This is a genomic window from Streptomyces sp. NPDC107575, assembly GCF_055657265.1.
Genome location: NZ_JBVKBG010000003.1, coordinates 1,131,426 through 1,189,096 on the forward strand (window position 1 = coordinate 1,131,426; position 57,671 = coordinate 1,189,096).

The 57,671-nt window shown below is 70.5% G+C and carries 44 protein-coding genes, 1 tRNA gene and 1 pseudogene (2 of these 46 cut by a window edge); 30 read left to right on the forward strand and 16 right to left on the reverse strand.

The window, feature by feature from the left end:
• Both ACZ7L4_RS18300 and ACZ7L4_RS18305 read left to right on the forward strand, forming a co-directional pair.
• Positions 1-679 carry the end of a glycoside hydrolase family 3 protein gene (locus tag ACZ7L4_RS18300; protein ID WP_472104058.1) on the forward strand. Its footprint begins 1,130 nt before the window's first position, so 679 of the gene's 1,809 nt are visible here — the last part of the coding sequence; the start codon falls outside the window, past its left edge; the stop codon is at positions 677-679.
• A gap of 126 nt (positions 680-805) precedes the next feature.
• Entirely contained in the window at positions 806-1,414 is a 609-nt protein-coding gene (locus ACZ7L4_RS18305) for a hypothetical protein (RefSeq protein WP_472103640.1), read from the forward strand.
• Between the two features lie 21 nt (positions 1,415-1,435).
• On the opposite strand, the gene ACZ7L4_RS18310 is transcribed toward ACZ7L4_RS18305, so the two are convergent.
• The 3 genes from ACZ7L4_RS18310 to ACZ7L4_RS18320 form a co-directional block, all read right to left on the reverse strand.
• Entirely contained in the window at positions 1,436-1,852 is a 417-nt protein-coding gene (locus tag ACZ7L4_RS18310; RefSeq protein WP_472103642.1) for a hypothetical protein, read from the reverse strand.
• A gap of 81 nt (positions 1,853-1,933) precedes the next feature.
• Entirely contained in the window at positions 1,934-5,653 is a 3,720-nt protein-coding gene (locus ACZ7L4_RS18315) for an ABC transporter ATP-binding protein (RefSeq protein WP_472103644.1), read from the reverse strand.
• Positions 5,654-5,752: 99 nt separating this feature from the next.
• The gene (locus ACZ7L4_RS18320) at positions 5,753-6,760 is read right to left on the reverse strand and encodes an esterase-like activity of phytase family protein (RefSeq protein ID WP_472103646.1); all 1,008 of its coding nucleotides are present in this window, start codon (positions 6,758-6,760) and stop codon (positions 5,753-5,755) included.
• A 133-nt stretch (positions 6,761-6,893) separates the two neighbouring features.
• Between ACZ7L4_RS18320 and ACZ7L4_RS18325 the strand changes: the two genes are divergently transcribed.
• Positions 6,894-9,119: a mannosyltransferase YkcB-related protein gene (locus ACZ7L4_RS18325; protein ID WP_472103648.1), complete on the forward strand. Its 2,226-nt coding sequence runs from the start codon at positions 6,894-6,896 to the stop codon at positions 9,117-9,119.
• A 152-nt stretch (positions 9,120-9,271) separates the two neighbouring features.
• A complete protein-coding gene (locus tag ACZ7L4_RS18330) occupies positions 9,272-10,069 on the forward strand; it encodes an endonuclease I family protein (protein WP_472103650.1) in 798 nt (265 codons plus the stop codon).
• A 12-nt stretch (positions 10,070-10,081) separates the two neighbouring features.
• Here ACZ7L4_RS18330 and ACZ7L4_RS18335 read toward each other — a convergent pair whose 3' ends face one another.
• Genes ACZ7L4_RS18335 through ACZ7L4_RS18345 form a run of 3 tightly spaced genes read right to left on the reverse strand, consistent with a single transcriptional unit; the run spans position 10,082 to position 14,299 of the window.
• Positions 10,082-11,755, reverse strand: coding sequence for a thiamine pyrophosphate-binding protein (locus ACZ7L4_RS18335; protein WP_472103652.1), 1,674 nt, complete (start codon positions 11,753-11,755; stop codon positions 10,082-10,084).
• A gap of 32 nt (positions 11,756-11,787) precedes the next feature.
• A complete protein-coding gene (gene speB / locus ACZ7L4_RS18340) occupies positions 11,788-12,780 on the reverse strand; it encodes an agmatinase (RefSeq protein ID WP_326015080.1) in 993 nt (330 codons plus the stop codon).
• 46 nt (positions 12,781-12,826) lie between these two features.
• The gene (locus ACZ7L4_RS18345; protein ID WP_472103655.1) at positions 12,827-14,299 is read right to left on the reverse strand and encodes a sodium:solute symporter family protein; all 1,473 of its coding nucleotides are present in this window, start codon (positions 14,297-14,299) and stop codon (positions 12,827-12,829) included.
• A 213-nt stretch (positions 14,300-14,512) separates the two neighbouring features.
• Here ACZ7L4_RS18345 and ACZ7L4_RS18350 point away from each other — a divergent pair, with 213 nt between their 5' ends.
• Together ACZ7L4_RS18350 and ACZ7L4_RS18355 are read left to right on the forward strand one after the other, a co-directional pair.
• Positions 14,513-15,925, forward strand: a complete 1,413-nt coding sequence (locus ACZ7L4_RS18350; RefSeq protein WP_472103657.1) for a PucR family transcriptional regulator — start codon at positions 14,513-14,515, stop codon at positions 15,923-15,925.
• Between the two features lie 69 nt (positions 15,926-15,994).
• Positions 15,995-16,795, forward strand: a complete 801-nt coding sequence (locus ACZ7L4_RS18355; protein WP_450814281.1) for a phosphatase — start codon at positions 15,995-15,997, stop codon at positions 16,793-16,795.
• Positions 16,796-16,947: 152 nt separating this feature from the next.
• Here ACZ7L4_RS18355 and ACZ7L4_RS18360 read toward each other — a convergent pair whose 3' ends face one another.
• From ACZ7L4_RS18360 to ACZ7L4_RS18375, 4 genes are all read right to left on the reverse strand, one after another.
• The gene (locus ACZ7L4_RS18360; protein ID WP_472103659.1) at positions 16,948-17,934 is read right to left on the reverse strand and encodes a cation diffusion facilitator family transporter; all 987 of its coding nucleotides are present in this window, start codon (positions 17,932-17,934) and stop codon (positions 16,948-16,950) included.
• A 20-nt stretch (positions 17,935-17,954) separates the two neighbouring features.
• Positions 17,955-18,827: an acyl-CoA thioesterase gene (locus tag ACZ7L4_RS18365; RefSeq protein ID WP_472103661.1), complete on the reverse strand. Its 873-nt coding sequence runs from the start codon at positions 18,825-18,827 to the stop codon at positions 17,955-17,957.
• A gap of 35 nt (positions 18,828-18,862) precedes the next feature.
• Positions 18,863-20,020: an acyl-CoA dehydrogenase family protein gene (locus ACZ7L4_RS18370; RefSeq protein WP_450814277.1), complete on the reverse strand. Its 1,158-nt coding sequence runs from the start codon at positions 20,018-20,020 to the stop codon at positions 18,863-18,865.
• 128 nt (positions 20,021-20,148) lie between these two features.
• Positions 20,149-20,742 (reverse strand): SACE_7040 family transcriptional regulator, encoded by a 594-nt coding sequence (locus ACZ7L4_RS18375; RefSeq protein ID WP_450814276.1) that lies wholly within the window; start codon positions 20,740-20,742, stop codon positions 20,149-20,151.
• A gap of 96 nt (positions 20,743-20,838) precedes the next feature.
• Here ACZ7L4_RS18375 and ACZ7L4_RS18380 point away from each other — a divergent pair, with 96 nt between their 5' ends.
• The 11 genes from ACZ7L4_RS18380 (at position 20,839) to ACZ7L4_RS18430 (ending at position 34,833) form a co-directional block, all read left to right on the forward strand.
• A complete protein-coding gene (locus ACZ7L4_RS18380) occupies positions 20,839-22,461 on the forward strand; it encodes a carboxyl transferase domain-containing protein (protein ID WP_472103664.1) in 1,623 nt (540 codons plus the stop codon).
• A 14-nt stretch (positions 22,462-22,475) separates the two neighbouring features.
• Entirely contained in the window at positions 22,476-24,401 is a 1,926-nt protein-coding gene (locus tag ACZ7L4_RS18385) for an acetyl/propionyl/methylcrotonyl-CoA carboxylase subunit alpha (protein ID WP_472103666.1), read from the forward strand.
• Complete coding sequence (locus ACZ7L4_RS18390; protein WP_472103668.1) at positions 24,398-25,372, forward strand: hydroxymethylglutaryl-CoA lyase; 975 nt, start codon at positions 24,398-24,400, stop codon at positions 25,370-25,372. Before ACZ7L4_RS18385 ends, ACZ7L4_RS18390 begins: the two co-directional genes overlap by 4 nt.
• Before the next feature lie 7 nt (positions 25,373-25,379).
• Positions 25,380-26,540 carry an acyl-CoA dehydrogenase family protein gene (locus ACZ7L4_RS18395; RefSeq protein ID WP_472103669.1) on the forward strand — a complete coding sequence of 387 codons (1,161 nt, stop codon included), beginning with the start codon at positions 25,380-25,382 and terminating at the stop codon, positions 26,538-26,540.
• 183 nt (positions 26,541-26,723) lie between these two features.
• Positions 26,724-27,770: an ABC transporter substrate-binding protein gene (locus ACZ7L4_RS18400; protein ID WP_472103672.1), complete on the forward strand. Its 1,047-nt coding sequence runs from the start codon at positions 26,724-26,726 to the stop codon at positions 27,768-27,770.
• A gap of 4 nt (positions 27,771-27,774) precedes the next feature.
• On the forward strand, positions 27,775-28,632 hold the full coding sequence (locus ACZ7L4_RS18405; RefSeq protein WP_472103674.1) for a siderophore-interacting protein: 858 nt from the start codon (positions 27,775-27,777) through the stop codon (positions 28,630-28,632).
• 172 nt (positions 28,633-28,804) lie between these two features.
• The gene (gene desA, locus ACZ7L4_RS18410; protein ID WP_472103676.1) at positions 28,805-30,247 is read left to right on the forward strand and encodes a lysine decarboxylase DesA; all 1,443 of its coding nucleotides are present in this window, start codon (positions 28,805-28,807) and stop codon (positions 30,245-30,247) included.
• Entirely contained in the window at positions 30,231-31,532 is a 1,302-nt protein-coding gene (locus tag ACZ7L4_RS18415; protein WP_472103678.1) for a lysine N(6)-hydroxylase/L-ornithine N(5)-oxygenase family protein, read from the forward strand. Before desA ends, ACZ7L4_RS18415 begins: the two co-directional genes overlap by 17 nt.
• Positions 31,529-32,098 carry a GNAT family N-acetyltransferase gene (locus tag ACZ7L4_RS18420; protein WP_472103680.1) on the forward strand — a complete coding sequence of 190 codons (570 nt, stop codon included), beginning with the start codon at positions 31,529-31,531 and terminating at the stop codon, positions 32,096-32,098. Before ACZ7L4_RS18415 ends, ACZ7L4_RS18420 begins: the two co-directional genes overlap by 4 nt.
• Positions 32,095-33,870, forward strand: a complete 1,776-nt coding sequence (locus ACZ7L4_RS18425) for an IucA/IucC family protein (RefSeq protein WP_472103682.1) — start codon at positions 32,095-32,097, stop codon at positions 33,868-33,870. Before ACZ7L4_RS18420 ends, ACZ7L4_RS18425 begins: the two co-directional genes overlap by 4 nt.
• A 78-nt stretch (positions 33,871-33,948) precedes the next feature.
• Positions 33,949-34,833 carry a DUF4429 domain-containing protein gene (locus ACZ7L4_RS18430; RefSeq protein WP_472103683.1) on the forward strand — a complete coding sequence of 295 codons (885 nt, stop codon included), beginning with the start codon at positions 33,949-33,951 and terminating at the stop codon, positions 34,831-34,833.
• 38 nt (positions 34,834-34,871) lie between these two features.
• Here the strand turns inward: ACZ7L4_RS18430 and ACZ7L4_RS18435 are convergent, their stop codons facing one another.
• Complete coding sequence (locus ACZ7L4_RS18435; protein WP_472103684.1) at positions 34,872-36,446, reverse strand: purple acid phosphatase family protein; 1,575 nt, start codon at positions 36,444-36,446, stop codon at positions 34,872-34,874.
• 238 nt (positions 36,447-36,684) lie between these two features.
• Here ACZ7L4_RS18435 and ACZ7L4_RS18440 point away from each other — a divergent pair, with 238 nt between their 5' ends.
• Entirely contained in the window at positions 36,685-36,942 is a 258-nt protein-coding gene (locus tag ACZ7L4_RS18440) for a hypothetical protein (RefSeq protein WP_450814259.1), read from the forward strand.
• Between the two features lie 17 nt (positions 36,943-36,959).
• Positions 36,960-38,777, forward strand: coding sequence for a glutamine--fructose-6-phosphate transaminase (isomerizing) (gene glmS / locus ACZ7L4_RS18445; protein WP_472103686.1), 1,818 nt, complete (start codon positions 36,960-36,962; stop codon positions 38,775-38,777).
• A gap of 262 nt (positions 38,778-39,039) precedes the next feature.
• On the opposite strand, the gene ACZ7L4_RS18450 is transcribed toward glmS, so the two are convergent.
• Positions 39,040-39,564 (reverse strand): universal stress protein, encoded by a 525-nt coding sequence (locus ACZ7L4_RS18450; RefSeq protein ID WP_326014974.1) that lies wholly within the window; start codon positions 39,562-39,564, stop codon positions 39,040-39,042.
• Between the two features lie 1,066 nt (positions 39,565-40,630).
• Here ACZ7L4_RS18450 and ACZ7L4_RS18455 point away from each other — a divergent pair.
• The 3 genes from ACZ7L4_RS18455 to ACZ7L4_RS18465 all read left to right on the forward strand — a co-directional run bounded on the left by ACZ7L4_RS18455 (position 40,631) and on the right by ACZ7L4_RS18465 (position 42,716).
• Positions 40,631-41,839: a GlxA family transcriptional regulator gene (locus ACZ7L4_RS18455; protein ID WP_472103689.1), complete on the forward strand. Its 1,209-nt coding sequence runs from the start codon at positions 40,631-40,633 to the stop codon at positions 41,837-41,839.
• A gap of 79 nt (positions 41,840-41,918) precedes the next feature.
• A complete protein-coding gene (gene orn, locus ACZ7L4_RS18460) occupies positions 41,919-42,521 on the forward strand; it encodes an oligoribonuclease (protein ID WP_385760069.1) in 603 nt (200 codons plus the stop codon).
• 122 nt (positions 42,522-42,643) lie between these two features.
• Positions 42,644-42,716 (forward strand) — tRNA-His (locus ACZ7L4_RS18465).
• Between the two features lie 82 nt (positions 42,717-42,798).
• Here ACZ7L4_RS18465 and ACZ7L4_RS18470 read toward each other — a convergent pair.
• A complete protein-coding gene (locus ACZ7L4_RS18470) occupies positions 42,799-43,854 on the reverse strand; it encodes a LacI family DNA-binding transcriptional regulator (protein WP_472103691.1) in 1,056 nt (351 codons plus the stop codon).
• A 269-nt stretch (positions 43,855-44,123) separates the two neighbouring features.
• On the opposite strand from ACZ7L4_RS18470, the gene ACZ7L4_RS18475 reads away from it, so the two are divergent.
• The 7 genes from ACZ7L4_RS18475 to ACZ7L4_RS18505 all read left to right on the forward strand — a co-directional run bounded on the left by ACZ7L4_RS18475 (position 44,124) and on the right by ACZ7L4_RS18505 (position 54,191).
• On the forward strand, positions 44,124-45,449 hold the full coding sequence (locus ACZ7L4_RS18475; RefSeq protein ID WP_472103693.1) for an ABC transporter substrate-binding protein: 1,326 nt from the start codon (positions 44,124-44,126) through the stop codon (positions 45,447-45,449).
• Positions 45,446-46,477, forward strand: coding sequence for a carbohydrate ABC transporter permease (locus ACZ7L4_RS18480; RefSeq protein WP_472103695.1), 1,032 nt, complete (start codon positions 45,446-45,448; stop codon positions 46,475-46,477). Before ACZ7L4_RS18475 ends, ACZ7L4_RS18480 begins: the two co-directional genes overlap by 4 nt.
• Positions 46,474-47,349 (forward strand): carbohydrate ABC transporter permease, encoded by an 876-nt coding sequence (locus ACZ7L4_RS18485; protein WP_472103696.1) that lies wholly within the window; start codon positions 46,474-46,476, stop codon positions 47,347-47,349. Before ACZ7L4_RS18480 ends, ACZ7L4_RS18485 begins: the two co-directional genes overlap by 4 nt.
• A 206-nt stretch (positions 47,350-47,555) precedes the next feature.
• Complete coding sequence (locus tag ACZ7L4_RS18490) at positions 47,556-49,007, forward strand: GH1 family beta-glucosidase (RefSeq protein WP_472103698.1); 1,452 nt, start codon at positions 47,556-47,558, stop codon at positions 49,005-49,007.
• A 106-nt stretch (positions 49,008-49,113) separates the two neighbouring features.
• Complete coding sequence (gene aspT, locus ACZ7L4_RS18495) at positions 49,114-50,790, forward strand: aspartate-alanine antiporter (RefSeq protein ID WP_472103700.1); 1,677 nt, start codon at positions 49,114-49,116, stop codon at positions 50,788-50,790.
• Between the two features lie 16 nt (positions 50,791-50,806).
• Positions 50,807-52,510 (forward strand): aspartate-alanine antiporter, encoded by a 1,704-nt coding sequence (gene aspT, locus ACZ7L4_RS18500; protein ID WP_472103702.1) that lies wholly within the window; start codon positions 50,807-50,809, stop codon positions 52,508-52,510.
• Between the two features lie 28 nt (positions 52,511-52,538).
• Positions 52,539-54,191, forward strand: coding sequence for a bifunctional aspartate transaminase/aspartate 4-decarboxylase (locus tag ACZ7L4_RS18505; RefSeq protein WP_472103704.1), 1,653 nt, complete (start codon positions 52,539-52,541; stop codon positions 54,189-54,191).
• 9 nt (positions 54,192-54,200) lie between these two features.
• Here ACZ7L4_RS18505 and ACZ7L4_RS18510 read toward each other — a convergent pair.
• The 3 genes and pseudogenes from ACZ7L4_RS18510 to ACZ7L4_RS18520 form a co-directional block, all read right to left on the reverse strand.
• A pseudogene (locus ACZ7L4_RS18510) lies at positions 54,201-55,100 on the reverse strand (chitinase); the annotation flags it as partial.
• A gap of 253 nt (positions 55,101-55,353) precedes the next feature.
• A complete protein-coding gene (locus tag ACZ7L4_RS18515; protein ID WP_472103706.1) occupies positions 55,354-56,787 on the reverse strand; it encodes a sensor histidine kinase in 1,434 nt (477 codons plus the stop codon).
• On the reverse strand, positions 56,784-57,488 hold the full coding sequence (locus ACZ7L4_RS18520; RefSeq protein ID WP_385760097.1) for a response regulator transcription factor: 705 nt from the start codon (positions 57,486-57,488) through the stop codon (positions 56,784-56,786). The genes ACZ7L4_RS18515 and ACZ7L4_RS18520 overlap by 4 nt, the downstream gene beginning before the upstream one ends.
• A 100-nt stretch (positions 57,489-57,588) precedes the next feature.
• On the opposite strand from ACZ7L4_RS18520, the gene ACZ7L4_RS18525 reads away from it, so the two are divergent.
• A protein-coding gene (locus ACZ7L4_RS18525) for a hypothetical protein (protein ID WP_472103707.1) crosses the window boundary here: on the forward strand, positions 57,589-57,671 show its beginning. It continues 475 nt past the right edge of the window; the window shows 83 of its 558 coding nt (coding positions 1-83); the start codon lies at positions 57,589-57,591; the stop codon falls past the right edge of the window.

Genomic DNA, 57,671 nt, shown 5'->3' on the forward strand with positions numbered 1-57,671 from the left:
CGACGAGTCGATCCTGCGCGTCCTGCGCCTGAAGTCGAAGCTGGGGCTCCTCAAGGACCCGTACGTCTCCCACTCCGGCGTCGACCGCACGGTCGGCACGCCCGCGCACCTCGCCGCGGCCGACCGCATCGCCGAGCGCACGACGACGCTCCTGGTCAACAAGAAGAAGCTGCTGCCGCTGTCGCGCCGCACGCACAAGAACGTGCTCGTGCTCGGCGCCAACCCGGCCTCCCCGTCCCTCAGCGACGGCCCGCCGACCACCGTGATCGGCGCGGCGCTCACCGAACTCGGCTTCACCGCCACGGTGCTCCCGACCGGCACGGCGCCGTCCCAGGCGGTGATCGCGCAGGCCGTGGGGGCGGCGAAGGGCAAGGACGCCGTGGTCATCGGGACGTACAACGTCGCCGCGGGCAGCGCGCAGCAGTCCCTGGTGAACGCGGTGGCCGCGACCGGGGTGCCGGTGATCACGCTGTCCATGCGCAATCCGTACGACGTCGCCCAGCTGTCCGCGGCCGACGCGCACGTGGCGGCGTACTCGTGGATCGACGTCGAACTGCGGGCGGCCGTGCGGGTGCTGGCCGGGAAGGCGGAGCCGCGCGGGAAGCTGCCGGTGCCGGTGCAGAAGGCCGACGATCCCGCGCAGGTCCTCTACCCGATCGGCTACGGGTTGTCGTACTGACCCGTCCGTAGGGGGCGTACGCCGTGATCGGCGGGCGCCACCCCCAACTGACGCAAAGCCCCCCGCACACCTGGCGTGCGCCCGCCGCCACGGGCCACGCTGGTAGGGATATCGGGGGGTTTTGCCATGCTTGGGCGGTCGGTCGGAGCGGTGTGCGCGGTGCCGCTGCTGGCGTTGGCGCTCGCCGGATGCCAGGGGTCTCCCGGCTCCTCCGGCGAAGGACCGTCCTCGCACGCGTCCTCCGCCGGGTACGGGGCGGTGTTCCTCGCGGCGGGCGAGTGCAGTTCGCGCGGGCGCACGTCGTTCAACGAGGTGCCGTGCCGCAGCGAGCGGGCGGTGGCCCGGGTCCTCGCCCGGCACGACGGCGAGACCTCGGAGGGGCCCGCCTGCCCGGCCCGTACCGACTTCGTGCTGCACATCAGCGAGAACCGGCCCGCGGCCGACGAGAACGGCGACGGGTCCGTGGACCGCGGCTACGCCTGCATGCGCAATCTCGATCCCCCGCACCCCGGCGACCCGGGCGGCGGTGGCGGTCCCCGCACGATCGTCGGCGACTGCCTCGCGGAGGCGGGCAAGGGTCAGGTGCGGGAGACGGCCTGCGCCGCGACGGGCGCCCGTGCCCCGCGCTACCGGGTGGTCACGGCGGTGCTCTCCCGCTCGGCGTGCCCGCCGTCGACCTCGCTCTACGTGACCCTGGGCGGCAGCAAACCGGTCGGGTGCGCGGTCACGGTGTGAGGGCCGCGCGGGGCTCGGTGTTCAGCACAGGATCCAGCCGGTGCGCACCGACTTCGTGCCCACGGAGCCCTTCACCCGGACGCAGCGGTGTCCGGCGTGCACGGTGACGGGGCCCGCGTGCCGGGTGTAGCGGCCCTTGTCGACGACGGCCCGGTTGCCGCGGGCCTGGACGCTCACGGACATGGTGCGGCGGGCGCCCGTGCGCTTGGCGTAGGTGACGGCGCAGACGTAGCCGCTCTGCTTGTAGAGGACGACGCGGCCCGTCTCGAAGCGCAGGGTGCGGGCGTGGTGGCCGCCGCACAGCGGGGCGGCCTGCGCGCTGCCGACGGCGGGCCCGCCGAGAACCAGAACAGCCGCCGCGACGAGGACCGAAAGGACAGGCGCGAGCCCCCGGCGCGGCCTGCGTATGCCGTCCCGTCCAGCCCCCTGTCCGCGCACCGCAGCCCCTCCTGTCACATCGGCACCAGCGTACTGCTGAACTGACGCGCCACACGGGCCGGGCGGTTGCGCCGCCCACCCTCACGTCGAGGAGCCGACCTCGACGGGCTCCCCCAGGAAGGTCCGCCACAAGGTGGCGTACTTGCCGTTCAGTGACAGGAGTTCGTCGTGCGTGCCATCCTCGGCGACGCGGCCGTGATCCATCACGATCACGCGGTCCGCGCGGGCCGCCGTCGTCAGGCGGTGGGCGACGACCAGGGTGGTGCGCTTGCCGGAGATGCGGTCCGTGGCCTGGTTGACCTGGGCCTCGGTGGCGAGGTCGAGGGCGGCGGTCGCCTCGTCGAGCAGGAGGATGTCCGGGTCGACGAGCTCGGCGCGGGCCAGGGCGATCAACTGCCGCTGCCCCGCGGAGAGGTTGCGGCCGCGCTCGGCGACCTCGTGGAGGTAGCCCCCGTCGAGCGTCGCGATCATCTCGTGCGCGCCGACGGCCCGCGCCGCCGCCTCCACCTCGGCGTCGCTCGCCCCGGGGCGGCCGTACGCGATGGCGTCGCGGACCGTGCCGGGGAAGAGGTACGCCTCCTGCGGGACGACGCCGAGCCGGTGCCGGTACTCGGTGAGGTCGAGTTCCCGCAGGTCGATGCCGTCGGCGGTGACCCGGCCCGCCGTCGGGTCGTAGAACCGGGCGACGAGCTTGACCAGCGTCGACTTGCCCGCGCCCGTCTCGCCGACGAACGCGACGGTCTGGCCCGCGGGGATGCGCAGGTCCACATCGCTCAGGGCCACCTCGCCGTCGCCGTACGCGAAGTCCACGTTCTCGAAGGCGATCTCGCCGCGCAGCGCCGGCACCTCGCGGGGCCGCTCGGCGTTCTTCGTCGACGTCGGCTCCCGCAGCAGCTCCTGGATGCGGCCGAGCGAGACGGTGGCCTGCTGGTACCCGTCGAAGACCTGGGAGAGCTGCTGCACGGGTGCGAAGAACAGGTCGATGTAGAGGAGGTACGCGACGAGCGCGCCCGTCGTCAGGGTGCCCGCGTCGACCCGGTGCGCGCCGACCGCGAGGACGGCCGCCGTGGCCACCGCCGACAGGAGCTGCACGAACGGGAAGTACACGGAGATCAGCCACTGGCCGCGGATGCGCGCCTTGCGGTAACTGGTGCTGCCCGCCGCGAACTTCTCGCCGCCGTCCTTCTCGCGCCGGAAGGCCTGCACGATCCGCAGCCCCGCCACCGTCTCCTGGAGGTCGGCGTTCACGACGGAGATCCGCTCGCGCGCCAGCTCGTACGCCTTGACGCTGGAGCGCCGGAAGAAGAACGTCCCGATGATCAGCGGCGGCAGCGTCGCGAAGACGACGAGCGCGAGCTGTACGTCGATCACAAGGAGCGCGACCATGATCCCGAAGAACGTGACGAGCGAGACGAAGGCCGTGACGAGGCCCGTCTGGAGGAACGTCGAGAGCGCGTCGACGTCCGTCGTCATGCGGGTCATGATGCGGCCCGTCAGCTCCCGCTCGTAGTAGTCGAGCCCGAGCCGCTGGAGCTGGGAGAAGATCTTGAGGCGGAGCGAGTAGAGGACCCGCTCACCGGTGCGCCCCGTCATCCGCGTCTCGCCGAACTGCGCGGCCCACTGCGCGAGCACGGCGCCGAGCGCCAGCGCGGACGCCGCCCACACGGCGCCGATGGCGAGCTGCGAGACGCCCTCGTCGATGCCGTGCCGGATCAGGATCGGCAGCAGCAGACCCATGCCCGCGTCGACGGCGACGAGCGCGAGGCTGATCAGCAGCGGCGCCCCGAACCCGCGCAGGAGGCGGCGCAGCCCGTACGACTCCTCGGGCGTGACGGCCCGCGCCTCGTCGATGTCGGGGGTGTCGGTGGCCGGCGGCAGCGCGTCGACCTGCGCGAGGAGTTCCGGGGTCGCGGGGGTCCCGGCGAGCGCGGCGTCCCGCGGCTCCCGGTCGCCCGTCCACAGCCTGGGGGTGACGCCGCGCTCGGCGTCGAACTCGGCGTCCAGCTCCTCGCGTACGGAGGTGTCCTCCACCGGCTCCCCGGCGGCGGGCGCGGTGTGGCCGGGCGAGACGCCGCCCAGCTCGTCGGGGTCGGTGAGCAGCCGCCGGTACAGCGGCGAGGACGCCTCCAGCTCCTCGTGCGTGCCGATCGCGGCGAGCCGTCCGCCGTCGAGCACGGCGATCCGGTCGGCGAGGCCGAGGGTGGAGCGGCGGTGCGCGATGAGCAGCGTCGTGCGGCCCGCCATCACGTGGCTGAGCGCCTCGTGGATCTCGTGCTCGACGCGGGCGTCCACGGCGGACGTCGCGTCGTCGAGGACGAGGAGGCGGGGGTCGGTGAGGATGGCGCGGGCGAGCGCGACGCGCTGGCGCTGGCCGCCGGAGAGCGTGAGCCCGTGCTCGCCGACCTTGGTGTCGTAGCCGTCGGGCAGCGCGCTGATGAACCCGTGGGCCTGCGCGGCGCGCGCGGCCGTCTCGATCTGCTCCTGTGTCGCCTCCGGGAACCCGTACGCGATGTTGGTGCCCACGGAGTCGGAGAACAGGAAGGAGTCCTCGGGGACGAGCCCGATCGCGGACCGCAGCGACGCCGTCGTCAGCTCGCGCACGTCGTGGCCGCCGACGAGGACGGCGCCGTGCGTGGCGTCGTAGAAGCGCGGGAGCAGCAGGGAGACGGTGGACTTGCCGGAGCCGGAGGAGCCGACGACGGCAAGGGTCTCACCGGCCCTGATCTCGAAGGAGAGGCCGTCGAGGACGGGGTGCTCGGCGTCCGAGTACGTGAAGGACACGTCGTCGAACTCGACGGTCGCGGGGGCGTCCGCCGGGAGTTCCTTGGTGCCTTCGACGAGGCTCGGCTCGGTGTCGATCAGTTCGAGGACGCGCTCCACGCCGGCGCGGGCCTGCTGCCCCACGGTGAGCACGACGGCGAGCATCCGGACGGGGCCGACGAGCTGCGCGAGGTACGAGGAGAACGCGACGAAGGTGCCGAGCGTGACCTGCCCGCGCACCGCGAGCCAGCCGCCGAGGGCCAGCATGGCGACCTGCCCGAGGGCGGGCACGGCCTGGAGGGCCGGGGTGAACTTCGAGTTCAGCCGGACGGTGCGAAGGCGCCCCGCGAAGAGCCTGCGGCCGACCGTCCTGAGCTTCCCGGTCTCCTGCTCCTCCTGCCCGAAGCCCTTCACGACGCGGACGCCGCTCACCGACCCGTCGACGACCCCGGCCACGGCGGCGGCCTGCGCCTGCGCGTACCAGGTGGCGGGGTGCAGCCGGGAGCGGCTGCGCCTGGCGATGAACCAGATGGCGGGGGCGACGGCGAGGGCGACCAGGGTCAGCGGCGGCGACAGCCACGCCATGATCACCAGGGAGATGAGGAACAGCAGGACGTTCCCGATGGTCATCGGGAGCATGAAGAGCAGGCTCTGGATCAGCTGGAGGTCGCTGGTGGCGCGCCCGACGACCTGGCCGGTCGACAGCTCGTCCTGGCGGCGGCCGTCGAGCCGGGTGATCGAGCCGTACATCTCGGTGCGCAGGTCGTGCTGGACGTCGAGGGCGAGCCGGCCGCCGTAGTAGCGGCGGACGAACGCGAGGACGTAGACGATCACGGCCGCCCCTATGAGGGCGCCCGCCCAGACGGCCATGGACCGGGAGTGGGTCCCGATCACGTCGTCGATGATCACCTTCGTGATCAGCGGTACGAGCGCCATGACGCCCATGCCGCCGAGCGAGGCCCCGAGCGCGAGGACGACGTCCTTGGGGTACCGCCACGCGTACCCGGCCAGCCGTTTCGCCCAGCCCCGTTGTTCCGCCACGCCGTGCCGCCTCCCGCTCGCTTGACCTCTCGCCCTGAGCTGCCGAAGGGCCAACGCGACCAGGAGCGGATTTCATCCCGCTGTAACAATCCGCCCGGATCAGCGCCCGGACACGGTCAGTGAGTAGAAACGGGTGATCTGGTTCGCGCTCTGGTTGTCATCGCTGGCCAGGAGCAGGCGCAGCGCGCCGTGCGGGCCACGCCCCGTGACCGTCATCGCCTCGATGTTGTCGAGCAGCGGGTTGGGCTGCGGCTGGTGGGCGGGCGCGCCGAGCGACGGGCAGTGCGCCAGGTCGGCGAGGAGCGTCTTGTGGGCGAGGCGGGTGCCGGGGCCGATGGTCTCCATGCCGGAGGTGTCGGCGGCGCCGCGCAGGTCGGCGGCGTAGAGGCGGACGGTGTTCCCGACGCCTGCGGTGAAGCCGCGTTCCAGGACGAGGAGGCGGCCGTCGGGGGCCGCGGTGACCTCGGAGATGCCGAGGTTCGGGTCGGTGCGGTAGCCGTACTGGGCGGCGGACGCGAAGGAGCCGGTGGGCGTGCGCCGCCAGGTCTGGAGCCGGTTGGCGTCGTCGCCGGTGAGCGGGGACTCCATGGAGGCGAGGAGGGTGCGTAGGCCGGGCAGCAGGGTCAGGCCCTCGAAGGAGGCGTTGGCGCGGGCCCTGGCGGTGAGCGGCTCCGGGACCGGGAGGCGGTCGAGGATCCGGGCGCCCGAGCGGTCGTAGCGGCGGATCGAGGGCTCGGTCTCGGACGTGACGAGGTACGTGCCGTCGCGGTCGACGACCAGGCCCTCGGAGTCGAGCGCGGCCCCCTTCTCGTCGGCGAGCCGTGCGACGGAGCGCGGCGCGAGGGTCTTCCCGTCGAGCGTGAACAGGGACGAGCGGTCGGAGAGCGCGGCGATCCTGCCGCCCCGGTCGGCGGCGAGCGCGGAGATGTTGCCGACGAAGGTGCCCTCGTACGTCGTCTTGTCGAGGGCGTCGGAGTAGCCGGTGACCGAGACGGAGCGGGAGCAGTTCCCGGCGGCCCCGGCGGCGTGCGCCGGTCCCGAAACCGTCAGGCAGGCGGCCGACAGGGCGGCGAGGGCGAGCACGGAACGTACTGATCTGCGCGACATGGGGTCACGGTAGGGCGCGGGCGGCGACGCCGGGGCGGACTTCCCGTGAACGATTCGGGCCCCCGGCCGCATCCACAGGTGTCACCCAGCTTCACCACAGCCCACCCCCACCGGCGCCGTGCACCGTGCACTGGTGACCTCCATGACCGATACGCATTCCGACGCACCCGCACCTCCTCCGCCGGTGGAACCGCCGGCCGAGCGCCGCACGCCGCGCTGGTCACTGCCCGCGCTGCTCGCGATCCTCGTGCTCGCCGGGGTGCTGTACGCCTGGAACCTGTCCTCGTCCGGCCTCAACAGCTTCTACAGCGCCGCCGTCTACAGCGGCACCCAGAGCTGGAAGGCCTGGTTCTTCGGCTCCATCGACGCGGGCAACTTCCTGACCGTGGACAAGCCGCCCCTCTCGCTGATGACGATGGGCCTCTCCTGCCGGATCCTCGGCTTCGGCACCTGGCAGATGATGCTGCCGCAGATCGCGGCCGGGCTCGGCACGATCTGGATCCTGCACTCGTCCGTGAAGCGGGTGTGGGGACACGCGGCCGCCGCGATCGCCGCGCTGGTCCTGGCGCTGACCCCGATCACCGTCGCCATCAACCGCGACAACAACCCGGACACCCTCCTCGTCCTGCTGATGGTGGGCGGCGCGGCCCTCGCGCTGCGCGCCACCCGCGACGGACGGCTGCTGCCGCTGCTCGCCTCCGCGGCGTGCTTCGGGCTCGCGTTCAACACGAAGATGCTGCAGGGCTACATCGCGCTGCCGGCGGTCTTCGCCGTGTACGTGTACGCGTCCCACCTGGGCTGGGCGAAGAAGGCGCGCAACCTGGTGCTCGCGGCCGTGGTGCTCGTGGTCTCCAGCTTCTGGTGGGCCACGGCGGTCTCGCTGGTCCCGGCCGACGAGCGCCCGTACATCGGCGGCTCGACGGACGGCTCCGCCTGGGACCTGATCATGGGCTACAACGGCCTGGGCCGGATCCTCGGCGGCGAGGGCAACGGCGGGGGCGGTGGCGGCGGAGGCGGCGGCTTCTCCGGCACGGCGGGCCTCGGCCGGCTCTTCAACGACACGCTCGGCGGGCAGATCTCCTGGCTGATCCCGTTCGCGGTGATCGCCCTGGTCGGCGGCCTGGTGCTGCGCGGCCGCGCCCCGCGCACCGACCTCACGCGCGCCGCGCTGGTGCTGTGGGGCGGCTGGCTGGTGCTGCACTACGTCACGTTCGCGACGGCCGAGGGCACCATGCACCCGTACTACACGACCGCGGTCGCCCCGGGCATCGCGGCGCTGTGCGGGGGCGGCGGCGTGATGCTGCTGCGCGCGTTCCGCACGGACAAGCGGTGGGCGTGGGTGCTGCCCGTGGCGCTCGGCGTCACCGGGATCTGGGCGGTCGTGCTGCTGCGCCGCGCCTCCGGCTGGAACGGCTGGCTGTGGCCGGTGGTCGCGCTCGTCATGGCGCTCGCGATCGCGGGGCTGCTCGTCCTCCGTACGTCGACGGGCCGCCGGCTGCGGCTGCTCGCGGTGGCCGTGGCGGCTGCCGTGGTCGCGTCGGTGGCGGGCCCGGCGGCGTACTCCTTCGCGGAGCCCTTCTCCTCCGGAGCGGGCGGTGGCATGGGCGGCACGAACCCGACGGCGGGGCCGACGACGGGTGGCGGCATGGGCGGTCCCGGTGGGGGCCGGGGCGGCTTCCCGGGCGGCGGCGAGATGCCGGGCGGGGGCTCGCGGCAGGGCGGCTCCCAGCAGGGCGGCGGTTCGCAGCAAGGCGGCGGCGAGATGCCCGAGGGCGGCTCGATGCCCGGCGGTGGCGAGATGCCGGGCGGTGGCCAGGCTCCCGAGGGCGGCTTCCCCGGTGGCGGCTCCCCGGAAGGCGGCTCTCCGCAGGGCGGCGGCGAGATGCCCGGCGGCCAGGAGTCCGGCTCCGGCTCCGGCAAGCAGGAATCCGGCCGGCGCGGCGGAGCCATGCGCGGCGGCATGGGCGGCAACGTCGACAGCGACCTGATCTCGTACCTGGAGAAGCACCAGGACGGCGCCAAGTGGCTGCTCGCGGTGTCCAATTCGCAGTCCGCGGCCCAGATCATCCTCAGCACGAAGAAGCCGGTCATCTCCATGTACGGCTTCACGGGCTCGGACAAGGGCATGACCGTCGCCAAGCTCGAGAAGCTGGTGAAGAGCGGCCAGTTGCACTACATCCAGGTCGGCGAGGGCGGCATGGGCGGCCCCATGGGCGGCGGCAGCGACGTCAGCTCCGCGGTCACCAAGTGGGTGAAGAAGCACGGCACGGCGGTGAAGTCGAGCGAGTACAGCAAGAAGTCCAGCGACTCGACCGACTCCCAGTCGCTGTACCGCCTCGACCCGTCCGACGTGAACTGATCCCACAACTCGACGCACCACAAGGGCCCTTGGCAGCCGGTCAGGGGCCCTTGTCGTCACAGGATCGACGCCTGGCATTCACCCAATCCATACGTGTTCATGTCACGCTCCGTTCCACCAATCAACCCGCGTAGAACGGACGGACACCCCACATGCCCGGAATCCCCATACGCACCTTCGCCCTCACCACCGCGGCCGTCCTGGCCGCCCTCGCCCTCCCCACGGCGGCGACGGCGAACCCGGCCCCCGTGACCACCGCCGCGTACGACGACACGTACTACCAGGACGCCGAGGGCAAGACCGGCGCCGAGCTCAAGAGCGCGCTGCACACGATCATCAGCGACCAGACGAAGCTCTCCTACGACGCGGTCTGGGACGCCCTGAAGACCACCGACCAGGACCCGGCCAACAGCTCCAACGTGATCCTGCTGTACAGCGGCACCTCACGCGCGAAGTCCGCCAACGGCGGCGACAGCGGGGACTGGAACCGCGAGCACGTCTGGGCCAAGTCCCACGGCGACTTCGGCACCGCGACAGGACCCGGCACCGACCTGCACCACCTGCGCCCCGAGGACGTCACGGTCAACTCGATCCGCGGCAACAAGGACTTCGACAACGGCGGCAGCGAGGTCGCGAACGGCGGCGGCAGCCTCACCGACGACGACTCGTTCGAGCCGCGCGACGCCGTCAAGGGCGACGTCGCGCGGATGATCCTCTACATGGCGGTCCGCTACGAGGGCGACGACTCCTTCGCCGACCTCGAACCCAACGACTCCGTGGACAACGGCAGCGCGCCGAACATCGGCAAGCTCTCCGTCCTGAAGAAGTGGAGCGACGAGGACCCGCCGGACGCCTTCGAGCAGAACCGCAACGACGTCATCTTCGACACCTACCAGCACAACCGGAACCCGTTCATCGACCACCCGGAGTGGGTCGGGTCGATCTGGTAGGTGCCCTCCGCGTCAGCCCAGATGGGTAGGCGCGAACATCCTGAGCAGCGCCGGGAGCACCACCACGCGCGGCCCCGGCGCCGCGAAGGCCTCGGCCAGGTCGTCCTTGAGCGTCTCCGGGGTCGTCCGCACCCCGGGGACGCCGAAGGACTCGGCGAGCGCCACGAAGTCGGGGCGGGCCAGTTCCGTCGCGGTCGCCTCGCCGAAGGCGTCGGTCATGTACTCGCGCAGGATGCCGTAGCCGCCGTCGTCGACGATCAGCCAGGTGACGTTCAGGTCGTACTGCTTCGCCGTGGCCAGTTCGGCGATGGAGTACATGGCGCCGCCGTCGCCGGAGACCGCGAGGACGGGTGTGGTCGGGTCGGCAGCGGCCGCGCCCAGCGCCGCCGGGAACCCGTAGCCGAGGCCGCCGGCGCCCTGTGCCGAGTGCATGGCGCCGGGCCACGCCGACCACGCCCAGTAGGCGAGGATCGTCATGTCCCAGAAGGACGGGGAAGCGGCCGGGAGCGCCTCGCGCACCGACGCCAACACGCCCTGTTCCAGGGTGAGTTCCTGCGCGTCGATCCGTTCCCGTACGGCCTTCAGGACCGCGGCGACGCGCGCGGGCGCCTCGGCGTCGGGGCGCTCGGCGACCGTCTCGGCGAGGGCCTGGAGCGCGAGGCGTGCGTCCGCGTGGATGCCGAGGGCCGGGTGGTTGGACTCCAGCTTCCCGGCGTCGGCCTCGATCTGGATGACGCGGCCGCGCGGCTTGAACGTGTGGTAGTTCGAGGAGAGTTCACCGAGTCCCGAGCCGACGACGAGCAGGACGTCGGCGTCCTCCAGGAAGTCCGTCGTGTGCCGGTCCTCCATCCAGGACTGGAGCGAGAGCGGGTGCTCCCAGGGGAAGGCGCCCTTGCCGCCGAAGGTGGAGACGACGGGCGCGTTGATCCGCTCGGCGAGCGCGCGCAGCTTGCCCGTCGCGTCCGCGCGGACGACGCCGCCGCCCGCGATGATCGCCGGACGTTCGGCGCGAGCGAGCAAGTCGGCCGCCACGGCCGTGAGTTCGGGACGCGGCACGAGGTCGTGCGGGGTCGCGTCCACGCCCGTGACGACCGGCAGGATCGTCTCGGCGAGCAGCACGTCCTGCGGGATCTCCACCCACACCGGTCCGTGCGGGGCGCTCAGCGCCGACTCCCAGGCCGCGGCGATCGCCGACGGGATCTGGGACTGCGTACGGACGGTGTGGACGGACTTGACCACGTCCCGGAACGAGGCCTGCTGGTCGCGGAGTTCGTGCAGGTAGCCGTGGCGGCCACCGCCGAGCCCCGCGACCGGGATCTGGCTGCCGATCGCGAGCACCGGGGCTGAGGCCGCGGCCGCCTCCTGGAGCGCGGCGAGCGACATCAGCGAGCCGGGCCCGGTGGAGAGCAGCAGCGGCGCCACCTCTCCCGTGACCCGGCCGTACGCGTCCGCCGCGAATCCGGCGTTGTTCTCGACGCGCAGCCCCACGTACCTGAGCGACGACCGGCGCAGCGCGTCGAACATGCCGAGCGCGTGCTGCCCCGGCAGACCGAAGACGGTGGACGCGCCGAGCCCGTGCAGGGTCTCGACGACGAGGTCACCGCCCTTGCGGCCGGCGGGCGGGTTGAGCGCCGCCTCGGTCTGCTCCGGGGTGGGCGTCAGTTCCAGGTCGTGGTCGTGCGTCACTTGGTGCCCGTCTCCTTCTGAGCGCGTAGGTCTTACGCGCGTGCGTCGGCGATCTGGCGGGACATGATCGTCGTCAGCTCGTACGCGGTGTGCGAGGCGGCGACGGACGTGATCTCCGCGTGGTCGTACGCGGGCGCCACCTCGACGACGTCCGCGGACACCAGGTTGCACGAAGAAAGGCCGCGAAGAATCTCGAGCAGCTCGCGGGAGGTCATGCCGCCCGCCTCCGGCGTACCGGTGCCGGGCGCGTGCGCCGGGTCGAGGCAGTCGATGTCGATGGAGATGTACAGCGGGCGGTCGCCGATGCGCTGGCGGAGCTGGTCGGCGACCTCGTCGGCGCCGCGCCGGTAGACGTCGGCGGAGGTGACGATGCCGAAGCCGAGCTTCTCGTCCTCGGTGAGGTCGGAGCGGCCGTACAGCGGGCCGCGGGTGCCGACGTGGGAGAGGGCGGAGGTGTCGAGGATGCCCTCCTCGACGGCGCGGCGGAACGGGGTGCCGTGCGTGTACTCGGCGCCGAAGTACGTGTCCCATGTGTCGAGGTGCGCGTCGAAGTGCAGCAGCGCGACCGGGCCGTGCTTCTTGGCGACCGAGCGGAGCAGCGGCAGCGCGATGGTGTGGTCGCCGCCGAGCGTCATCATGCGGGCGCCGGAGCCGAGCAGATCGTCCGCGGCGGCCTCGATGGTGTCGACGGCCTCGTTGATGTTGAACGGGTTGGCCGCGATGTCACCGGCGTCCGCGACCTGGGCGAGCGCGAACGGGGACGCGTCCTGCGCCGGGTTGTACGGGCGCAGGAGGCGGGAGGCCTCGCGGATGGCGTTGCCGCCGAAGCGGGCGCCGGGCCGGTAGGAGACACCGGTGTCGAAGGGGACGCCGACGACCGCGACATCGGCGGCGTCCACCTCGTCGAGCCGGGGCAGGCGGGCGAACGTCGCCGGGCCCGCGTAGCGCGGGACGCGGGAGGAGTCGACCGGTCCGACGGCGCCCGTGGGGCCGTTGGGAACGCGGGGCGTCTCGTTGCTGTTCATTGCGCGCATGCCTTCTTTCCTACGAGGGTTACTGCGGTGCTGCTGTTTACTGCGCCGCGGCGGGGGCCGGCTCGGGCGCCTCGGCGCCGCGCCCTGCGAGCCGCTCGCGCCAGTTGGCGAGGACGGCGGCGTCGGTGGGCCGGGTGGCCAGGGAGACGGCCACGTAGACGACGAGTGACGCGACGAGGCCGTAGTACACGGGCTCGTTGGCGAGGATGCCGTAGCGCCACATCGCGCCGATGACGGTGAGGCCGCCGACGGTGACGGCGGCGAGGGCGCCGTTGACGTTGCCGCGCTTCCAGAGCAGCCCGCCGAGGATGGGCACGAGCAGCCCGCCGACGAGCAGGTTGTAGGCGACGGTCAGCGCCTCGACGACGTTGTTGAGGAGGACCGAGATGACGATCGCGACGATGCCGAGGCCCAGGATGAACATCCGGTTGCCCTTCACCTCGTCGTGCTCGTCCTCCACGGACACCTCGGCCTTCACTCCGCGCAGCCGCTTCCAGATGTCGTTGTTGGCGACGGTGGCGCAGGCGATGAGCGCTCCGGAGGACGTCGACATGACGGCCGCGAGGGCGGCGGCGAGGACGAGCCCGCGGATGCCGACGGGCAGCTCGTCCTTGACGATCTGCGCGAACGCCTCGTCGGCCTGGCCGAGGCCCTTCGGGTACAGGACCTTGGCCGCCGTGCCGATGACCGCGCCGCCGATCGCGTAGAGCAGGCAGTAGACGCCGGAGACGGTGCCGCCCCAGCGGGCCACCTTGTCGTTGCGGGCGGTGAAGACGCGCTGCCAGATGTCCTGGCCGATGAGCATGCCGAACGTGTAGATCAGCACGTACGTGAAGATCGTCTCGCCGCCGATGCCCAGCGGGTCGAAGTACGAGGTGGGGAGCTGGGCCTTCATCTCGCTGAAGCCACCGGCCTTGATGACCGCGACGGGCAGCAGGATGATCAGCACGCCGATGGTCTTCACGACGAACTGCACCATGTCGGTGATGGTGATCGACCACATGCCGCCGAGCGTCGAGTAGGCGACGACGATGGTGCCGCCGACGACGATCGCGAGGGTGCGCGGCACGTCGAAGAGCACGTCGAAGATCGTCGCGTACGCGATGGTGGACGTGACGACCAGCATCAGCGTGTACGCCCACATCACGATGCCGGAGATCATCCCGGCGCGGCCGCCGCCGTAGCGCAGGTCGAGCATCTCGGAGACCGTGTAGACCTTCAGCCGGGCGATGCGCGCCGAGAAGAAGAGCGACAGGGCGAGGATGCCGAGGCCGATGGTGAACACCATCCAGGCGCCCGACAGGCCGTACTGGTAGCCGAGGCCGACGCCGCCGATGGTGGAGGCGCCGCCGAGCACGACAGCGGCCATGGTCCCGGAGTACATGGCGGGGCCGAGGCGCCGTCCTGCGACCAGGAAGTCGCTCTTGGACTTGGCGCGGCGCATGCCCCACCAGCCCATGGCCAGCATGCCTGCCAGGTAGACGACGATCACGATGTAGTCGACGGCCATGGGGCTGTCCTCCTTCGTCCACCTCGGTGGCGTGTCGTGCAAGGGAGTGTGTCCGGCTGTGGAGCCCCTGCTGGGCCCCTGGGGGTGTCGGGGACATCCGCCCGTACCCGCACCCACCGGTCGGAAGAAATCTAGGTGGCCGAAAAGCGGCGCTGAAGTGTACGTTTCATCCACTGTCCAGGATCAGAGCAGAGGAATCGTCCACAGGTGACCGTGACCGCACCCCCCACACAGGGCATTCCGCTCGCCGCGGTGCTCGCCCGCGCCGACCTGGGCCTTCGCCAGATCGCGGGGCCCGCGGCGGCGGACGTCCTCGTGCACGGGGCGCACACCTCGGAGCTGACGGACCCGGAGCCGTACCTGCTGGGCGGCGAGCTGCTGCTCACGGCGGGCGTGCACGCGCCCGCCGCGCCCGTCGACGGCTACTTCGAGGAGTACGCGGAGCGGGTCGCGCGGGGCGGCGCGGTGGCGCTCGGCTTCGGTGTGACGCCGGTCTTCGACACGGTGCCGCCGGAGCTGGTCGCGGCCTGCGAGCGGCGCGGGATCCCGCTCGTCGAGGTCCCTCCGCGGACCACGTTCAGCGGCATCGCGCGCGCCGTCTGGGAGCTGATGGCGCAGGCCAGGAACGCGGAGCTGCGCCGGGTGACGGAGGCTCAGCAGGCGCTGGCCTCGGCGGCGGCCAGGCCCGACCCGCTGCCCTCCGTCCTTCGCCAACTCGCCCAGCGGACCGGCGGGTTCGCGGTGGCCGTCACGCCGGAGGGCGACGAGCCGCACCACGCGGGGGCGCGCCCGCCGCGCGCCGTGAGCGAGGCGCTGGCCGAGCTGACGGCGGTGGTCCGCCCGCACGCCACGCACCTCTTCCCCACCCCGTCGTCGGCAGCGGACACGGTGGGCGGCACGCATCTGTCGGCGTACGCGCTGAGCACGGGCGGCGCGCTCGGCCTCGCGACGCGGGTCCGCTCGCCGGGCGACCACACGATCGCGGGGGCGGCGGTGGTCCTGCTCTCGCTCCTCACGGGCGAGCACCGCTCGACGGGTGACACGCGCCGTGCGGCGACCCTGGTGGACCTCCTCCTCGGGGCGGACCGCGCGGACGCGGCGACGGAACTCCTCGGCGCGGACACCACGTGGCGCGTGATCCACGCCCGCCCGCTGTCGCCCCGCCCGGCCCCGGACCTGGCGACGCCCCTGACCGCCACCTCCACCTCCCCCGACGACCCGCTCACCCGCGCCCTCGTTCCGTCCGACCAGGACGTCACGCCGCACGCGGGCCACGTGCTCGGGGTCAGCGCCCCGGCGCTCCCCCGGGACCTGCCGCTCGCCGACGCGCAGGCGGCCCACGCGCTCACCCGCGCCCGGGCGACCCGCAGCCCGCTGGCCCACCACCGCCCGGACGACACCCCGGCGCCGACCCTCGCCGCGCTGTCCGACAAGCCGGCCCTCCTGGAGACCCTGCGCACCTGGCTCTCCCTGCACGGCAGTTGGGAGAGCACGGCCCTGGCCCTGTCGATCCACCGCAACACGGTCCGCCAGCGCATCGCCCGCTGCGCCACACTCCTGGACACGGACCTCGACGACCCGGACACCCGCATGGAGCTGTGGTTCGCACTGCGCCGGCCGCGCTGACGGTGTGACCGTCGTTCCACTCCCCGGAACCGATCACCGCCGCGCGGCGGCCCCCTGCACAATGGGCTCATGCCGATACCCGGATTGCCCAGCGACGTCCCGACCCGTGCCGCCCTGATCAAGCACCTCGTCCGCACGCGCATCGCGGGCGACGTGGCAACGCCCCGCGAGAACAACCTTTCGCACTACCGAAAGCTCGCGAACGGCGACCGCCACTACTGGCTGGGCCTGGAACTCGGCGACCGCTGGACGGACGAGGCCGACGTGCTCGCCGTCATGGCCGAACGCTGCGGGGTCGTGCCCGACGCGGCGCACCGCTCGGGCCAGGACACGATCGACCCCGAGCTGACGGTCGACGCCCTGGACCGCATGGCGGCGCGCCTGCGCAAGGCGGCGGAGGACAACCAGCGGGTCCTGTTCGCCACGGGGCACCCGGGCGGTCTCCTGGACGTCCACCGCGCGACGGCGGCCGCCCTGCGCGCGGCGGGCTGCGAGATCATGACGATCCCCGAGGGGCTTGCCACGGACGAGGGCATGGTCTTCCAGTTCGCGGACGTGGCGATGCTGGAGCGCGGTGCGACGCTGTGGCACACGCACTCCCCCGACCCCATGGCTGCGATCCTCGACGGCCTCGCCCGCGAGGGCCGCGCGCTGCCGGACCTGGTCGTCGCCGACCACGGCTGGGCGGGCTGCGCGGCGCAGCGGGGCCTGGACTCCGTCGGTTACGCGGACTGCAACGACCCGGCGCTCTTCGTGGGCGAGGCCGAGGGCACGATGCAGGTGACGATCCCCTTGGACGACCACGTCACAAGCCCCCGCCACTACGACCCGCTGACGGCTTACCTCCTCGACGCGGCGGGCCTCGTTTAGCCCCAGCGCCGGTCGAGCATGTCAAGCCCCTGCGGCGATTGAGCAGCGGGGTCCGGGGCAGAGCCCCGAGTCGTCAACCACGGCGCCGCCTCAAAAGACATGGGGCTCTGCCCCATACCCCGCTCCTCAATCGCCGGAGGGGCTTGAATTGCTCACCACGGATTGAGCCCCTCCGTGCGGCGCGCCGCGAACCCCGGGGTCGGGTCCAAAAACACTCGCCGCACCGCAGGAAACCGCTCCCGAATCCGCCGCGAGGCGTCCTCGCACGCCCACTCGATCTGCGCCGCGGTGGACGCATCCCGAAAATCGACCTTCGCCGCGACCAACGCCTCCCGCGGCCCCTGCACCAACGTCGTCAGCTCGAGCACCGCCTCGACGTGCGCGACCCCGAGCACGATCTCCCGGATCTCGTCCCGGAAGGGCTTCGGCAACGGCCGCCCCACCAACAGCTCCGCATTGGACCGCCCGAGCACCCACGCCACCCACAACAGCAGCAACCCGATGCACAGGGACGCCACCCCGTCCCACGCCCCCGACCCGGTGAGCTGCGAGCCGAGCAGCCCGCCGCCCGCGAGCAGCAGGCCGGCAAGGGCCGCACTGTCCTCCAGTACGACCGCCTTCACCGCCGTGTCGGGCGTGTGCCGCAGATACGTACCGAAGGGCACCCGCACCCGGGTCGCCTCGCCCCGCGCCTGCTTCACGGCGGTCCGCAGCGAGAACCCCTCCAGCACGAAGGCGACACCCAGCACCACGTACGACACGACGGGGTTGCCCAGCTCCTCGCCCACGACGAGCGTGTGGATCCCGTCGTACAGGGAGAAGACCGCGCCGCCCACGAACGTGGCGACGGCCGCGAGCAGCGCCCACACGTACCGCTCGCCCCCGTAGCCGAGCGGATGCTCCTCGTCGGCGGGCTTGTCGCTGCGCTTCAGGGAGGCGAGCAGCAGCAGTTCGGTGACGGTGTCGGCGAAGGAGTGCGCGGCCTCGGAGAGCATCGCGCTGGAGCCGCTGATGACACCGGCGACGGCCTTCGCGAGGGCGATGCCCAGGTTGGCCGCCGCGGCGACGAGCACCGTGAAGACGCTCTCCCCGCCCGCTTCTTCCGTGCCGCCCGCACCGTCGTCCACCCGTACATCCATGTACGGGACGTTATGTCCGATCAGCGCGGAACGCGAACGACGCCCTCCTGGATGACGGTGATCGCGAGCCGTCCGTCCTGCGTGTAGATCCGCGCCTGACCGAGCCCGCGCCCACCGGACGTGGACGGCGACTCCTGGTCGTACAGCAGCCATTCGTCGGCCCGGAACGGCCGGTGGAACCACATCGCGTGGTCGAGGGACGCGCCCACGACGTCGCCGACGGCCCAGCCGCCCCGCCCGTGGGCGAGCAGCACCGAGTCGAGGAGCGTCATGTCGGAGACGTACGTCGCGAGGCAGACGTGCAGCAACGGATCGTCCGCGAGCTTGCCGCGCGCGCGGAACCAGACCTGGGAGCGCGGCGGCTGCGGGTCGCCGACGAAGGCGAACGGCGGCGCGTCGACGTACCGCAGATCGACCGCCTCACGAGCCTCCAGGAGACGCTGGACGACCTCGGGCTTGAGCACGTCGCCTGCGTACCGCGGCAGCATCTCCTCGGCGGTCGGCAGCGACTCCGGGTCGGGCGCGGGCGGCATGTCGGCCTGGTGGTCGAGCCCCACCTCGTATGTCTGGAAGGACGCGGAGAGGTGGAAGATCGGCTGCCCGTGCTGGACGGCGACGACGCGCCGCGTCGTGAAGGAGCGGCCGTCGCGGATCCGGTCGACGGTGTAGACGATGGGCGCGCCCGGGTCCCCCGCGACCAGGAAGTACGCGTGCAGGGAGTGGGCGTGCCGGTCGGCCGGGACGGTGCGCCCGGCCGCGACCAGCGCCTGGGCCGCCACCTGCCCGCCGAAGACGCGCGGGACGACGGAGGACCGGGACTGGCCGCGGAAGATGTCCTCCTCGATCTGCTCGAGGTCGAGCAGATCGAGGAGGGATTCGAGTGCCTGATGCATGGGATCAGTTGTACCGAGCAAAGATTCTCTGCTGGTTACAGGCCCATGTTCTTCGCGATGATCGACTTCATGATCTCGCTGGTGCCGCCGTAGATGCGGTTCACGCGGTTGTCCGCGTACAGGCGGGCGATCGGGTACTCGTTCATGAACCCGTAGCCGCCGTGCAGCTGGAGGCAGCGGTCGATGACGCGGTGCGCGACCTCGGTGCAGAACAGCTTCGCGGAAGCGGCCTCGGCGGCGCTCAGCTCACCGGCGTCGAGGGCCTCCAGGGCGCGGTCGGCGACGGCCTCGGCCGCGTCCACCTCGGCCTGGCAGGCGGCCAGCTCGAACTTGGTGTTCTGGAACGACGACACGGTCTTGCCGAAGACGGTGCGGTCCTGGACGTACTCCTTGGCGAACTGCACCGCGGCCTTGGCCTGCGCGTACGCGCCGTAGGCGATGCCCCAGCGCTCGGAGGGCAGGTTCTTGCCGAGGTAGTAGAAGCCCTTGTTCTCCTCGCCGAGGAGGTCCTCGACGGGGACCTTCACGTCGACGAACGCCAGCTCGGCCGTGTCGGAGGTCTTGAGGCCGAGCTTGTCGAGCTTGCGGCCGATCGAGTAGCCCTCGGACTTGGTGTCGACGGCGAACAGCGAGATGCCGTGGCGGCGGTCCTCGGCGGTCGGCGCGGCGGTGCGGGCGCAGACGATGACGCGGTCGGCGTGCACGCCGCCGGTGATGAACGTCTTCGAGCCGTTGAGCACGTAGTGCGTGCCGTCGTCGGAGAGCTTGGCCGTGGTCTTCATGCCGGCCAGGTCGGAGCCGGTGCCCGGCTCGGTCATCGCGAGGGCCCACATCTCCTCGCCGGTGACGAACTTCTCCAGGTAGCGCTTCTTCTGCTCGTCGGTGGCGAGCATCTTGAGGTACGGGAGCGCGAGAAGGACGTGCACGCCCGAACCGCCGAAGGAGACGCCCGCGCGGGCGGTCTCCTCGTACTGGATGGCCTCGAACTTGTGGGTGTCGAGCCCGGCGCCGCCGAACTCCTCCGGCACGTTGATGCCGAAGAGGCCCAGGTCGGCCATCTTCGAGTAGAGCTCGCGCGGCACGATGCCCTGCTGGAACCACTCGTCGTAGTGGGGGACGACCTCGGCCTCGATGAAGGCGCGCAGGGTCTCCCGGAACGCCTCGTGGTCCTCATCAAAAACGGTACGGCGCACGGAGAACTCTCCCTCTACGACGAGTGTGCGGACGATGGCAGGCGACTAAGCGCTTGCTCAGAGGCAGGTTACCCGCGAGTCGCGAGGAGCGTCCAGAGATACAGGTCACTCCGCGGCAGCCGCCGACCTCACTCTGCGGCAGCCGCCGCGAACGCGCCACGCGCCAACTTGTGCAGCATCCCCGCCGTCGCCGTCCGGCTCGGCAGCGAGCTCGGGCGGCTCAGGTGCGGCGTCGAGTTCAGCAGCCCGAAGACCGCGTGCACGGCCACGCGCGCATGCGCCTCCACCAGCTCCGGGTAGACCTTGCGCACGGCCTCCACCCACAGCTCCACGTACTGGCGCTGGAGCTGGCGCACCAGCTTGCGGTCGCTGTCGCGCAGCCGGTCCAGCTCCCGGTCGTGCAGCGTGATCAGGTCGCGATCGTCGAGCGCGAAGTCGATGTGCCCCTCGATGAGCGAGTCGAGCAGCGCCTCGGGGCCGTGCTCCGCCTCGGCGACCCGCCGCTTGCCGCCGGTCAGGAGCTGCCCGCTGATCCCGACCAGCAGCTCGGCGAGCATCGCGTCCTTGCCGGCGAAGTGCCGGTACAGGCCGGGGCCGCTGATGCCGACCGCCGCCCCTATCTCGTCCACGCCCACGCCGTGGAACCCGCGCTCGGCGAAGAGCCGCGCGGCCTCCCTGAGGATCTGCTCGCGGCGGGTGGGGGCGTCGGTTCTCGTGGCCATGAAGCAATTCTAGACAGGGAGGTTAGCGAGCGTTAACCTGACGTCAGACGGTTAACGCTCATTAACTTTCTGGTACGGGCAAGGGGGCTCGAAGCCATGCAGGAGGCACCGGAGCTGACGAGCGCGGCGGAGCCCGCTTCGGAGGCCTGGCGGGCCAATGAGGCGGCGCACCGGGCGCTCGGCGAGGAGCTGCGCGCCAAGCTGGCCGCGGCCCGGCTCGGCGGCGGCGAGAAGGCGCGGGCGCGGCACACCGCGCGCGGCAAGCTGCTGCCGCGCGACCGGGTGGACGCGCTGCTCGACCCCGGCTCCCCGTTCCTGGAGCTGGCGCCGCTGGCGGCGGACGGGATGTACGAGGGGCAGGCCCCGGCGGCCGGGGTGATCGCCGGAATCGGCCGGGTCAGCGGCCGCGAGTGCGTGATCGTGGCCAATGACGCCACGGTCAAGGGCGGCACGTACTACCCGATGACGGTGAAGAAGCACCTGCGCGCGCAGGAGGTGGCCCTGGAGAACCGGCTGCCGTGCGTCTACCTGGTGGACTCGGGCGGCGCGTTCCTGCCGATGCAGGACGACGTGTTCCCGGACCGCGAGCACTTCGGGCGGATCTTCTACAACCAGGCGCGGATGTCCGGCGCGGGCATCCCGCAGATCGCGGCGGTCCTCGGTTCGTGCACGGCGGGCGGGGCGTACGTCCCGGCGATGAGCGACGAGGCGGTGATCGTCCGCAACCAGGGCACGATCTTCCTGGGCGGCCCGCCGCTGGTGAAGGCGGCCACGGGCGAGGTGGTGACGGCCGAGGAGCTGGGCGGCGGCGAGGTCCACTCGCGGGTCTCGGGCGTCACCGACCACCTCGCGGAGGACGACGCGCACGCGCTGCGGATCGTCCGCACGATCGTCTCGACGCTGCCGGAGCGCGGCCCGCTGCCGTGGGCCGTGAAGGCGGCCATCGAGCCGAAGGTCGACCCGGCGGGGCTCTACGGCGCGGTGCCGGTCGACTCGCGGACCCCGTACGACGTGCGGGAGGTCATCGCGCGCGTGGTGGACGGTTCGCGGTTCGCGGAGTTCAAGTCCGAGTACGGGCAGACGCTGATCACCGGGTTCGCGCGGATCCACGGCCACCCGGTCGGCATCGTCGCGAACAACGGCATCCTGTTCGCCGAATCCGCCCAGAAGGGCGCCCACTTCATCGAGCTGTGCGACCAGCGCGGCATCCCGCTGCTCTTCCTCCAGAACATCTCGGGCTTCATGGTCGGCAAGGACTACGAGGCGGGCGGCATCGCCAAGCACGGCGCCAAGATGGTCACGGCGGTGGCCTGCACGCGCGTGCCGAAGCTGACCGTGGTGATCGGCGGCAGTTACGGCGCGGGGAACTACTCGATGTGCGGCCGGGCGTACTCGCCGCGCTTCCTGTGGATGTGGCCCGGCGCGAAGATCTCCGTGATGGGCGGCGAGCAGGCCGCCTCGGTGCTCGCGACCGTCAAGCGCGACCAGATGGAGGCGCGCGGCGAGGAGTGGGCGGCCGAGGACGAGGACGCCTTCAAGGCCCCGATCCGCGCCCAGTACGAGTCGCAGGGCAACGCCTACTACGCGACGGCCCGGCTCTGGGACGACGGCGTGATCGACCCGATGGAGACCCGCCAGGTCCTCGGCCTGGCCCTGACCGCGTGTGCCAACGCGCCGCTGCCGGAGAAGTCCGCCGGCTTCGGCGTCTTCCGGATGTGAGGGGCGGACCAGACGTGTTCGAGACGGTACTTGTGGCCAACCGCGGCGAGATCGCGGTGCGCGTCATCCGTACGCTGCGGGCGCTCGGCATCCGCTCCGTGGCCGTGTACAGCGACGCCGACGCGGACGCGCGCCATGTGCGCGAGGCGGACGAGGCGGTGCGCATCGGCCCTCCGGCGGCCACCGAGAGCTATCTGGTGGCGGAGCGGCTGATCGAGGCCGCGGCGGCGACCGGCGCGCAGGCGGTGCACCCGGGCTACGGATTCCTCGCGGAGAACGCGGAGTTCGCGCGGGCCTGCGAGGAGGCGGGCCTCGTCTTCATCGGCCCGCCCGCCGAGGCGATCGCCCTGATGGGCGACAAGATCCGCGCCAAGGAGACGGTGAGCACGGCCGGCGTCCCGGTGGTACCGGGCGGCCGCGACCCGGAACTGGCCGAGGCGGCCCGGAAGTTGGGCGCCCCCGTCCTCCTGAAGCCGAGCGCGGGCGGCGGCGGCAAGGGCATGCGGCTCGTCCGCGACCTGACGACGCTGGAGGAGGAGATCGCGGCCGCCCGGCGCGAGGCGCGGACCTCCTTCGGCGACGACACGCTCCTCGTGGAGCGCTGGATCGACCGCCCACGCCACATCGAGATCCAGGTCCTGGCGGACGGCCACGGGAACGTGGTGCACCTGGGAGAGCGCGAGTGCTCCCTCCAGCGCCGCCACCAGAAGATCGTCGAGGAGGCGCCCTCGGTGCTGCTCGACGAGGCCACGCGCGCGGCGATGGGCGCGGCGGCCGTCGAGGCGGCGCGCTCCTGCGGCTACCGGGGCGCGGGCACCGTGGAGTTCATCGTGCCGGGCGACGACCCGGCGGCGTACTGCTTCATGGAGATGAACACGCGCCTCCAGGTCGAGCACCCGGTGACCGAGCTGGTCACCGGCGTCGACCTGGTGGAGTGGCAGGTCCGGGTCGCGGCGGGCGAGCAACTGCCCTTCGCCCAGGACGACATCACGCTCACCGGCCACGCGGTGGAGGCCCGCCTCTGCGCGGAGGACCCGGCGCGCGGCTTCCTCCCCTCCGGCGGCACGGTCATCGCACTGCACGAACCCGAGGGCGAGGGCGTCCGGGTCGACTCGGGCCTCACCGAGGGCACGGAGGTCTCCAGCCTCTACGACCCGATGCTCGCGAAGATCATCGCGTACGGCCCCGACCGGGACACGGCGCTGCGCAGGCTGCGGGCGGCGCTCGCACGCACGGTGACGCTGGGCGTGCCGACGAACGCCGGATACCTGCGGCGCCTGCTGGCCCACCCGGACGTTGTGGCAGGCGAGTTGGACACCGGCCTGGTGGAGCGCGCGACGGACGAGCTGGTCGACGCGGAGGTCCCGGCGGGGGTCTACGCGGCGGCGGGCGTGCTGCGCCAACAGGCCCTGGAGCCCACGGGGAGTGGCTGGACGGACCCGTTCGACCGGCCGTCCGGCTGGCGGCTCGGCGGCGAACCGGCGTGGACCGTGCACCCCCTGAAGGCCGCGGGCCACGACCCGGTCGAGGTCCGGGTGCGCGGCACCGAGGTCCTGGTCGACGGCGTGCCGACCGCCCCCGCCCGCCTCACCGCGACCGCGGGCGACTGGCTGGCGCGTGAGGGCGACGCCTGGCACGTACGGGACCACGACCCGGTGGCGGCGCATCTGACCGGGTCCGGGGCCGGCGGCGCGGGCTCCCTGACGGCGCCGATGCCCGGCACGGTGACGGTGGTGAAGGTCGCCGTGGGCGACCAGGTGACCGCGGGGCAGAGCCTGTTGGTGGTGGAGGCGATGAAGATGGAACACGTGATCACGTCCCCGCACGCGGGCACGGTGAGCGAGCTGGACGTGTCACCGGGGACGACGGTGGCGATGGACCAGGTGCTGGCCGTCGTCGCACCGGCGGAGACCGAGGACGGCGGGGAGGCCACGCGATGAGCACCCCGCTCCCCATGGTCGTCCCCACCCAGGACCTCCCGGCCCGCGTCCGGATCCACGAGGTGGGCGCGCGGGACGGGCTGCAGAACGAGAAGCGGGCCGTCCCCACCGAGGTGAAGGCGGAGTTCATCCACCGCCTGGCGCGCGCAGGCCTCACGACGATCGAGGCGACGAGCTTCGTGCACCCCAAGTGGGTGCCCCAACTGGCGGACGCGGAGGACCTGTTCCCACGCGTACAGGACATCGAGGGAGTCCACCTCCCCGTCCTCGTACCGAACGGACGCGGCCTGGACCGGGCCCTGGCCCTCGGGGCGGACCGCGTCGCCGTGTTCGCCAGCGCCACCGAGTCCTTCGCCAAGGCGAACCTGAACCGCACGGTGGCGGAGTCCCTCGCCGTGTTCGAACCGGTGGTGGCGCGCGCGAAGGAGTCGCGGGCGCACGTCCGCGGCTACCTCTCCATGTGCTTCGGCGACCCGTGGGAGGGCCTGGTCCCGGTCCACCAGGTCGTCTCCGTCGCCAAGTCCCTGATGGACATGGGCTGCGACGAGCTGAGCCTCGGCGACACCATCGGCGTGGCCACACCAGGACACGTACAGACGCTGCTCGCGGAGCTGAACGAGGAGGGAGTGCCGACGAACGCGATCGGCGTGCACTTCCACGACACGTACGGCCAGGCGCTCGCCAACACCCTGGCGGCGCTGCAGCACGGCGTGACGACGGTGGACGCCTCCGCGGGCGGCCTCGGCGGCTGCCCGTACGCGAAGAGCGCCACCGGCAATCTCGCCACCGAGGACCTCGTCTGGATGCTGCGCGGACTCGGCATCGAGACCGGGGTCGACCTCGGCCTTCTCACCGACACCAGCAGGTGGATGGCCGGACACCTGGGCCGACCCAGCCCGTCCCGCACCGTTCGCGCCCTCGCACCCGAGGCCGACGCCGATACCCATGCCGATCCCGGCCAGGAGCAGTGAGGCAGTCATGGATCACCACCTCTCCCCCGAGCACGAGGAACTCCGGCGCACCGTCGAGGAGTTCGCGCACGACGTCGTCGCCCCGAAGATCGGCGACTTCTACGAGCGGCACGAGTTCCCCTACGAGATCGTCCGCGAGATGGGCCGCATGGGCCTGTTCGGGCTGCCGTTCCCCGAGGAGTACGGCGGCATGGGCGGCGACTATTTGGCGCTCGGCATCGCCCTGGAGGAGCTGGCGCGCGTCGACTCCTCGGTCGCGATCACCTTGGAGGCCGGGGTCTCGCTCGGCGCGATGCCGCTCCACCTCTTCGGCACGGAGGAGCAGAAGCGGGAGTGGCTGCCGAGGCTGTGCGCGGGCGAGATCCTGGGCGCGTTCGGGCTGACCGAACCCGAGGCGGGCTCGGACGCGGGAGGCACCCGCACCACGGCCGTCCGGGACGAGGAGACCGGCGACTGGATCATCAACGGCACGAAGTGCTTCATCACCAACTCCGGTACGGACATCACGGGTCTGGTGACGGTGACCGCGGTGACCGACCGCACGGCGGACGGCCGACCGGTGATCTCCTCGATCATCGTCCCGTCCGGGACGCCGGGCTTCACGGTGGCGGCGCCGTACTCGAAGGTGGGGTGGAACGCGTCGGACACGCGCGAGCTGCACTTCGACGACGTACGGGTGCCGGCCGCGAACCTGCTGGGGACGGAGGGCCGGGGCTTCGCCCAGTTCCTGCGGATCCTCGACGAGGGGCGCGTCGCGATCTCGGCGCTCGCCACGGGGCTCGCGCAGGGCTGCGTCGACGAGTCGGTGAAGTACGCCAAGGAGCGCCAGGCGTTCGGGCGGGCCATCGGCGGCTACCAGGCGATCCAGTTCAAGATCGCCGACATGGAGATGAAGGCGCACACGGCGCGGCTCGCCTGGCGGGACGCGGCGTCGCGGCTGGTGTCCGGGGAGCCGTTCAAGAAGGAGGCGGCGCTGGCGAAGCTGTACTCGTCGACGGTGGCGGTGGACAACGCGCGCGAGGCGACCCAGATCCACGGCGGCTACGGCTTCATGAACGAGTACCCGGTCGCCCGCATGTGGCGCGACTCCAAGATCCTGGAGATCGGCGAGGGCACGAGCGAGGTGCAGCGCATGCTGATCGCGCGGGAGCTGGGCCTGACCAGTTAGAGCCGGGTCGGCCCTATCAAGCCCCTCCGGCGATTGAGGAGCGGGGTATGGGGCAGAGCCCCAATCTTTTGAGCTTGAGATACCTGCCGCAGGGGCTTGATTAAAACCGGGGAACTTAGGTTAACCTACCCTGAGTTTCGCCCCACCCGGTCGCCGCCATGGCACATCCGAAAGTTGCCCGTCATGCCCAACGCCCGACTGTCCCGCCCCACCCGCCGCGGCATACTCGCCGCGACCGGCGCCATCGGCCTCGGGGCCGCGCTCGCCGCCTGCGGCGACGGCGGCTCCAAAGACGGCGGCTCCAGCTCGGCGGGTGCCGCGAAGAAGTCCGGCCCCTGGTCGTACAAGGACGACCGCGGCAAGACCGTGAAGCTGGACAAGGTGCCGACGGAGATCGTCGCCTTCACCGGCATGGGCGCCGCCCTCTACGACTACGGCATCCAGGTCAAGGGCGTCTTCGGCCCGACCACCACGAAGGGCGGCAAGCCCGACGTCCAGGCCGGCGACATGCCCGTCGACAAGGTCACGGTCATCGGCAACGAGTGGGGCCAGTTCAACATCGAGAAGTACGCGGGGCTCGCCCCCCAGGTACTGATCACCACGATCTTCGACGGCGCGGGCACCCTCTGGTACGTCCCGGAGGAGTCCGCCAAGAAGGTCGCCAAGCTCGCCCCGAGCGTCGGCATCTCCGTCTACGACCGCCAGCTGACGACCCCGCTGGAGCACGTCTACAAGCTGGCCGAGTCGCTCGGCGCCGACCTGAAGGCCGACAAGGTCGTCAAGGCCAAGAAGCGCTTCGAGGACGCCGCGGCCCGGCTGCGCAAGGCGGCCAAGGCCAACCCCGACATCAAGGTCCTCGCGGGCAGCGCGAGCCCCGACATCTTCTACGTCTCGGGCACGAACCTCTCCATCGACCTGGAGTACTTCAAGGCGCTCGGCGTGAACTTCGTGGAGCCCTCGGAGGCCGCGAAGAAGGCGTCCGGCGGCTGGTTCGAGAACCTGAGCTGGGAGAACGTCAACAAGCACAAGGCCGACATCATCATGATGGACGACCGCGCCCAGGCGATTCAGCCCGCCGACATCGACGAGCCGACCTGGAAGAAGCTGCCGGCGGTCAAGGCCGGCCAGGTCATCGCCCGCTCCCCCGAGCCGATCCTCTCCTACGACAAGTGCGCTCCCATGCTGGAGAACCTCGCGAAGGCCATCGAGACGGCGAAGAAGGTGTCCTGATCCCATGACGACGACGGCCGAAGCCCCCGCTGTTGCCCCCTTCCGATTCTTCGATCTGCAAGTGGTCCGCACGCGGCGGCTCGGCCCGTCGCTCCTCAGGGTCACTTTCACCGGGCCCGAGCTCGCCGCCTTCCACGGCGGCGGCCGGGACCAGTCCCTCTCCCTCTTCCTGCCGCACCCGGGCCAGGACGCCCCCGTGCTCCCGCCGGTCATCCCCGGCGACGACGGCCGCGGCTGGCACACCGCCTACCGGGCGATCCCGGACGACGAGCGCGCGATCATGCGCTCGTACACGCTGAGCGGCCAGCGCCGCTTCCCCGCGGAGGAAGTCGACATCGACTTCGTGCTGCACGACGACGACCCGTCGACCTCGGGCCCCGCCTGCCGCTGGGCCCGCGCCGCGGCCCCCGGCGACCGTGCCGTCGTGCTCGGCCCGGCGATCGCCGACAACGCCGCGGTGCGCTGCCGCCCACAGGACGACTTCGACCAGATCCTCATGTGGGGCGACGAGACGGCGCTCCCCGCCGCGCTCGGCGTGCTCGCCTGGCTGCCCGAACACGTCTCGGCGCACGTGTACTTGGAGGTTCCGCACCGCGCGGACATCCAGCCGATCATCACGCTCGCGGACGTCCAGGTGACCTGGCTGGTCCGCGACGAGGGCGCGCCCTCCGTGGTGGACGCGGTGCGCGCGGCCCGGCTCCCCGAGGCCACAAGTCCGTACGCCTGGCTGGCCGGTGAGGCCGGAACCATGAAGGAGCTGCGGCGGCACCTGGTGCGCGAGCGCGGCTACGACAAGCGTGCGGTGACGTTCGTCGGCTACTGGCGGCGCGGCCTGAGCGAGGACGCGCTGCGGGCGGCGTAACACCACCGCCCACAGCACCCACAACAGAACATTCCAGCCATTCCAGCCACAGAACAGGGGGCGGGGTCGCGAGCCGAAGTTAGGTTAGGCTAACCTAATCGAAGGGTTCGCGACCTCGCCCTTTTTCCTGCCCCACCCGGGAACCACCCCACCCCACCCGGAGGAACCGTTCATGCGCTCGCACCTGCTCAATGACACCACCGCGGAGTTGTACCGCAGCTCCGTGACCGAGGGAGTCGAGCGGGTGGCGGCCAAACTCGCCACCACCACAAGGCCGTTCACCGGCGTCACTCCCGACGCTCTCGCCCCCACCGTCGACGCCGTCGATCTGGACGAGCCGCTCCAGGACACCATCGCCGCCCTGGACGAGCTGGAGGACGTCTACCTCCGCGACGCCGTCTACTTCCACCACCCCCGCTATCTCGCCCACCTCAACTGCCCGGTCGTCATCCCGGCCGTGCTCGGCGAGGCGATCCTCGCCGCGGTCAACTCCTCGCTCGACACCTGGGACCAGTCCGCGGGCGGCACGCTCATCGAGCGCAAGCTCATCGACTGGACCACCGGACGGATCGGCCTCGGCCCCGCGGCCGACGGCGTGTTCACCTCCGGCGGCTCGCAGTCCAACCTTCAGGCCCTGCTGCTCGCCCGGGAGGAGGCCAAGTCGAAGGACCTGGCCACACTCCGCGTCTTCGCCTCCGAGGTCAGCCACTTCAGCGTCAAGAAGTCCGCGACGCTGCTCGGCCTCGACCCGGAGGCGGTCGTCTCGATCCCCGTCGACCGCGAGAAGCGCATGCAGACCGTGGCCCTCGCCGCCGAGCTGCAGCGCTGCCGCGAGGAGGGCCTCGTCCCGATGGCCGTCGTCGCCACCGCGGGGACGACCGACTTCGGCTCCATCGACCCGCTCCCCGAGATCGCCGAGCTGTGCGCCCAGTACGACACGTGGATGCACGTCGACGCCGCGTACGGCTGCGGACTGCTCGTGTCGAACAAGAACCGCGAGCGGCTCGACGGCATCGAGCGCGCCGACTCGGTCACCGTCGACTACCACAAGTCGTTCTTCCAGCCCGTGAGTTCGAGCGCGATCCTGGTCCGCGACGGCGCCACCCTGCGGCACGCCACGTACCACGCGGAGTACCTCAACCCGCGGCGCACGGTCGCCGAGCGGATCCCCAACCAGGTCGACAAGTCCCTGCAGACCACGCGCCGCTTCGACGCGCTCAAGCTGTGGCTGACGCTGCGCGTGATGGGCGCCAAGGGCATCGGCTCCCTCTTCGACGAGGTCTGCGACCTGGCGTACGAGGGCTGGCAGCTGCTCGCCGCCGACCCGCGCTTCGACGTGGTCGTGGAGCCGAGCCTGTCCACGCTCGTCTACCGCTACATCCCGGCCGACGCCACCGACCCCGCGGAGATCGACCGCGCCAACCTGCACGCCCGCAAGGCCCTGTTCGCCTCCGGTGACGCCGTCGTCGCGGGCACCAAGGTGGGCGAGCGCCAGTACCTGAAGTTCACCCTGCTCAACCCCGAGACGACGCTCGCCGACATCCGAGCCGTCCTCGACCTCATCGCCGGCCACGCCGAGCAGTACCTGGGAGACACCCTTGACCGCGCATCCTGACCGAACGAACGAGACGGCGAAGAACACCGTGTACGACTTCATCGGGATCGGGCTCGGCCCCTTCAACCTCGGCCTCGCCGCGCTCACCGAGCCGATCGACGAGCTGACCGGCCTGTTCATCGAGTCCAAGCCGGACTTCGAGTGGCACTCGGGCATGTTCCTCGACGGCGCGCACCTCCAGACCCCGTTCATGTCGGACCTGGTGACGCTCGCCGATCCCACCTCGCCGTACTCCTTCCTCAACTACCTGAAGGAATCGGGGCGCCTTTACTCGTTCTACATCCGCGAGAACTTCTATCCGCTGCGCGTCGAGTACAACGACTACTGCCGCTGGACGGCCGCCAAGCTGTCGTCCATCCGCTTCTCGACGACCGTCACCGAGGTCCACTACGACGAGGCGGCCGAGGTCTACCTCGTGCACACCGACAAGGGCGAGACCCACCGGGCCCGCCGCCTGGTCCTCGGCACCGGCACCCCGCCGTACGTCCCCGAGGCCTGCCAGGGGCTCGGCGGCGACGGCGTCATCCACAACTCCCGCTACGTGCAGCACAAGGAGCAGCTCCAGAAGAAGAAGTCGATCACGCTGGTCGGCTCCGGGCAGTCCGCCGCCGAGATCTACTACGACCTCCTCAGCGAGATCGACGTGCACGGCTACCGGCTGAACTGGGTGACGCGCTCGCCGCGCTTCTTCCCGCTGGAGTACACCAAGCTCACGCTGGAGATGACGTCCCCGGACTACATCGACTACTTCCACGCGCTGCCCGAGCAGAAGCGCTACTCCCTTGAGGAGCGGCAGAAGGGCCTGTTCAAGGGCATCGACGGTGAGCTGATCGACGCCATCTTCGACCTGCTCTACCAGAAGGGTCTGAACGGCCCGGTCCCGACGCGGCTGCTCACCAACTCCGCGCTGCGCACGGCGACTCACGACAACGGCACGTACACCCTCGGCCTGCACCAGGAGGAGCAGGACAAGGAGTTCGAGCTCGAGACCGAGGGCCTGATCCTCGCCACCGGCTACAAGTACGCCACCCCCGCCTTCCTGGAGCCGGTCAAGGACCGCATCCGCTGGGACGGCCGGGGCCGCTACGACGTCGCCCGCAACTACTCGATCGACACCACGGGCCGCGGCATCTTCCTGCAGAACGCGGGCGTGCACACCCACTCGATCACCAGCCCGGACCTGGGCATGGGCGCCTACCGCAACAGTTACATCATCGGCGAGCTGCTCGGCACCGAGTACTACCCCGTCGAGAAGACCATCGCGTTCCAGGAGTTCGCAGCATGAGCAACACGAGCACCACGAAAAGCACCGTAGGGAAACTGACCCTCCGGCCGGTCGACCCCCAGGGTGACGCCGAGCTGCTGCACCGCTGGGTCACCGACCCCAAGGCCGCGTTCTGGCTGATGCAGGACGCCAAGCTGCAGGACGTCGAGCGCGAGTACATGTCGATCGCGGCACACGAGCACCACGACGCCTTCCTCGGCCTGCACGACGGCGAGCCCGCGTTCCTGATGGAGCGCTACGACCCCCGGTACGTCGAGCTGGTCGGCCTGTACGATCCCGAGCCCGGCGACATCGGCATGCACTTCCTCACCGCGCCCTCGGACGTCCGGATACCGGGCTTCACGCGCGCCGTGATCACCACGGTGATGGAGCACCTGTTCGCCGACCCGTCGGTGAACCGCGTCGTCGTCGAGCCCGACGTCGGCAACAAGGCAGTGCACGCCCTGAACGAGGCCGTCGGCTTCGTCCCCGAGCGTGAGATCGACAAGCCCGAGAAGAAGGCGCTGCTGAGCTTCTGCACGCGCGCCCAGTTCGAAGCGGCAACGGGAAGGACGACCGCAGCATGACCATCGCCGACGCCGCCACCCACCTCTCCCCCGAGCGCTGGGCCGAGGCCAACCGCCTCCTCATCCGCAAGGCCCTGGCCGAGTTCAGCCACGAGCGGCTCCTCATACCCGAGGCCGCCACGGGCCCCGACCGGTACTCCGTCCTCAGCGACGACGGCCTGACCCGCTACGAGTTCACCGCGCGCCGACTGCGCCTGGACCACTGGCAGGTCTCCGCCGACTCGATCACCCGCCACCGCGACGGCGCCGAACTCCCGCTGAACGCCCTGCAGTTCTTCATCGAGCTGAAGGACAGCCTGGGCCTGAGCGACTCGACCCTCCCGGTCTACCTGGAGGAGATCTCCTCCACGCTCTCCGGCACCTGCTTCAAACTGACGAAGCCGTACGTCGACTCCGCCGAACTCGCCGCCACCGGCGACTTCCAGGCGATTGAGACGGGCATGACCGAGGGCCACCCGTGCTTCGTCGCGAACAACGGCCGGCTCGGCTTCGGCGTCCACGAGTACCTCTCGTACGCCCCCGAGACCGCGAGCCCCGTCCGCCTCGTCTGGCTGGCGGCGAGCCGCGAGCGCGCGGCCTTCACGGCGGGCACGGGCCTCGACTACGAGTCGTTCCTCCGCGCCGAGCTGGGCGACGGGACGATCGCACGCTTCGACACGGTCCTGCGCGACAAGGGCCTCGACCCCGCCGACTACCTCCTCATCCCCGCCCACCCGTGGCAGTGGTGGAACAAGCTCTCCGTCACGTTCGCCGCCGAGGTCGCGCAGCAGAACCTGGTGTGCCTGGGCGAGGGCGACGACGAGTACCTGGCGCAGCAGTCGATCCGCACGTTCTTCAACAAGAGCGAGCCGGCCAAGCACTACGTGAAGACGGCCCTCTCGGTCATCAACATGGGCTTCATGCGCGGCCTTTCGGCGGCGTACATGGAGGCGACGCCTGCGATCAACGACTGGCTCGCGAACCTCATCGAGAACGACGAGGTGCTCAAGGAGACCGGCCTGACGATCATCCGCGAGCGCGCGGCCGTCGGCTACCGGCACCTGGAGTACGAGGCCGCCACCGACCGCTACTCGCCGTACCGCAAGATGCTGGCGGCGCTGTGGCGCGAGTCCCCGGTGAACTCGCTCGGCGAGGGCGAGCGCCTGGCGACCATGGCGTCCCTCCTGCACGTGGACCGCGAGGGCAGGTCCTTCGCGGGCGCCCTGATCGAACGCTCGGGCCTGACCCCCCGCGAGTGGCTGAAGCCGTACCTGAAGTCGTACCTCACCCCGCTCCTCCACAGCTTCTACGCCTACGACCTGGTGTTCATGCCGCACGGCGAGAACGTCATCCTGGTCCTGGACGAGCAGGGCGTCGTCAAGCGGTCGATCTTCAAGGACATCGCCGAGGAGATCGCGGTGATGGACATGGACGCGGTCCTGCCGCCCGCCGTGGAGCGGATCAAGGCCGAGGTCCCCGACGACATGAAGCTCCTGTCGATCTTCACGGACGTCTTCGACTGCTTCTTCCGCTTCCTCGCGGCGAACCTCGTCGAGGACGGCGTCGTGGACGAGGAGACGTTCTGGTCGGCGGTCGCGGACTGCGTGCGCGACTACCAGGAGTCGATGCCCCAACTGGCGGAGAAGTTCGAGCGGTTCGACATGTTCGCCCCGCACTTCTCGCTCTCCGCCCTCAACCGCCTCCAGCTGCGCAACAACGAGCAGATGGTCGACCTGGCGGACCCGTCGGGCGCCCTGCAGCTGGTGGGCGACCTGGAGAACCCCATCGCGTAACGGGGTTTGGCCGGTCCTGTGGACCAGGGGCTCGGGAGACGGTCCTCCCGAGCCCCTTTCCCGTACGAGAATGTGGGCATGGCGGAAATCATCCAGCGCGACGGCACGTGGACGTATCTCGGGGACACGCTGCGGCTCGTGCCGGGCCGTGACAAGGGTGTCAGCCCGCTCCGCAAGGCGCTGGGCGAGCTGACGGTGCCGCTGACGGCGCTGGCGGGCGCGTCCTTCGAGCAGGGCAAGAAGACGGGCCGGCTGCGCCTGCGCCTGCGCGACGGCGCCGACCCCCTGCTCCAGGCGACCGGCGGCAAGCTGTCCGACACCGCGGACCCGTACCAGCTCACCGTCGAATCGGACCGCTACGGCGTCGCCGAGTACTTCGTGGACGAGGTGCGCAACGCGCTGCTCCTGGACGAGGTCCCCGCCACGCCGTGCTCCTCCTACCTCCTGCCCGGCCCCGCCGTGCCGCTGTCCGTCTCCGCGGGGGACGGCACGGCGAGCTTCGACGGGGAGCGCGTGCGCCTGGAGTGGAACTGGAAGACCGAGGAGGCGAAGTCCTCCGCGGGCACGCGGGTGCTCGCGCTCGCCGACATCGCGGCCGTCGAGTGGCAGCCGGCCATCGGCCTGGAGAACGGCTGCCTGCGCTTCACGGTCCGCTCGTCCCCGACGAAGGCGCCACCGAAGTACGACCCCAACTCCATCGAACTGTGGGGCTTCAAGAAGGACCCGCTGATGGCCCTCGTGGCGGCTGCGGTCCAGGCCCGCCTCCCCCACACAGCCCCGCCCCCGGCCCTGGAGGAGACCCCGCCTCCCCCACAGCCCCCGACGGAGGACGACCACGACGCCCTCCTCCGCCGCCTCCGCGAACTCGGCGACCTCCACCACCAGGGGGTCCTGACCGAGGAGGAGTTCACCCTGGCGAAGTCGGCGGTGCTGAAGCGACTTTCAAGCCCCTCCGGCGATTGAGGAGCGGGGTCCGGGGCAGAGCCCCGCGACCGCAACCCCTACGCCCGCACCTTCCGAGCGACCACGAACCGGTCGACCTCGGCCCCCGTCTCCGCCAGCCCCCGAACCGTCAGCTTCGCCGTCCGCCCCACCGGCGCCGGCTCCACATCGACCCGCAGGAACGAATAGTTGGTGTACCGCACCCGCGACCAGTCCACCGTGACGTCCTTCTTGCCACCCTCCTGCGTCACGTACGAGGCGAACGGATCGACCTCCTTCTCGTGCCCCTCGTACGAGTCCTCGACCGGGAACTCGTAGAGCCCCTTGCCCGCCGCGCCGGCGGTGACGTACACGACGCCGTCCGACTCCGGGTACGCCGTGCCCCCGATCGGCAGCTCCTTGGTCACCTTGTCGCCCTTGAGCACGTCCGTGCGCTCGTACACGTGGTTGTGCCCGTTGATCACGAGGTCGACCGTGTACTTCTCGAACAACGGCACCCACTCCTTGCGCACCCCGCCCTCGGAGGCGTGCGCGGTGGCGGTGCAGTAGGCGCAGTGGTGGAAGAACACCACAACGAAGTCGATCCCGGACCCGGGCGCCCGGAACTTCCTCAACTGCCGCTCGAACCAGGTGGTCTGGGTCCCCCCGCTCACCCCCAGATTCGCCGGAATCTCGTACGACACGTCGTTCGCGTCGAGCGAGACGACGGCCGTGTTGCCGTGCACGAACGAGTAGGCGCCCGGCAGGTTCTTCGGGTCGGGCCCGTTGCGCGGCGGGGCGAACCGGGCCTCCTGGCTGCCGTACCCGTTCGGCGAGTACCAGGCCTCCATGTCGTGATTGCCGTACGACACCATCCACGGCACGGACTTGGCGACGGTCTCGGTCTGCGCGAGGAACAGGTCCCAGGTCCGCGCGTCGAACGTGTCGCTGGTCTTCCCCTGCCCGGAGGGATCCGCGTACGCGATGTCGCCCGCATGCAGGTGGAAGGACGGGCCCTGCGCGAGGATCAGGCTGTCGTTGGCGAGCGCGTGGTAGCTGACGCCCTGGTCGCCGAAGGCGGTGAACGTGAACGGCTGCGAACGGGCGGGCGCGGTCGTGAACGTGCCGATGGTGCCCGCGAAGCGCGGCGACGCCGGGTCGAAGCCCTGGTGGCCGACGCCGTAGTAGTACGTCCTGCCGGGCTTGAGGTGGGTCAGCTTGGCGTGCACGTAGTACTGGGTGTGGTCGGCGCTGGTCCCGACGCCCGCCGGGGTGTACAGCGCGCGCAGCTCGGCCGGGATCTTTCGCGACAGCTCACCGGCACTGGACCCGACCCGGATGAACGGGTCCTTCACCGCGACCGGCACCTGCCAGGAGACGGTCATCTCGGTGCGCGCGTCGTCGCCGTACGACAGGTGCCGTCCGAAGGGCGCGACGAGCGCACCGTCGACGGCCTCCGCGGCGGCCGCCGGGGCCCTGGTGGTCGCGGCGCTCGCGGCCCCCGGCACGAATACCCCGCCCGCGACCGCGCCGAGCGTGACGGCCCCGCCGCGCATCACGGTCCGCCGCGAGAACCGGCTGCGCAGATACTCGTGCTGCTCGGCGAGCGACCGATCGGCGAGCTCGGCGGGTACGCCCATACGTGGAATGTCCATGCCCGGAAAGATGCTTGAGGCACCTATCCACCAGGGATACACCAGGTGAACACGGCCACAAGCAAGCCACACATAAAAGCCCGCCGGCGATTGAGGCGCTCTTCAAGCCCCTGCGGCGATTGAGCAGCGGGGTCCGGGGCAGAGCCCCGCGACGTCAACCACGACCACCCGAGCGAACTCCTGCCCGATATCGGGCAGGATTCTTGCAAAACCCACCCGCACCCCCGAGGATCGGCTCGTGCACGAGGACCTGATCGACCACCTGACACGCAGCACCGCCCTGACTCGGGGCGAGGCACTGCGGGTGATCCAGGACGTGCTCGCCTACTTCGACGAGTCGACGGAGGACTACGTCCGCCGCCGACACCGCGAACTCCAGGGTCAGGGCCTGGTGAACGCGGAGATCTTCGAGCGGATCCTGGCGGATCTGCGCTACCGGGCGGTGTCGCCGCCGGAGCTCTCCCTCCGCCAGCTGCGCCGCATCGTCTACGGCTGAGGGGAATCTCAACACTTATGTGCGGAATCGTCGGTTACATCGGCAAGCGTGACGTCGCGCCGCTCCTCCTGGAAGGGCTGCAGCGCCTGGAGTACCGGGGCTACGACTCGGCGGGCGTGGTCATCACCAGCCCCAAGGCCACCGGCCTGAAGATGGTCAAGGCCAAGGGCCGGGTGCGCGACCTGGAGGCCAAGGTCCCGGCCCGCTTCAAGGGCACCACGGGCATCGCCCACACTCGCTGGGCCACGCACGGCGCCCCCTCCGACGAGAACGCGCACCCGCACATGTCGTCCGACGACAAGGTCGCGGTCGTCCACAACGGCATCATCGACAACGCCTCCGACCTGCGCGCCAAGCTGACCGCCGAGGGCGTCGAGTTCAGCTCGGAGACGGACACCGAGGTCCTCACCCACCTCATCGCCCGTTCCCAGCACACGGACCTGGAGGACAAGGTCCGTGACGCGCTGCACCTGATCGAGGGCACGTACGGCATCGCGGTCGTGCACGCCGACTTCCCGGACCGCATCGTCGTCGCGCGCAACGGCTCGCCGGTCGTCCTCGGCATCGGCGACAAGGAGATGTTCGTCGCCTCGGACATCGCCGCGCTGATCACCCACACCCGCCAGATCGTCACGCTGGACGACGGCGAGATGGCCACGCTGAAGGCCGACGACTTCCGCACGTACACCACGGCCGGCACCCGCACCGCGAACGAGCCGACCACCGTGGACCTCGAGGCCGCCTCCTTCGACATGGGCGACCACGACACGTACATGCACAAGGAGATCTCCGAGCAGGCCGACGCCGTGGACCGCGTGCTGCGCGGCCGCATCGACGACCGCTTCTCCACGGTGCACCTGGGCGGCCTCAACCTGGACGCCCGCGAGGCCCGCACAGTCCGCCGCGTGAAGATCCTCGGCTGCGGCACCTCGTACCACGCGGGTCTGATCGGCGCCCAGATGATCGAGGAGCTGGCCCGCATCCCCGCGGACGCCGAGCCGGCCTCCGAGTTCCGCTACCGCAACCCGGTCGTCGACCCCGACACCCTCTACATCGCGGTCTCCCAGTCCGGCGAGACGTACGACGTACTGGCCGCGGTCCAGGAGCTGAAGCGCAAGGGCGCCCGCGTCTTCGGCGTCGTGAACGTCGTCGGCTCGGCCATCGCGCGTGAGTCCGACGCGGGCGTGTACGTCCACGCGGGCCCCGAGGTCTGCGTCGTCTCGACCAAGTGCTTCACCAACACCACGGTCGCCTTCGCCCTGCTCGCCCTGCACCTCGGCCGGATCCGCGACCTCTCGGTCGCCGACGGCAAGCGGATCATCGAGGGCCTGCGCAAGCTCCCGGCCCAGATCACCGAGATCCTGGAGCAGGAGGCGGAGATCAAGAAGATCGCCGAGGAGTACGCGGACGCCCGCTCGATGATGTTCATCGGCCGCGTCCGTGGCTACCCGGTGGCCCGCGAGGCGTCCCTGAAGCTCAAGGAGGTCTCGTACATCCACGCCGAGGCCTACCCGGCCTCCGAGCTGAAGCACGGCCCGCTGGCCCTCATCGAGCCCGCGCTCCCGACGGTGGCGATCGTCCCGGACGACGACCTCCTGGAGAAGAACCGCGCCGCGATGGAGGAGATCAAGGCCCGCTCCGGCCGCATCCTCGCGGTCGCCCACCAGGAGCAGGAGAAGGCCGACCGCACGATCGTCGTCCCGAAGAACGAGGACGAGCTGGACCCGATCCTGATGGGCATCCCGCTCCAACTCCTCGCCTACCACACGGCCTTGGCCCTCGGCCGCGACATCGACAAGCCCCGCAACCTGGCGAAGTCGGTCACGGTCGAGTAGGTACAGCTCGAGCCGACACAAACGGGCCCCGTACGCGCCACCATGCGCACGGGACCCGTTTTCGAGAGGGCCGGGGCCGCCCATTGCCCCGGCCCTTGGCCGTCGACCGGCGGCCGTCACCCGCCGGTCATCAGCCCGCCCAGCATCTTCCAGCGACCCGTATTTACCCTTCACAAGGGCACAAAGCACCTCTACGCGAGAGTAGATTTATCCAGCGGCGGGAAATTCGACGCCCACTCAACTCCCGGCCCCCCGCGGGGACTTACGGGATGACGATGACGGGCCGCTGCGCGCGCCGCGCAAGCCGCCCCGCGACCGAGCCGAAGATCCGCCCGACGAGCCCGTGGGTCGAGCCCACGACGATCGCGTCGGCCGAGTACTCGTGCCCGACCTCCTCCAGCTCGTGGCAGATGTCGCCACCGCGCTCGACGAGGATCCAGGGCACCTCGGACAGATACTCCGCACAGGCCAGTTCGAGCCCCAGGACCTCCGTGCGGTGATCCGGCACGTCCACGAACACGGGCGGCTCGCAGCCCGCCCACACCGTGGTGGGCAGCCGGTTGGCCACATGGACGATGATCAGCCCCGAGCCCGAACGGTGGGCCATGCCGATCGCGTACGCCAGCGCCCGCTCGCTCGACGTCGAGCCGTCGAAACCGACGACGACACCGTGCTTGAAAGCGGGATCACAGGCTTGACGTGTCTCTTCCGCCGCTCGGGGCGTCGCCGTGGGGTCGGCGACCTGCCGCTTGCGGTCCGCGGGTTCGGGGATTTCGTGACCGGCCATGAGTGTCTCGGCGTGTACCTCGTGGGCCTCTAAAGAGGGGACGACAACTGATCGGCGGAGCTGTGTCCGGGAATCATCTTCCCAACCCCATACCCCCAAGGGTACGGCGACACTCCTCCTCTGCCCAGACTCTGATTCCGGGCCCCAGAGCTGCGCCTTCTTCGTCGATGGTCTCGCTCCGCCGCGTTCAGGGGAGCATGCACGAGGGGCGACCGTATGGCAATGGTTGCTGCCCCGTACAGGCGGTTTGCGCACTCAACTGGGCGTCTGCCCTCCCCCGACGAAGTGACCTGGGCCGGTCGGCGGCGTTGAACTCGCGTACCGAAGACACAGGGAGCGCTCAGTGCCCGGACCGACCCCCGACCGGCGACCCAGCGCCGCGCCCCACCACGACACACCCCTGCCCGCCCGCTGGGCCGCCTTCAGCTGTGTCCTGGTTCCGCTCGTACTCGTCTGGTACGGCTCGTCCGCCGCGGGCGCCGGCGGCGCGGCCCTGGGCCTCGCGGCGATCACCGCGGCGTGCCGGCTGCTCCTTCGCCAGTCGGAACGCGGGGCTGCACAGTTGCACAGTGAACAATGCGGCGCGCATCGTGTTCAGTGCGACGGAAGCGGATCGCAAACGCGGGACGGCGGCCGCCGGGCCGGGTGGGATACGCCGGTTGGCTGACCGGTTTCAACGCGGCGCTCCGATAATTTTCAGCCAACTTGGGCCAGTGGGCCTTCCCTTGCGTTCCGCCTCCCCCAACCCCCTTGTCACCAGGGCGGAAACCACGTCCAAAAGCGCTTCCGCCCTACGGGGACCGGCCACGGAGTTGAGGCCCACTTCCCAGCAACGCCCCTGAGTGCGACGCTTCGTGATCGAATGCTTCACGCCAAGTTGCCATGTCGACAATCTGTCAGGTTCTTAACTGGTCACGACGGCACCATGGGACGCAGTAGATTCGATCATGACTGTCTGATCTGAAGGCGGCGGGGGACTTCGTGCATCACCGAGGGGAAACGTGCAGGAGCGAACAACCCGTCAAAATATTGAGGGAGCCGGGATCACCGAGGGGGGCTTAGCAGCATGAGCCACGACGCCACCACCGCGCCGGAGGCGGCGGCTCGCAAGCTGTCGGGGCGCCGCCGACGAGAGATCGTCGCGGTGCTGCTGTTCAGCGGCGGACCCATCTTCGAGAGTTCCATTCCACTCTCCGTGTTCGGGATCGACCGACAGGACGCGGGAGTTCCGCGCTATCGATTGCTCGTGTGCTCGGGCGAAGAGGGACCCCTGAGGACCACGGGGGGACTCGAGCTCACCGCGCCGCACGGGCTCGAGGCGATATCGCGAGCGGGCACGGTCGTCGTGCCCGCCTGGCGGTCCATCACTTCTCCGCCACCGGAGGAGGCGCTGGACGCCCTGCGCCGCGCCCACGAGGAGGGCGCGCGCATCGTCGGCCTGTGCACGGGAGCCTTCGTGCTCGCCGCGGCGGGCCTGCTGGACGGCCGTCCGGCGACCACGCACTGGATGTACGCGCCGACGCTCGCCAAGCGCTACCCGTCGGTCCATGTGGACCCGCGCGAGCTCTTCGTGGACGACGGCGACGTACTGACGAGCGCCGGCACGGCGGCCGGTATAGACCTGTGCCTGCACATCGTGCGCACGGACCACGGAAACGAGGCGGCCGGGGCGCTCGCCCGCCGCCTGGTGGTCCCGCCCCGCCGCAGCGGCGGGCAGGAGCGCTATCTCGACCGGTCGCTGCCGGAGGAGATCGGCGCCGACCCGCTGGCCGAGGTCGTCGCCTGGGCGCTGGAGCATTTACACGAACAGTTCGACGTGGAGACGCTGGCCGCCCGCGCCTATATGAGCCGCCGCACCTTCGACCGCCGCTTCCGGTCGCTGACGGGGTCCGCCCCGCTCCAGTGGCTGATCACGCAGCGGGTGCTGCAGGCCCAGCGGCTCCTGGAGACCTCCGACTACTCGGTCGACGAGGTGGCGGGCCGCTGCGGCTTCCGCTCCCCCGTCGCGCTGCGCGGGCACTTCCGGCGCCAGCTCGGCTCGTCGCCCGCCGCGTACCGGGCCGCCTACCGGGCGCGCAGGCCGCAGCAGGGCGAGGGGCAGGGCAAGCCGGAGAAGCCCGACAGGCCGGTGGAGCTCACGGGTGTGCCGGGCGGCGAGGGGGCACCGGTCCCCGCGCAGTCGCGGCGCACGGCTGCCGCGAACGCGCTCGGTCCGCCGGCGGCCTCGATGCCGACGGGCCACTCGGGACTCCCGGGCCCGCGCACGGTTTCGTAGCCCCGGGACGCGGCACCGGGCACAGGAGCCGACGCCCGTCGTCTGCCAGTGAGAAGGTCGGACCCGTAGGGTTGGGCGCATGAACGATCGCATGGTGTGGATCGACTGCGAGATGACCGGACTCTCGCTGGCGAACGACGCGCTCATCGAGGTGGCCGCACTGGTCACCGACTCGGAGCTGAACGTACTCGGCGACGGAGTGGACATCGTGATCCGCCCGCCGGACGAGGCCCTGGAACAGATGCCCGAGGTGGTGCGCACGATGCACACCGCCTCGGGCCTCCTCGACGAGCTGGCGGGCGGCACGACGCTCGCGGACGCCGAGGAGCAGGTCCTGGCGTACGTACGTGAGCACGTCAAGGACGCGGGCAAGGCCCCGCTGTGCGGGAACTCGGTCGGTACCGACCGCGGATTCCTGCTGCGCGACATGCCGACGCTGGAGGACTACCTCCACTACCGGATCGTCGATGTGTCCTCGGTCAAGGAGCTCGCCAGGCGCTGGTACCCGAGGGCGTACTTCAACAGTCCGGACAAGAACGGCAACCACCGGGCGCTCGCCGACATCCGCGAGTCCATCGCCGAGCTGCGCTACTACCGCGAGGCGGTCTTCGTCCCGCAGCCCGGACCCGACTCGGACACCGCGAAGACCATCGCGGCGAAGTACGTCCTGCCTGCCGAGTAACCCCTCGTAAACCCCTGTGTACGGGGTCCGGGCCCGCTCGGGAAAAGGTGTGCGCGAGCACCCCTTCGGACCCTGTACACTTTTTCTCGGCCGGTCGGAAGAAAGACAAACGACCGGACATGGTGGGTGTAGCTCAGTTGGTAGAGCACCTGGTTGTGGTCCAGGTGGCCGCGGGTTCAAGTCCCGTCACTCACCCTGAAGGGTCCGAAGGCCCCGGTTCGAGAGAACTGGGGCCTTCGGCGTTCCCGGGGGCGAACCGGTCCCCCCGTGGCCGCGGCTACGACGAGGCGCGGACCACGAGCTCCGTCGGAAGCACCAGGTGGCGCTGCGTGCCCCGGCGGACGGACGACCGCTTCCCCTCCGCGGCCAGCGCTATCTCGTCGAGCAGCAGCTCCGTCATCGCGCGGCCCATGTCCCGGGTGGGCTGGCGCACGCTGGTGAGGCCGGGCTCCATGTGGCGGGCGATCACCGAGTCGTCGAAGCCGACCAGGGAGACGTCGTCGGGGATGCGGCGGCCCGCCTCGCGCAGCACCTGGCGGGCGCCGGAGGCCATCAGGTCGGAGCAGGCGAAGACCGCGTCGAGGCCGGGGCTGCGCTCCAGCAGCTCCGCCATGCAGCGCCTGCCGCCCTCCTCCGTGAAGTCTCCGTACGCCACCAGCTTCTCGTCGTACGAGAGCCCGCCCTCGGCCAGCTCGTCCTGGTAACCGACGAGCCGGCGCTGGGCCCCGTACACGTCGAGCGGGCCCGTGATGATCGCGACGGAGCGGCGGCCCCGGGAGACCAGGTGCTCGACGGCGGAGCGGGCGCCCGCGTAGTTGTCCGTGTCGACCGAGGGCAGCGGCTCGTCCGCGGAGCGGGGGCCGCTGATCACGGTCGGGATGTCCATCTGCATCAGGCGGTCCGCGAGCGGGTCGTCGGAGTGGACCGAGACCAGCAGGACGCCGTCGACCCGGTGGGCGGCGAGGTAGGCGGCGAGCCGGTCCTGCTCGCGCTCGCCGCGGGCGAAGGTGAGCAGGAGCTGGAGGTTGGTCTCGGCGAGGGCGAGGCCGACGCCGCCGACCATGCCGGAGAAGTACGGCTCGGAGAAGAACCGGGACTCGGCCTCCGGGACGACCACGGCTATGGAGTCGGAGCGGTTGGCCGCGAGGGCCCGGGCCGCCGTGTTCGGTACGTAGCCGAGCTCGGCGACCGCCTCCTCCACCGCGGCGCGGGTGCGGTCGCTGACCCGCGGCGATCCGTTGATGACGCGGGAGACCGTGCCCCGGCCGACGCCCGCTCGGGCCGCGACCTCCTCGAGGGTCGGGCGCCTGCCGTGCGTGCCGTGAGCCACCATGACTCCTACCTCCCCAGATCTTGAGCGGAATCTAACAGCCCGATAACCGCACGAACTTGTCGCCGCCGAGTGTCTTGACACCCCGGGTCCGAGCGACGACCCTTCAACTCATCACGGGTGGGAGCGCTCCCACCCTACTGGACGCATACAGAAGCCGCACGTTCCCCGCCCGAGCCGCACGTGAACGAACGGGCCCAGTACAGCAGTTGGCAGCAGGCCGGGATCTGCACGTCTCAGCATCAAGAGCACATGAGCACTTGGAGGACGCAATGCGCAGTGCCCGTACGTCCCGACGCGCGATGACCTTCGCGGTCGTCGCCGCCCTGGCCACAGGGCTGCTTGCCGGTTGTGCGAGCGATGACGACGACGGCGGCTCCGGGGGCGCCGGAGGTTCCGGGGACAAGAAGGGCTCGACCACGCTGTCGGTCGGCACCTTCGGCACCTTCGGTTACAAGCAGGCCGGGCTCTACGACGAGTACATGAAGCTGCACAAGAACATCACCATCAAGGAGAACGTCACCACCAGGACCGACGTCTACTGGCCCAAGACCCTCACCCGCCTGCAGGCCGGCTCCGGCACGGACGACATCCAGGCCATCGAGATCGGCAACATCACCGAGGCCGTGCAGACGCAGGCGGCCAAGTTCGTCGACCTCGGCAAGGAGGTCGACAAGTCGCAGTGGCTGGACTGGAAGAACAAGCAGGCCACCACCAAGGACGGCAAGCTGATCGGCCTCGGCACCGACGTCGGCCCGATGGCGATCTGCTACCGCAAGGACCTCTTCAAGAAGGCCGGACTGCCCACCGACCGGGACAAGCTGGCCGAGATGTGGAAGGGCGACTGGGCGAAGTACGTCGACGTCGGCAAGGACTACATGAAGAAGGCGCCGGGCGGCACCAAGTTCGTGGACTCCGCCTCGTCGGTCTACAACGCGGCGCTGGGCGGCGCGAAGGACCGCTACTACGACGAGAGCGGCAAGGTCATCTGGGACAAGTCCCAGGGTGTGAAGGACTCCTGGGACGCGGCGATGGAGGTGGCGACCTCCAACATGTCGGCGAAGCTGAAGCAGTTCGACAAGCCGTGGGACCAGGGCTACGCGAACGGCACCTTCGCCACCGTCGCCTGCCCGGCGTGGATGATCGGCTACATCCAGGAGAAGTCCGGTGACTCCGGCAAGGGCAAGTGGGACGTGGCGGCCGCGCCGACCGCGGCCAACTGGGGCGGCTCGTTCATCGGCGTGCCGACGGCGAGCAAGCACCAGAAGGAGGCCATCGCCCTCGCGAAGTGGCTGACCGCCCCCGAGCAGCAGGCGAAGGTCTTCGCCAAGCAGGCCAGCTTCCCGTCGACCCCGTCGGCGTACGCGAGCCTGAAGCCGAAGGCCGACACCACGGCGTACTTCTCGGACGCGCCGCTGACGCAGATCTTCTCCGACTCGGCGAAGACCATCCCGGTGCAGATCTTCGGCATCAAGGACCAGCCGATCAACACCGCGATCACCGACACCGGCATCCTCCAGGTCGAGCAGAAGGGCAAGTCGCCCAAGCAGGGCTGGGACGCGGCCACCAATGAGGTCAAGGACGTGCTCGGCCAGTGACCAGCTCCAACGAGGCTCTCGCGCAGACCGCGTCGAGCGCCGACGCCGCGTCCGACTCCACGAAGGAGTCGGGCGCGGCCCGGGGCGCTCAGGGTCGCGGTACGCCGAAGAGCGCCGACTCCTGGCGCAGCCGGCTGTACCGCTGGGACATGAAGGCGTCCCCGTACGCGTTCATCTCCCCCTTCTTCCTCATCTTCGGCGCCTTCTCGCTGGTGCCGCTGCTCTACACCGCCTGGTACTCGCTGCACAACGTGCAGCTGTCGAACCTGGACGGCCAGACCTGGGCGGGCCTGGAGAACTACACCAACCTGTTCCAGTCGGACTTCTTCTGGAACGCGCTGAAGAACACGCTCACCATCGGCGTGATCTCCACGGTGCCGCAGCTGATCGCGGCGATCTGGCTCGCCCACATGCTCAACTACCGGCTGCGCGGCTCGGTCGTGTGGCGGGTCGTCGTGCTCACCCCGTACGCCACGTCGGTGGCCGCCGCGACGCTCGTCTTCGTGATGCTCTTCGCCCCGGACAGCGGGATGATCAACTGGGTCCTCGACTCCATCGGGCTCGACAAGATCAACTGGCGGGAGTCCGACTGGGGGTCGCAGCTCGCCGTGTCCTCGATCGTGATCTGGCGGTGGACCGGGTACAACGCGCTGATCTATCTGGCGGCGATGCAGGCCATCCCCGCCGACCTCTACGAATCGGCGGCGCTCGACGGGGCCAACCGCTGGCAGCAGTTCCGGCACGTGACCATTCCGATGCTGCGGCCGACGATCCTGTTCACGGTCGTCGTCTCCACCATCGGCGCGATGCAACTCTTCGGTGAGCCCCTGCTGTTCGGCGGGGTCAGCGGCACCAAGGGCGGGTCCGAGCACCAGTACCAGACGATCGGCCTCTACATGTACGACCAGGGCTGGATCGTCGGCAACCTCGGCAAGGCGTCCGCGATCGCCTGGTCGATGTTCCTGATCCTGCTGGTCGTCGCCGCGATCAACATGCTGATCTCCCGCCGGCTGAGGAAGTCCCAATGACCACCATCGAAGATGTGACGCGGCCGAAGCGCCGCCGGGTGCTCGGCGCGGGCAAGCAGCTGCACGCGGGACCCGTCACGTACGTCGCGCTCGCCCTGTTCGCCGCGATCTCCCTCGCCCCGCTGCTGTGGACGGTGGTCGCGGCCTCGCGCACCAACGCGCGCCTCGCGCAGACGCCGCCGCCGTTCTGGATCGGCGGGAACCTGTTCAAGAACCTGGAGACCGCCTGGAACCAGGCCGGTCTCGGCACGGCGATGTGGAACTCCATCCTCGTCGCGTCGGCCATCACCGTCGGCACGGTGCTGTTCTCCACGCTGGCCGGGTTCGCCTTCGCCAAGCTGAAGTTCCGGTTCTCGACGACGCTGCTCCTGATGACCATCGGCACGATGATGATTCCGCCGCAACTGGCCGTCGTACCGCTGTACTTGTGGATGACGGATCTGGGGTGGGCGAACCATCTGCAGACCGTGATCCTGCCGACGCTCGTGTCCGCCTTCGGCACGTTCTTCATGCGCCAGTACCTGGTGCAGGCGCTGCCGTCCGAGCTCATCGAGGCGGCGCGGGTCGACGGGGCGAGCAGCCTGCGGGTCGTGTGGCACGTCGTCTTTCCCGCGGCGCGGCCGGCGATGGCCGTGCTCGGGCTGCTGACCTTCGTCATGGCCTGGAACGACTTCCTGTGGCCGATCATCGCGCTCACCCAGGAGAACCCGACGGTGCAGGTCGCGCTGAACGCGTTGGGGACGGGGTACATCCCCGACGACTCGGTGATCATGGCGGGGGCGTTGTTGGGGACGTTGCCGTTGCTCGTCGCGTTTCTGCTGTTCGGGAAGCAGATTGTGGGCGGGATTATGCAGGGCGCGGTCAAGGGTTAGCGCCCGCCGGGGTGGGCGGGGTGTTTTCGTTGCGCCCCGTCCGGTCCTACGTCTCGGGGCTCTGCCCCGGGCCCCGCTGCTCAATCGCCGCAGGGGCTTGATTTGCCCGCCCGCTGATTGGCCCACCCGCTGATTGGCAGCCCCGCTGATGGGGGCTGCCCGCCGATGCGTCCGCCCGAATGATTACTACCTATGGGAGCGCTCCTATGACCACCACCGACAACAGCAGCCCCGAGCTCGCCGACGCGGTCGTCGGTACCCGGTTTCCCGCTGGGTTTCTTTGGGGGGCGGCCACCGCCTCGTATCAGATCGAGGGGGCCGTGCGGGAGGACGGGCGGACGCCGTCGATCTGGGACACGTTCAGTCATACGCCGGGGAAGGTGGTGAACGGGGACACCGGGGACGTCGCCGTGGACCACTACCACCGGTGGCGCGACGACGTGCGGCTCATGGCCGACCTGGGGCTCACCGCGTACCGGTTCTCCGTGGCGTGGCCGCGGGTGCAGCCGACCGGGCGCGGGCCCGCCGTGCAGCGCGGGCTCGACTTCTACCGGGGGCTCGTGGACGAGCTGCTCGGCCATGGGATCAAGCCCGTGGTGACGCTCTACCACTGGGACCTGCCGCAGGAGTTGGAGAACGCGGGCGGCTGGCCCGAGCGGGACACCGCCTACCGGTTCGCGGAGTACGCGCGGCTCGTCGGCGAGGCGCTCGGTGACCGCGTCGAGAGCTGGGTGACCCTCAACGAGCCCTGGTGCAGCGCCTTTCTGGGGTACGGGTCCGGGGTGCACGCCCCCGGGCGGACCGACCCGGCGGCGGCACTGCGGGCGGCGCACCACCTCAACCTCGGGCACGGTCTTGCCAGTTCGGCCCTGCGGGAGGTGCTGCCGGCCCGCGCCAAGATCGGCATCAGTCTGAATCCGAGTGTCGTCCGGGCGCTCACCGACGCCCCCGCCGACCTGGACGCCCGGCGCCGGATCGACGCGCTGGCGAACCGGGTCTTCACCGGGCCGCTGCTGAAGGGCGCCTACCCGCGCGACCTGATCACCGACACGGCGGCCGTCACGGACTGGTCGTTCGTACGGGACGGGGACACCGCGGCGATCCACCAGCCGCTCGACTTCATCGGCCTGAACTACTACACGCCGGCCGTCGTCTCGGCCGCCGGCCCCGACCGGACGGGGCCCCGTCTCGACGGCCACGGCGGGGGCGAGCACACGCCGTGGCCGGCCGCCGACGACGTCGCCTTCCACCACGCGCCCGGCGAACTGACCGCCATGAACTGGCCCGTGGACCCGACCGGCCTCACCGACCTGCTGCTCGACCACACCGCGCAGGCCCCGGGCATCCCGCTCTACGTGACCGAGAACGGGGCGGCGTACGAGGACGTGGTCGACGCCGAGGGCCGGGTGCACGACCCGGACCGCATCGCCTATCTGCACGGCCACCTCGCGGCCGTCCACTCCGCCATCGAGCAGGGCGCCGACGTCCGCGGCTACTTCCTCTGGTCGCTGCTCGACAACTTCGAGTGGGCCTACGGATACGGCAAGCGGTTCGGCGCCGTGTACGTCGACTACGAGACGCAGGAGCGCATCCCGAAGTCCAGCGCCGCCTGGTACTCCCGGGTGGCACGAGCCGGGGGGCTGCCCGCCGAATCCTGACCCCGGCGGGCGGAGGGCCGGTGCGCGCTGTGTGGCAGCAGCGCGCATCGGCCCTTATTTTTCGCATATGCCCGATACTTACCTATACGAGCGGTCCTGAAGCGCCATGGGTGTGCTCAAGGACCATCCGGAACTCGTCCTGTTCGTGAGCCTCGCGCTCGGCTACCTCGTGGGGAAGCTGCGCGTGGGGCCGCTGACGCTGGGCGGCATCTGCGGGACGCTGATCGTCTCGCTGCTGCTCGGGGCCTGGACCAAGGCCCATGTCTCCGACGACGTGAAGACCGTGTTCTTCGCGCTGTTCATCTTCGCGCTCGGCTACATGGCCGGGCCGCAGTTCTTCCGCAACCTCAACAAGAAGAGCCTGCGCTTCTTCGTGCTGTGCGGCATCGAGCTGGTCTGTGTCATCGGCATCGCGCTCGGCCTCGCGAGCTGGTTCGACCTGGACGTCGGCACGGCCTCCGGCATCCTGGCCGGCGCCGCCACCGAGTCCGCCGTGGTCGGCACCGCCACCGAGTCCATCGGCAAGCTCAGCGATCTGACCGCCGCCCAGATCACCGAGTACCAGGGCAACGTCGCCACCGCGTACACGGTCTGCTATCTCTTCGGCCTGATCACGATCGTGCTCTACACGAGCCAGATCATGCCGATGATGATGCGCATCAACCTGCGCGACGCCGCCCGCGAGCTGTGGGAGCGCACGCGCAGCCGCGGCAGCCTGGAGGCGGACGAGCGCCCCGCCCTGCCGGGCATGGTGGGCCGTACGTACCTGGTGACGACCGCCGACGGCCGTACGGTCGGCGACCTGCGGTCCTCGCTCGGCGAGCGGGTCACCGTCGAGGCCGTCAAGCGCGGCAGCAAGGTCCTCGACGTCGCGCCCGGACTCGAACTCACCCTCTCCGACCTGGTGCTCCTGGTCGGCCGCCGGGCGAACGTGATCGACGCGGGCCGGCTGATCGGCCCGGAGACGCCGGGCGTCCCGGGGCTCGACTCGCCGCTCGCCTCCCGCGAGGTGTCGGTCACCGACAAGACGCTGGACGGGAAGTCCATCGACGAGGTGCAGAAGGCCTACCCCGAGTTCTACCAGGACGGCGTCTACGTCACGGACATCACCCGCGGCGACCAGGACATGCCCGCCAACGGGGACACCGTGCTGCACCGCGGCGACGTGCTGACCCTGGTGGGCGCCCGCTCCGGCCTGAACAAGCTGGTCGCCCGGATCGGCTCCGTGGTCAAGAACGACGCCACCGACTTCATCTATCTGGGGCTCGGCATCGCGGCCGGTTCGCTGCTCGGGCAGGTCGTCGTCAAGTTCGGCGACATCCCGATGTCGCTCGGCACCGGCGGCGGCTGTCTGATCTCCGGGCTGCTCTTCGGCTGGTTCCGCTCGCGCTCGCAGACCTTCGGCGCGTTCCCGCCGCAGGCCGCCTCGACCATCAAGGACATGGGGCTCGCGGTCTTCATCGCCTGCACGGGCCTCGTCTCCGGGCCGCAGGCCTGGCCGCTGATCAAGGAGTACGGGGCGCTGCTCCCGTTCGCCGGGATCGCCATGGTACTGATCCCCGCGACGATCTCACTGGTCATCGGGCGCAAGCTGCTCAAGATCGAGAAACCGCTCCTGATCGGCGCCATCGCGGGACAGCAGTGCTCGACCCCCGCGATCACCGCGGTCACCCAGGTGGCGCAGTCGTCCGTGCCGATGCTCGGCTACACGATCACGTACGCCCTCTCGAACTTCCTGCTCCCGCTGACCGGCCCCGTGCTCGTCGGCATCCTCGGCAACTGAGGGGACGGCCCGTCACGTGATCGACTTCCTCAACCGGAACATCTTCCAGCCCTATCCGGAACTCCTGATCTTCATCACGGTCGCCTTCGGCTTCCTGCTCGGGAAGATCCGCTACAAGGCCATCGCGCTCGGCGCCGTCACCGGCTGCCTCGTCGCCGGCCTGCTGCTCGGTGCCTGGACCGAGGTCGAGATCAACGGCACGGTGAAGAGCCTGTTCTTCATCATGTTTCTGTTCGCCCTCGGCTACAAGGTCGGCCCGCAGTTCTTCCGCGGCCTCAGGACGGACGGCCTGCCGCAGGTCCTCAACGCCGTCGTGGTGTGCGTCTCCGGCCTGCTGATCTGCTGGGTCTTCGCCGCGATGCTCGGCTACGGCCCCGGGCTCTCGGCCGGGCTGCTCGGCGGCGCGCTCACCCAGTCCGCCGTGATCGGTGTCGCGCAGGACGCCATCGGCACCCTGCCGGGTCTGTCCTCCGGGGCGGCCAAGCACGAGGAGAACCTCGTCGCGATCGGCTACGCGGTGACGTATCCGCTCGGCACCATCCTGTGCGCGATGCTGCTCGCCAACATCCTGCCGAGGCTCTACAAGAAGGACCTCGCCGCCGAATCTGCCCAGATGGCCAAGGAGCTGGACGCCCCCGACAACGACCCGGACCTCGCCGAGGGCTACTACGAGGTGGTGCTGCGGGCGTACACCATCGAACGCCCCGACATCGTCGGCCGCACCATCGACGACTTCGAGAACCAGCAGAAGGAGCTCGGCCACCGCATCTACCTGACGCGGGTGCGCCGCGACGGCAGGATCCTCGACCACACCCAGCAGACCGTGCTCCGCGAGGGCGACATCGTCGCGGTGAGCGCCCTGCGCGGCTCGCTCGTCGACTACGACGCCCGCACCCACATCGGCGGGGAGACCGACGACGTCGAACTGCTCGGCTACGAGACGGAGACGCTGCACGTGGTGGCGTCCGAGAAGGCCCAACTGGGCCGGACCGTCGCGGAGTTGCGCCGCGAGCCGTTCATGGTCGGCGTCTACATCGACAAGATCTACCGGTCCGGTGCCGAGTTCCCGTACCGCCTCTCCTCGAAGGTCGAGCGCGGGGACACCCTCGTACTCACCGGACCCAAGCGGCTCGTCGACCCCGCGGGCGCGGCGCTCGGCAAGCCGGTGCCGACCTCGTTCGCCACCGACATGATCTGGGTCGGGCTCGGCATCTTCCTCGGCGGCTGCATCGGCATCCCCGCGCTGACCGTCTCCGGCGTCCCGATCTCGCTGTCCACCTCGGGCGGCGCGCTCATCATGGGCCTCGTCTTCGGCTGGATCCGCGGCAAGTACCCGACGTACGGCAACGTCCCGCCCGGCGCCCAGTGGTTCATGGACACGCTCGGCCTGTGCATGTTCGTCGCCATCGTCGGCATCAACGCGGGCCCGAGCTTCACCTCGGGGCTCTCCGACGCCGGCTGGGGCCTGCTGGTGTTCGGCGCGGTCGCCACCGTCGTCCCACTGATCATCGGCTTCCTGTTCGGCCACTACGTGCAGAAGATCCGCTTCCCGATCCTGATGGGCGTACTCGCCGGCGGCCAGACCACCACCGCGGCGATCGGCGCGATCAACGAGTCCTCCCGCTCCCAGGTGCCGACCCTCGGCTACACGATCCCGTACGCCGTCGGCAACGTGCTCCTCACCATCTGGGGTGCCGTGATCGTCCTCCTCCAACACTGAGCCCCCGCACCGCACTTAAGGACCGCAGATGACCAAGACGACGTTCACGCGCGAAGAGATCCAGCAGTACGCCCAGCTCTCCCCCTTCGAGCTGAAGAACATCTTCATCGACCTCGCCGAGCAGGCGCAGGCCGACAAGCCGGGCCAGAAGGAGAAGTCCAGCCGCCAGATGCTCAACGCGGGCCGCGGCAACCCGAACTGGATCGCCACGGGCCCCCGCGAGGCGTTCTACGCGCTCGGCTACTTCGCCCTGGAGGAGTCGCGGCGCGTGTGGACCGCCGACAACCTCGGCGGGATGCCGGAGAAGCAGGGCGCGTACGAGCGCTTCGACACGTTCGTGCGCCGCCACCCGGACCTGCCGGGCATCGAACTCCTCGCGCAGTGCGTCCAGCACGGCATCCAGCGCTTCGGGTTCGACAAGGACGAGTGGGTGCACGAGCTGACCGACGGCATCACGGGCGACAACTACCCGGTCCCCGACCGGATGCTGGCCCACGGCGAGCAGGTGGTGCGCGGCTATCTCGCGGACGAGATGTTCGACAAGAAGGCGCCCGCGGACAACAACCTGTCGCTGTTCGCCACCGAGGGCGGCACGGCGGCCATGTGCTACATCTTCGACTCCCTCATGCAGAACGGGCTGCTGAAGAAGGGCGACAAGATCGCCCTGATGGTCCCGGTCTTCACCCCGTACATCGAGATCCCCGAGCTCGACACCTACGAGTTCGACGTCACGTACATCTCGGCCAGCAAGTTCGCCGAGACGGGCGTGCGCGAGTGGCGGTACCCGGAGGAGGAGGTCGCCAAGCTGGCGGACCCGGAGATCAAGCTCGTCTGCCTGGTGAACCCCTCCAACCCGCCGTCGCTCGCGCTGAGCACCCGGGTCGCGAACCAGATCAAGGAGATCGTCGCGACGCGGAACCCGAACCTGCTGCTCGTCACCGATGACGTGTACGGCACGTTCGTCGAGGGCTTCCGCTCGATCGCCGCCGACCTGCCGCGCAACACCCTGCTCGTCTACTCGTACTCGAAGCACTACGGGTGCACGGGCTGGCGGCTCGGCGTGATCGGGCTGCACGACGACAACATCATCGACGAGCGGATCGCCCAGCTGCCGCAGGAGGAGAAGGACCGGCTCAACAAGCGGTACGGCTCGCTGACCCTGGAGCCGGAGAAGATCAGGTTCATCGACCGGCTCGTCGCGGACTCCCGGCAGGTGGCGCTCAACCACACGGCGGGCCTGTCGCTGCCGCAGCAGGTGATGATGACGCTCTTCTCCCTGTTCGACATGCTGGAGGAGGGCCAGGCGTACAAGGAGAAGATCCGCTCCATCGTCCACCAGCGCCTCGACCTGCTCCTCGAAGGCGCCCAGATGAAGATCCACGAGGATCCGTACCGGGCCGCCTACTACATCGAGCTGGACCTCCTCGCCGAGGCCGAGCGCGTCCACGGCACGTCGTTCGCCCAGTTCCTGGAGAAGAACTACGAGCCGGTCGACGCCCTGTTCCGGCTCGCCCAGCAGACCGGCGTGGTGCTCCTCAACGGCGGCGGCTTCGAGGGCCCCGAGTGGTCGGTCCGCGTCTCGCTGGCCAACCTCGACAATCTGGACTACCTGAAGATCGGCCACCATCTGCGCGGCATCTTCAACGACTACGCGGAGGAGTGGCAGGCCTCAAAGGCGTGACCCCAGAGGTCAGTTGAACGAGGCGAACGCCTTCTGGAAGGCGTTCGCCTCCTGCTCGATCGAACTGCACGTCGGCTGCGCCGAGTTGGAGGCCCCGCCCTCGCAGGCCTTGTCGCGGGTCGCCGACCACATGGACAGGCCGCCGAGGCCCTTCTCCTTGGCGAAGGAGACGAGCTGCGTGGCGTCCTCGACCTTGAAGACCTCCGTCGAGACGTCGTTGACGCCGATCATCGGAGTGATCGCGACGGCCTTCCAGGCGTCCGCGTCCGACAGGCCGAGCGCCGACTTCACCTGCGCCTGCGTGGCGGTCGCCGCCTGCTCGGCGTAGTCGCCCATGTCGCCGCTGTACGAGGCCCCGTAGTCCATCGCCATGATGTTGACGAGGTCGGGCGAGGCGCCGTTGTCCTTGGCGTTCTTCAGGAAGTTCACGCCGTCCTGGGTGAGCCCCTCGGGCATCACCGGCAGGGTGACCGAGACGTTCAGGCCGGGGTTGTCCTTCTGCAACGTCGCGATCGCCTCGGCGCGCTCGGTGTTGGCCGCCGTGTCGGGCAGCGCGCCGCCCTCGATGTCGAAGTCGACCTTGGTGAGGTCGAACTGGTCGATGACCTTCTGGTACGCCGCCGCCAGATCGGAGGCCGAGGAGCAGGCCTGCGCAAGCTCGGTGCCGCTCGCGCCGCCGAACGAGACCCGTACGTCGCCGCCCGCCGACCTCAAGTCGCCGATCTGCGCGGCGACTTCGTCGCTGCCGACGTCGGTGACGCCGCCCCACTTCGGCGCGCAGTCGCCGCCGGAGGTGATGAAGGCGAGGTTGTACTCCTTGACGCCGGTGGCCTTGGAGGAGCCGACCAGGTCGAACTTCGGCTGGAGCGAGGTGTCGACGTACGGGGCGAACGCCGCGCCCGCGTCGGTCACTTCGGCGGACGCGCCGGAGGCGAAGAGGAAGGCGCCGCCGCCCACGAGCGCGGCGGCCACGACACCGCCCACCGCCTTCTTCCTGCCGCTGATCCTGCGCCGGTGCGTGCTGCTGCTCATCGCGTGCCTGCCTTAGGTCTACGTGGGGGGTGGGTGCGCCCACGAGGAGGTGGGGCGCGGCAGCACGCTAGCGATCCGCAACCCGGCAATTCGGGCAACAGGGAAGGGTGTTGAGGATCTTAGGGTTGGCTTAAGTGAGGGATCGGGACCGGTTAAAGGTCGATACCAATCCGTGCACGACCGACTTCTTTCGGCTGCCGTTCCCGCCCTTTCGGTCCCGGCCGCGCCGCCCGTGTCCGCGGCGCCCCGCGACCGGCCGGTACCCCTCCAGCTGGAGCCAGATCCGCACCTCGGTGCCGCCGAGCACGGACGAGCCGATGCGCACGTCGCCGCCGGTGGACTCGGCGACCCGGCGCACGATGTCCAGGCCGAGCCCGGTCGAGCCGACCTCGACGCCCTCCGTGCCGCGGGCGAGCGCGGCCTCCGGGTCGGCGATCCCGGGCCCCGCGTCGGAGACGAGCACGATGACCGCGCCGTCCGCCCGGTGCACGTCGACCGCGAACGCCGTGCCCTCCGGGGTGTGCCGGAACACGTTGCCGAGCAGCGCGTCGAGCGCCGCCGCCAGCTCGCCGCGCGCCACCGGGATGCGTACGGGGCGGTCGACCCCGGCGACCCGCACCTTGCGGCCCTCGTCCTCGGCGAGCGCCGACCAGAAGTCCATGCGCTCGCGGATCACCTCGGCGGCGTCACAGCCGGCCCCGGGCCCCGCGGCGGCGGTCTGCGGCTTGGCGTCCCTGGCCGTCCGGATGATGGTGTCGACCTCGTGCTCCAGCTGCTCCACGGCAGCCCGGGTCTGCTCGGCGGCGGGCCCGTCGCCGAGCGAGGCGGCGTTGAGCCGCAGCACGGTCAGCGGAGTCCGCAGCCGGTGCGAGAGATCGGCGGCCAACTCCCGCTCGTTGGCGAGCAGTTGCACCACCTGATCGGCCATGGAGTTGAACGCCACGGCGGCGAGCCGCAGTTCGGTCGGCCCGTCCTCGGGCACCCGCGCCCCGAGCTTCCCGTCCCCCAGGTCGTGCGCGGCCCCCACGAGCCGCTGGGCCGGCTGCACCATCCGCCCGCCGAGCCGGTCCGCGACCGCGACGGAGCCGATGATCAGCGCGATGCCGACGCCGCCGAGCACGACCCACGCGGTCGTCACACCGTTGGTGACCTCGTCCTGGGGCACGTACACCTCGACGACGGCGATCTTGCCGGTGCTCACCGCGATGGGCTGCAGCCACACCGAGCCGCCCGGCACGTCCACGACGGTGGCCTGCCGGATGTCGAGCCGGTCCCGGCCGACCCGCTGCTCCCCGAGCCGGATCTCCTCATGCCCGCCACCGGCCGGCACGTACACGGACATGCGGTCCTCGCCGCCGGTCTGCGCGGTGGCGAGGGCGCGGTCGAGCTGGTCGCGGTCGGTGGTGATGGAGAGGGTGGGGCCGATGGCGGCGGCGGTCCGCTCGGCGTTCGAGAAGGCCCGGTCCCGCGCCATCTCCTTGATCACGAGGCCGAGCGGTACGGCGAAGGCGACCACGACCATCGTCGTGACGGCGAGACACACCTTGACGAGCGCCCACCTCATGCGGGCGGCTCCGCCCGAGGGGGCTCCAACTTCACCCCGACACCGCGCAGGGTGTGCAGATACCGAGGCCGCGCGGCAGTCTCCCCCAACTTCCTCCGCAACCACGACAAATGCACATCGATGGTCTGATCGTCCCCGTACGACTGCTGCCACACCTCGGCGAGCAGTTCCTTGCGGGCGACGACCACGCCGGGCCGCCCGGCGAGGAAGGTCAGCAGGTCGAACTCGCGCCGTGTGAGATCCAGCGGCGCCCCGTCCAGCTCGGCCTGCCGCCGCAGCGGATCGATGGCGAGCCCGCCGACCCGGATCACCCGCGAGGGCGGCTCGGCGCCGGTGTTCCCCCGCGAGCGGCGCAGCACGGCGGCCATCCGCGCGGACAGGTGCTCGGGCGAGAACGGCTTCGTCAGATAGTCGTCGGCACCGTCGTTGAGCAGCCGCACGATCTCGGCCTCGTCGTCCCGGGCCGTGGCGATGATCACGGGTACGTCGGTGATCCCCCGCAGCATCTTCAGGGCCTCGGCCCCGTCGAGATCGGGCAGGCCAAGATCCAGGATCACCACGTCGAACCGGAGATGGGCGACCTCGCGCAGCGCCTCCAGAGCCGTGCCGACGCTGCGCACGGTGTGCGCGGCGTCGGTCAGGTGCCGGATGAGGGCTGAGCGTACGAACTGGTCGTCCTCGACCACGAGCACACTTGCCATGGGACGGCACCGTACGCCATCCGACGGTTCCCGGGTCTCTTTCGGGTGGTCGCGGGCCTCGCGGGACAGCCGGGGCGGGTGTGGTGCAGTATGGCCCGCGATGCACGAGACCCCCGGAACGCCGCGCAGCCCGCACCCCGCCCGACGGCGGTTGGTGCACGGGGCGGCGTGGCTGCTCGCGAC

What these genes read in the sequence shown, in the direction of transcription:
- ACZ7L4_RS18305 (WP_472103640.1), top strand. Translation starts at nt 806, where the DNA reads ATGCTTGGGCGGTCGGTCGGAGCGGTGTGCGCGGTGCCGCTGCTGGCG.
- ACZ7L4_RS18320 (WP_472103646.1), bottom strand. Translation starts at nt 6,760, where the DNA reads ATGTCGCGCAGATCAGTACGTTCCGTGCTCGCCCTCGCCGCCCTGTCG.
- ACZ7L4_RS18330 (WP_472103650.1), top strand. Translation starts at nt 9,272, where the DNA reads ATGCCCGGAATCCCCATACGCACCTTCGCCCTCACCACCGCGGCCGTC.
- speB (WP_326015080.1), bottom strand. Translation starts at nt 12,780, where the DNA reads ATGAACAGCAACGAGACGCCCCGCGTTCCCAACGGCCCCACGGGCGCC.
- ACZ7L4_RS18345 (WP_472103655.1), bottom strand. Translation starts at nt 14,299, where the DNA reads ATGGCCGTCGACTACATCGTGATCGTCGTCTACCTGGCAGGCATGCTG.
- ACZ7L4_RS18355 (WP_450814281.1), top strand. Translation starts at nt 15,995, where the DNA reads ATGCCGATACCCGGATTGCCCAGCGACGTCCCGACCCGTGCCGCCCTG.
- ACZ7L4_RS18360 (WP_472103659.1), bottom strand. Translation starts at nt 17,934, where the DNA reads ATGGATGTACGGGTGGACGACGGTGCGGGCGGCACGGAAGAAGCGGGC.
- ACZ7L4_RS18365 (WP_472103661.1), bottom strand. Translation starts at nt 18,827, where the DNA reads ATGCATCAGGCACTCGAATCCCTCCTCGATCTGCTCGACCTCGAGCAG.
- ACZ7L4_RS18375 (WP_450814276.1), bottom strand. Translation starts at nt 20,742, where the DNA reads ATGGCCACGAGAACCGACGCCCCCACCCGCCGCGAGCAGATCCTCAGG.
- ACZ7L4_RS18380 (WP_472103664.1), top strand. Translation starts at nt 20,839, where the DNA reads ATGCAGGAGGCACCGGAGCTGACGAGCGCGGCGGAGCCCGCTTCGGAG.
- ACZ7L4_RS18390 (WP_472103668.1), top strand. Translation starts at nt 24,398, where the DNA reads ATGAGCACCCCGCTCCCCATGGTCGTCCCCACCCAGGACCTCCCGGCC.
- ACZ7L4_RS18395 (WP_472103669.1), top strand. Translation starts at nt 25,380, where the DNA reads ATGGATCACCACCTCTCCCCCGAGCACGAGGAACTCCGGCGCACCGTC.
- ACZ7L4_RS18400 (WP_472103672.1), top strand. Translation starts at nt 26,724, where the DNA reads ATGCCCAACGCCCGACTGTCCCGCCCCACCCGCCGCGGCATACTCGCC.
- ACZ7L4_RS18405 (WP_472103674.1), top strand. Translation starts at nt 27,775, where the DNA reads ATGACGACGACGGCCGAAGCCCCCGCTGTTGCCCCCTTCCGATTCTTC.
- desA (WP_472103676.1), top strand. Translation starts at nt 28,805, where the DNA reads ATGCGCTCGCACCTGCTCAATGACACCACCGCGGAGTTGTACCGCAGC.
- ACZ7L4_RS18420 (WP_472103680.1), top strand. Translation starts at nt 31,529, where the DNA reads ATGAGCAACACGAGCACCACGAAAAGCACCGTAGGGAAACTGACCCTC.
- ACZ7L4_RS18425 (WP_472103682.1), top strand. Translation starts at nt 32,095, where the DNA reads ATGACCATCGCCGACGCCGCCACCCACCTCTCCCCCGAGCGCTGGGCC.
- ACZ7L4_RS18430 (WP_472103683.1), top strand. Translation starts at nt 33,949, where the DNA reads ATGGCGGAAATCATCCAGCGCGACGGCACGTGGACGTATCTCGGGGAC.
- ACZ7L4_RS18435 (WP_472103684.1), bottom strand. Translation starts at nt 36,446, where the DNA reads ATGGACATTCCACGTATGGGCGTACCCGCCGAGCTCGCCGATCGGTCG.
- glmS (WP_472103686.1), top strand. Translation starts at nt 36,960, where the DNA reads ATGTGCGGAATCGTCGGTTACATCGGCAAGCGTGACGTCGCGCCGCTC.
- ACZ7L4_RS18450 (WP_326014974.1), bottom strand. Translation starts at nt 39,564, where the DNA reads ATGGCCGGTCACGAAATCCCCGAACCCGCGGACCGCAAGCGGCAGGTC.
- ACZ7L4_RS18455 (WP_472103689.1), top strand. Translation starts at nt 40,631, where the DNA reads ATGAGCCACGACGCCACCACCGCGCCGGAGGCGGCGGCTCGCAAGCTG.
- orn (WP_385760069.1), top strand. Translation starts at nt 41,919, where the DNA reads ATGAACGATCGCATGGTGTGGATCGACTGCGAGATGACCGGACTCTCG.
- ACZ7L4_RS18470 (WP_472103691.1), bottom strand. Translation starts at nt 43,854, where the DNA reads ATGGTGGCTCACGGCACGCACGGCAGGCGCCCGACCCTCGAGGAGGTC.
- ACZ7L4_RS18475 (WP_472103693.1), top strand. Translation starts at nt 44,124, where the DNA reads ATGCGCAGTGCCCGTACGTCCCGACGCGCGATGACCTTCGCGGTCGTC.
- ACZ7L4_RS18485 (WP_472103696.1), top strand. Translation starts at nt 46,474, where the DNA reads ATGACCACCATCGAAGATGTGACGCGGCCGAAGCGCCGCCGGGTGCTC.
- ACZ7L4_RS18490 (WP_472103698.1), top strand. Translation starts at nt 47,556, where the DNA reads ATGACCACCACCGACAACAGCAGCCCCGAGCTCGCCGACGCGGTCGTC.
- aspT (WP_472103700.1), top strand. Translation starts at nt 49,114, where the DNA reads ATGGGTGTGCTCAAGGACCATCCGGAACTCGTCCTGTTCGTGAGCCTC.
- ACZ7L4_RS18505 (WP_472103704.1), top strand. Translation starts at nt 52,539, where the DNA reads ATGACCAAGACGACGTTCACGCGCGAAGAGATCCAGCAGTACGCCCAG.
- ACZ7L4_RS18515 (WP_472103706.1), bottom strand. Translation starts at nt 56,787, where the DNA reads ATGAGGTGGGCGCTCGTCAAGGTGTGTCTCGCCGTCACGACGATGGTC.
- ACZ7L4_RS18520 (WP_385760097.1), bottom strand. Translation starts at nt 57,488, where the DNA reads ATGGCAAGTGTGCTCGTGGTCGAGGACGACCAGTTCGTACGCTCAGCC.